This is a genomic window from Bradyrhizobium sp. AUGA SZCCT0182 (genome assembly GCF_018130185.1).
Lineage (GTDB): Bacteria > Pseudomonadota > Alphaproteobacteria > Rhizobiales > Xanthobacteraceae > Bradyrhizobium.
The window spans coordinates 112504-155061 of record NZ_JAFCLY010000018.1 but is presented as its reverse complement, the minus strand read 5'-3'; the positions used below and the strand labels follow the sequence as shown (position 1 = coordinate 155061).

Below are 42558 nucleotides of genomic sequence, written 5' to 3'. Positions count from 1 at the left end.
CGCAACGTCAACGTCCACCGCATCCCCGCCCCTCGTCATGACGACGGCCGACGCCCCTCTGAGTGGGACGGGATGGGCGAGAATGTGCCGGTGATTTGGGTCGAAGGAAAGGGAAATATTTTTGATTTTCGGAAATTCTGGGCTTGACATGATTTCTGACAATCGTAAGTGATTTGCCCGTCGTGCCGTTTTGTCGCAGTCCGATGTCGTCCCGGCGAAGGCCGGGACCCATACTCCGTGTCGCTTATTGTTGCAGAAGGTCTCCAACGTCAGTGCTCTTGCCGACAGGCCGCGGCGTATGGGTCCCGGCCTTCGCCGGGACGACAACGATAGCCGGGACGACGACACAAGACAGGACGACGACTAAAGCAGATGCGACAGATCGCTCCAGTCGGGATTCTCTTCTTCGATCAACCGTACCTTCCAGTCGCGATGCCAGTTCTTCAATTGCTTCTCGCGCGCGATGGCTTCCTGCGGCGAGGCATATGTCTCCAATGTAAACCAGCCGCGTAACGCCATACTTCTTGACGAACTCCGAGCCGCGTCCGGCGCGATGCAGCGTAAGGCGATTGCTGAGATCGTTGCAGACGCCGATGTAGAGCGTTCCGTGGCGGGCAGAGGCGAGGATGTAGACGTAGTAGGTGCGGGGGGTGGTCATGGTGTCATTTGGCCTGCGGCAGCGCTGATAAGTTTCGTCGTCCCGGCGAAGGCCGGGACCCATAACCACAGGATTGAGTAGTTAAGCAAAGTCATCGAACGGCGTCTCCCAACATAAGCGTCACGGCGTATGGGTCCCGGCCTTCGCCGGGACGACGCAAGATGTTAGGCCTCACACCTCCGCCGGCATCTCCACCTGCTCCGCCTTCACCGGCATCGGCCACGTCTCATACCTCTCCGGCAGATTCACCGGCCGATACTCCTTCACGTCAGCCATCCGCTTCACCACCGACTCATGAATGACAGCGCCTTCCGGAATCACCCGCGGCTCCGCATCCGGAATGTAGAATCCAAAATACACCTGCCGCTTCGGCCACTCCCTGTACTTCGCGCTCTTCGGCAGAAATTCGAGCAGCCACCACGCGCCAAGAAGCGAATTATGCACCTCGCCGCGCACATCAGGCGCGACGTAGGAGAACGGGCTTCCCTTCCGCGGAATCCCCCAGGCGAGCTGGTTGACATTGGCGTGGTTGAACTTGAGGCCGGCTTTCTCGGCCTCGTCGATCATCCAGAGCAGCGGATATTTGGAGAGGCCGGATTCTTTTTCGGGATAGCCGCCGCCGATATCGGCATGCACGCCTGAAAACCACACCTGCAGGATATCCTGTGGCGCGTCCTTCACGTCGTTGAAGCGGACCGGCTTGTAGGTCTGCGGCGCGTCCCACTTCTTACATCGGAACATGCAGCGCCGCTCGTCGATCGAGATCGCCTGGCGGAAAATCTGCACGCTCGGGTTCTGCAGCGTCCAGGCCAGTTCCTCGAGACTCGGGAGATAGAACCGGTCGGGCCGCGGCACGATCACGCTCGCCACCGTATCCCAGACGCCGACGAAGCGGATGGTGGGCCAGCGCGCCGAGGTGATGCGCGCGAACTGCGCGGCGTTGTCGAACGGCGAGGGCGGCTCGGCATCCTCGGCGGCGGCGGCGTCGACGCGCCCCCTGAATTTTTCGCGCAGCTTCGGCGCCTCGTCGCTGGAGAACGCCTTGTAGGCAATCAGGCCCGAGCCTGCGAGATTGCCCTGCTCTTCCGTGATCAGTCCGATCTTGTGGATCAGCCCCGCCAGCACCCGCACGGTGTAGGCGCCGCGGGAAAAGCCGAACAGATAGATCTGGTCGCCCTCGCGCCAGTTCTGCACCAGGAAGGCATAGGCCGCCAGCACGTTGTCATCGAGCCCATAGCCGGTGGCGAGCCCCAGGATGGCGTTGAAATTCTGCCTGAGCCGGTGCCACGTGTTTGGCCGCGCCAGCGTGCCGACGCCGGGATCGTAAAACACCAGTTGCCGCGGCTCGGTCTTCTCGGTCTTGCGCAGGCAGCGATAGAGCTTCAGCACATTGGAGATGTTTTCGCTGATCTCGTTGCCGGTGCCGTCGCAGCAGATGACGATGTTTCTTGATTCCATGAGGGTGCCCCGGGGATGATGCAGCCGGAAGTTTAGATAGAGATTCGCGGAGTGGCGAGAGGGATTCCGCCGAGCTTGAAGGTCTCGTCCGCAACCAACCTCAAATCATAGCGCTCCCTGTGACCGCGTCGCGCAGTCGACGTGGAAGTCCAATTGGGTCTCCCCATAGGGTAGAAATATAGGTTATCTGCACGCCAACATGGTACACCGTTAGTCAGTAGCCGATTCTACGGCGAATGAGGATTCAGGGTGCAGATCAAATTCATCGAAATCGCAAACTTTCGAAAGCTTCTTTCAATTCGTATTGATCTTGCGGAATCAACCACATTGTTCGTTGGGGCGAATAATAGCGGGAAGACATCCGCAATTCTTGCGATGCGCAAGTTTTTATCACCGCGCGGCCGTCCGTTTGAAGCGCACGACATAACCCTTTCTCGTTGGGCAGCGATCGACGCTATTGGAAAGTCGTGGATCGACGGCAAGGCCAACGACAAGGAAGTTGAGCTTAATCTTGCGTCTTGGGAGAATCTGTTACCGTCCCTCGATCTCTCACGCTTGACTGGGTAGGAGGGTTTCTGGGCGTGCGGGTCCGGTTGGAGCCGAAGAGCCTCCCGGACCTCTTCAAGGACTATCTCGCCGCGATAACTGACGCCGACAGTTTGAAGGCAGCAGCCAAGGCCGCGACCAAAACCGGTGATCAGCCGGATGCAGCATCACCCAAGCTTACCGTATGGCCGACGTCCCTCATGAATTTCCTGGGCAGGAAACTTTCAACGTACTTTGTGCTCAACGCGTATACAGATTACATCGGAGTTTTTGCTAACAAGACTTGCTCTTCAAAAGTTGCTCGTCTCTCGCTATCCAATTTTGCTTATCGACGAGAGTCAGGACACGAATCGTCACTTAATCCAGTTGATTGGCCGAAGACTCACAAAACAAAAACGGCCGGGTCCTTCGACCCAGCCGTTCAAAACTCTAACCGCCAATGAAGCGGAGCTAAACCCTAGCTCGCCTTCTTCACGTATTCCGGCTTGCCGACCTTCTTCTGGATCGCGCGCTTGAGATCGAGGGCGCGGGGCGACAGCACGTCGGCCTTGGCCTTGAGAAGGTAGCCGTCGAGGCCGCCATTGTGGTCGACGCTCTTGAGCGCATTGGTCGAGACGCGCAGGCGTACGTTGCGGCCAAGCGCGTCCGAGATGAAGGTGACGTTGACCAGGTTCGGCAGGAAGCGCCGCTTGGTCTTGATGTTCGAGTGGCTCACCTTGTTACCCACCAGCGGGCCCTTGGCCGTCAGTTCGCAGCGCCGTGACATCGCACAAAATCCTCTTCCATCCCCGCAATCAGCAAGCGCATCATGGCGCCGCGCGGGGGTCCAAAATCATGTCCATTTCCAGGAACCGCGGACGTATAGGGCGAGCGGCCCGAGGCGTCAAGGTTTTGCGGGGTTTCGCTTAAGATTTTGCGTATCCCTGGGAAGACAGCATTGCCGGTTTGGAAGCCATTACAAGGGTTTAAGGATATCAAGACGTTAGGACCATATAAAGGGCGCAATCCCCGCCGACATGAGTGTTCCCCGCGGATTGAGCCGCCGCGAGGGACCAGCCACGCGTTGATTGCCGGATATTTCTGATTACATAAACAAGAGCTCGCGCCAGCAGGACCGTCAGTTACGTGACCACACGTGCCATTTCGCATCGTTTCGGCCTGGTGGGCAGTCTTGCGGCCGGCGCCCTGCTGTGGCTGGCGCCGCTGGAAGCCTCCGCGCAAGGCCGGCTCGATGCCCATTACGAGGCGTCGCTGGCGGGCATTCCCGTCGGCAAGGGCACCTGGACCATCGAAATCGGCGATGATGCGTTTTCCGCCTCCGCGCAGGGCGGTTCCACCGGCCTGCTGCAGGCGTTTTCGGGCGGCAAGGGTTCCGGCGCCTCCCAGGGCCGCGTCGTGGGTGGCGCGCTGGTCGCCAACGCCTATACCGCGACCACCACGAGTTCGAAGAAATCCGAGACCATCCGCCTCGTGATCGCGAACGGGGGAGTGAAGGATTTTACCATCGATCCGGAACCGCCTGTTGATCCGGACCGCATCGTCGTTACCGAAGCGCATCGCAAAAACGTGCTCGATCCGATGACGGGCGCGATGATCCGCGTGCCCGGAACGGCCGATCCGCTGTCGCCGGAGGCCTGCCGCACCGGCACCGGCATCTTCGATGGCCGGCTGCGCTACGACCTCAAGCTCGACTACAAGCGCATGGAAAATGTGAAGGCCGAGCGCGGCTATCATGGGCCCGCCGTGGTCTGCGCGGTCTATTTCACGCCGATCGCGGGCTATATCCCCGATCGTCCGGTGATCAAGCACCTCGCCGCCCAGCGCAACATCGAGATCGCCTTCGTGCCGATCGCGGGCACGCGCATCCTGGTTCCATTCCGCATGACGATCCCGACCCCGTTCGGCCCCGCGATGCTGGAAGCCACGAGTTTTGTCACAACGGCGGCGCCGCCAAGGGTGGCGAAGACGCAGTAACGCCGGTGTCGTCCCGGCGAAGGCCGGGACCCATAACCACAGGCATTCATTGTTGCAGCAGGTGCAACTTTGACCGGCTCAAACGGCACGGCCGCGGCGTATGGGTCCCGGCCTTCGCCGGGACGACGAGACCCAACGAATCCCATTGACTCTTCACCACTTCTGATTCGACTCCGAGCCCTCTCAACTTTTAAGGAATTCACTCAAATTCACCGCCTTGTGGAGCCCAGGCAAACTTGATCTAGTGCCGCATCATGAGCGCTAACGCTGGATGTTGCGGTGAACGAAGCCAGTTTAAGTAAGAGTCAGCGATTCGGGCGCGATTCGTTCTAGACTCGTTCCATAGCTTAAGCCGCGACCGCATCACCGTCGCAAACTGACACACATAGCAAGCCGCGCGGCGCCGCTGAGAATCAAAGAAACACCTGCAAATTATGGCTTTCTCCTACTCGTCCACGTTTGGACATGAACGCGCTCCCGGCGCCGGCGTTACCGCGGTGCTGGGGCCGACCAACACCGGCAAGACGCATCTGGCGATCGAGCGGATGCTCGGGCATTCGTCGGGGATCATCGGCCTGCCGCTGCGGCTGCTCGCGCGCGAGGTCTACAACAAGATCGCCGCGCGCGCGGGAAGCGAAGCCGTCGCGCTGATCACCGGCGAGGAGAAGATCAAGCCGAAGAACCCGCGCTACTGGGTGTCGACGGTGGAAGCGATGCCGCGCGACATCGACGTGTCGTTCCTCGCGGTCGATGAAATCCAGATCGCCGCCGATCTCGAACGCGGGCATGTGTTCACCGATCGCATCCTGCACCGCCGCGGCCGCGACGAGACGCTGCTGCTTGGCGCTGCGACGATGCGCCCCATTATCGAGCGGCTGCTGCCGGGCGCGTCGATCGTCACGCGTCCCAGATTGTCGCAGCTTGAATTCGCCGGCGACCGCAAGATCACGCGCCAGCCGAGAAGAACCGCGATCGTCGCGTTCTCGGCCGATGAAGTCTACGCGATCGCCGAATTGATCCGCCGCCAGCATGGCGGCGCGGCCGTGGTGCTGGGCTCGCTCTCACCACGCACACGCAATGCGCAGGTCGAGATGTTCCAGAACGGCGACGTCGATTATCTCGTCGCGACAGACGCTGTGGGAATGGGCCTCAACCTCGACGTCGATCACGTCGCGTTTGCGTCCGACCGCAAATATGACGGCTACCAGTTCCGCCGCCTCAACCCTTCCGAGTTTGCACAGATTGCCGGCCGCGCCGGCCGCGCCACGCGCAACGGCACCTTCGGCACCACGGGCCGCTGCGCGCCGTTCGAGCCGGAACTGGTGAACGCGCTGCAGAACCACACGTTTGACAGCGTCAAAATGCTGCAGTGGCGCAATTCCAAGCTGGATTTCGCCTCGCTCGGCAGCCTGCAGGTCTCGCTGGCGCTCTCGCCGCAGCACGAAGTGCTGACCCGCGCGCCGATTGCCGAGGATTTGCGCGTGCTCGATCATGCGGCACGCGACGCCGAGGTGCGGGAAATGGCCCACGGGCCGGCGGCCGTGGAACGGCTGTGGGACGCCTGCCAGATCCCGGATTATCGGCGCCTGGCGCCCGCCGCCCATGCCGAACTCGTGACCACGCTGTACGGATTCCTGATGAAAAAGGGCCGGATTCCCGACGAATGGTTCGCGGCCCAGGTCGACCAGGCCGACCGCGTCACCGGCGATATCGACACGCTGTCGGGCCGGATCGCGCAAATCCGCACCTGGACCTTCGTCGCCAACCGGCCGGACTGGCTGGGTGACCCCGATCATTGGCAGGGGATCACGCGCGAGGTCGAAAATAAATTGTCCGATGCGCTGCATGAACGGCTAACGGAGCGTTTCGTTGACCGCCGTACCAGTGTATTGATGCGCCGCCTGCGGGAGAACAGTGTTTTGAATACGGAAATCGGCAAGACCGGCGAAGTGATCGTTGAAGGCCATGTGATCGGCCGCCTCGACGGATTCACCTTTGCACCAGATGCGGCGGAGGCCGGAAGCGACGCCAAGGCGTTGCAGGCGGCAGCACAGCAGGTGCTGGCCGGCGAGATCGACACGCGCGCCGAAAAGCTTAGCGCTGCGCCCGACGACGCCTTCGTGCTGACGTCAGATGGCACCATCCGCTGGACCGGCGATGCGGTGGCAAAGCTCGTCGCCGCCGACGACGCGCTGCATCCGCGCCTGCGCATCATTTCCGACGATCGCCTCAATGGCGCGGCGCGCGAAGCCGTGCAGACGCGGCTCGACCTGTGGCTCAAAACGCATATCGAAAAGCTGCTCGGTCCGCTGTTCGGGCTTGCCAAGGCCGAGGACATCACCGGCATCGCGCGCGGCATCGCGTTCCAATTGATCGAGGCGCTCGGCGTGCTCGAGCGTTCAAAAATCACCGCCGAGATGAAGGATCTCGACCAGCCCTCGCGCGCGACGCTGCGCAAATACGGCGTGCGCTTCGGCGCCTATCACATCTATTTCCCGGGACTGCTGAAGCCCGCGGCGCGCTCGCTGGCCTCGCTGCTGTGGGCCGAGAAGCAGGACAATGTCGACATGTCCGCGCTGTCAGGTGCGCAGCATCTGGCGAGTAGCGGCCGCACCTCGTTCGCGGTCGACAAGGCGCTGGCACGTGACGCCTATCGCGTGCTCGGCTATCGCCAGTGCGGCGAGCGCGCGGTGCGCGTCGATATTCTGGAGCGTCTTGCCGATCTGATCCGCCCCGCGCTGGCCTGGCGCGAAAGTTCGCCGGGCGAAAAACCCGCCGGCGCGTTCGATGGCCGCAGCTTTGTGGTGACGCAGGCGATGACCTCGCTGACGGGTTCGGCCGGCGAAGATTTCGCCTCGATCCTGCGCGCGCTCGGCTATCGCTCCGAGCGCCGCGCGCCGCTGCCGCCGAAGCCGGTCGCGGCGACTGAGCCGATCGTTGCAGCGGAAGCCGCGCCGGTTGAGGGCACTGATGCTGTGGCCGATGCGGCCGCGCCGGCCGAAGCCACGGCAGACGCGCCGATGGAAGCCGCGACTGAAGCGTCGGCTGAAGCGCCCGCGCAAACCGCTGACGAGACCGTGGCCCAGCCGGTCTCCGGCGACCCCGCGCCATCGGCCGCCTTGCTGCCCGAGGTCACGCTCGCGCCGGCGCCGGCCGAAGAGCCCGCGGTGGAAGCTGAACCCGTTGTCGAGGCCGCCGCAGAGCCCGCGCCGGCCGAAACGCCAGCCGAGGTGCTGAGCGCACCCGAGGTGCCCACCGCGGCCGACGTGACGGCCGCTGTCGAGGCGGCCACGGCGCCCGACGCAATTGCTCCTGAAGCCATAACAGAAGCTGTCGCCGGCGATGCCGCAGCGACGGAAGCCGCCGCCGAAGCCAAGCCCGATGCGCCTGTCGTGCCCGAAATGGTCGAAGTCTGGCGGCCCGGTGGCCGTTCGGAAGAACGCCGTCCGCACCACGACCGCAACCGCCAGCGTCATCGCGGCCATCAGCAGAACAGGAGCGCCGACGGTGTTGCGCCCGCGGCGGCTGCCGCCGGTGAAGGCGGCGAGGCTGCAGCGCCCGGACGCGAGCAGCGGCATCGCCGCGGCCGCCGTCACAACGAGTTCCGCAAGCCGCGCGAGGGCGCACCCGCTGATGCCAACGCCACGCCGCCGGCAGAGGGCGCACCGCAAGAAGCGCGTGCCGACAGCCGTCCGCCGCGCGAGCGCTTTGAAGGCAAGGGCCGCGACAATGACACCCGCCGCGACAACAAGGGCGGTGGTCGTCCGGAGAAATTCGGCGGCGATCGCAACAAGGGTGACCGCAACAAGGGCGGCGGGCGCGATAAAGGTGGCCGCGATTTCGGTGGGCGTGACAAGGGCGGCCGCGACAAGCGCGACTCTGGCCCGTCGCATCGGCAATACGCCACCAGCGCCGCGCCACGCGAGCGCGACCGGCCGATCGATCCCAATTCGCCATTCGCAAAACTGGCGGCGCTGAAGGAACAGCTCGCCGGCAACAAGGATCGCTGATCTTATTTTTTGACGCGTTTTCTTTACGCGAACCGGTACCCATCCCGCATCAAGTGCGGGACAGGCTTCGCTTGAAAGCGCTACGTTCGAGCAGGTTGATTGGATCGACAGCGTCTCGATAAATGGCTGTGGCATGCGCGGGTGGTGAAGGCCCGCACAAGTGCTGCCGCATTGGTCGAAGCCGGCCACGTCCGCATCAACGGCGTGCGCGAGAAAGCTCCGGGACATGCCGTGAAGCTCGGCGACGTCGTCACCATCGGGCTCGACAATTCGGTGCGGGTGCTGAAAGTAGCCGGCTTCTCCGAGCGGCGGGGCGATGCCGCGGCCGCGCGCGTGCTGTACGAGGATTTGCAGAACCGCAGGGAATGACTATCTGCAAACGAGCCCGTCGGGCGCTTGAAAACCCAAGCTCTCCGGCGCTGCGCCCTGCTTGTTGTTGCCTTGCTCTTCCCTTGCGGCTGCGCAGTTCATGCGCTACGCAAACCCCGGAAAAAGTTGACCGTTTCGGAGCCCTGGATGACTTACGTCGTCACTGATGCCTGCATCAAATGCAAATATACCGACTGCGTAGAGGTCTGCCCCGTGGACTGCTTCTACGAGGGCGAGAACATGCTGGTCATCCATCCCGACGAGTGCATCGACTGCGGCGTCTGCGAACCCGAATGTCCCGCCGACGCCATCAAGCCGGACACCGAGCCGGGCCTGGAGAAGTGGCTCGAGGTCAACACCGAATACGCCAAGGCCTGGCCCAACATCACCCAGAAGAAGGACCAGCCGCCCGACGCGAAAGAATTCGAGGGTGTGGAAGGCAAGTTCGAGAAATATTTTTCCAAGGAACCCGGTAGCGGGGACTGATTCGGATCACCCCTTCCAGACCAGTTGAGACCGCTCCGGACCTAATTTGAACCTAATTCGGAGCCGCCAGACCCATACACAGCCTGCCGATTTAACCTTGTTGACGGACTTATGACCGAAAGGTCCCTGAGAAGGTCCGAAACAGGGCGTAAATCATTGATTTTTGCGGAAAATGTGCTATATTGGGCACATTACAAGCCGGATCCGGCCTTGCGTAACTTTGGCCTCCCCGGTGGTCCCGTAAAAAACATCGAACAGGGGCGTGGCAGTTCCGCGCGCAGGCTGTGTCACAGAAAACGCGTAAAAAGAGTGTTTCAAAGACTTCGAAAAAAGCCGCCGCGGCCAGCCGCAGCGCAACCAAAGGCCGTGCCAAGGCGTCTGTAAAGGAAGCCAAGAAGGCTGCAGCCACAAAGTCCTCGAAAAACAAAAGAAGCTCAATGCCAGATAAGACTGCAAAAACCGCCGCGAAAGCGACGGCTTCGAAGGCCACTGCCTCGAAGGTCGCCGCCAAGACTGCCCCCAAAGCTGCCGCTGCTGCTCCCAAGGCTGCCGTTGCTGCGCCCAAGGCCGCTGTTGTGGCTCCGAAGGCCGCCGTGGTGGCCCCGAAGGCTGCCGCCCCGCGCGTGGAGGAGCCGAAGAAGGTCGTGACCCAGCGTCAGGGCTTCAAGGCCAATGAATTCGTGGTCTATCCCGCTCACGGTGTCGGCCAGATCCTGGCGATCGAGGAGCAGGAGATCGCAGGCGCCAAGCTTGAGCTGTTCGTGATCAATTTCATGAAGGACAAGATGACGCTGCGGGTGCCGACCGCCAAGGTCGCCAATGTCGGCATGCGCAAGCTGTCCGATCCGGCGCTGGTCAAGAAGGCCCTTGAGACGCTCAAAGGCCGCGCGCGCGTAAAACGCACGATGTGGTCGCGCCGGGCGCAGGAATACGAAGCAAAGATCAATTCGGGCGACATCGTTGCGATCGCCGAAGTGGTGCGCGACCTCTATCGCTCGGAATCGCAGCCCGAACAGTCCTACAGCGAACGCCAGCTCTATGAAGCGGCGCTCGATCGCCTGTCGCGCGAAATCGCCGTCGTCCAGCATTCGACGGAGACCGAAGCGGTCAAGGAAATCGAGAGCCAGCTCGCCAAGAGCCCGCGCCGCGGCGCCAAGACCGAAGCCGGTAGCGAAGCTGACGGTGAAGGTGATGAGGCCGACGCCGACGGTGACGATGCTGCCGTTGCGGACGAGGCGGCGTAAGCTACGCTACACAGATTGAATTGCGAAAAGCCCGGTCGAGAGACCGGGCTTTTTGTTTTGGGGCGATATCTAACCCCACGTCGTCCCCGCGAAGGCGGGGACCCATAACCACGAATGCGTGTTGTTAGAATTCGCCGTGGCTCCAGCTTCGCGGGATAATAACCATCGGTGGCTATGGGTCCGCCGATGCGCAATTGCGCATCTGAGATCGCACTCGTTACGCTCGCTTGTCCGGGACGACGAAGATCTTACGCAGTCTGCGGTGCAGGCCTATTGCGTGCGCATTTGACGCGATGTCGATGCCGACGCCGGCATTTCTTTGCGGAAACCCTATGTTCGCTCTGGCGTTGTCAATCAACGCAACTGATTGGAGCAAGAATGGCCACGGAACTCACACCGCAAGTTCCCCACAACGCGCTTATCCTGGTCGGCGACGGTCAAAAGGCGCTCTTCCTGCGCAACAAAGGCACCGCGCATCAAGTCCACCTTGTCGTCGAACGCATTATCGAGCGCGACAATCCGCCGACCCGCGAGCAGGGTACCGATCGTCCGGGGCGCTCCAACGCAAGTGTTGGTGTGGCGCGCAGCGCCATGGAAGAAACAGACTGGCACCACATTGCCGAGGAGCGATTTGCCGGCGAGCTTGCCGACGCGCTCTATCGCCATGCCCACGCCAATCTTTTCGAGAAGCTTGTCATTATCGCCCCGCCGAAAGTGCTGGGCAATCTTCGCAAGGCCCTCCACGCGGAGGTCATCGCGCGCGTGATTGCGGAAATTCCAAAGGAACTGACATCGCATCCGGTTGCCGAAATCGAGCGGCTTGTCGCTGCTTGAGCCGCTTGCACCGTATTTCGGCAGGCTCGCGATCAGGAGCGAACGTGTCCTGAAATTTACCGTGAGAAGCCGGAACGTTTTCAGCGCGGATTCATTCGAGGCATGTGGCCGGCAACATTCAGAGCTTTGGCTGCACCCCGATCCACGATCGCACGCCCGGGAACGAATTGGATTTGCCTTGCCCTTGCCTTGGGCTTGTCCGATGCACGCGGGAACAGACAGGAGGGGAACACACCCAGACAGGGCAGAATCGCGCACCAACAAAATCGCGCACTAGATGGAGCAGATCATGAAGTTGAGCTCGACACAGGTTAAACAAACCCTGAGCCAGTTCCAGGCCGAGGTTCTTCCCGACGATCATCCGGCGGTCCCGCAGCTGAACAATCTGTTCGGGAACCACACGTTCTTTCTGGATACCCGCGGCCTCAAGGTTCTCGAACCTACCGGGGCGCCGGAGACGGAGGCTCAGAGCGGCGAAGTCGTCAGTCTCGCCGACTGGAGCGATGCGACGCTCACCAGTCTGAGGCCGCATGAACCGGAAATGACGGGTGTGGTCGTGGTGCTTGAGCCGAGCAGGCACTGAGGCGCAATTGTCCTCGGGTGAGCGCGTAGACCGCAGCGCTTGCCATACATTGATGCGTCGTCCCGGCGAAGGCCGGGACCCATAGCCACCAATGCGCATGGTCGGATCGTGGCTACAGCGTCGTGCAACAACGCACATTTGTGGCTATGGGTCCCCTGATGCGCAATTGCGCATCTGAGATCGCGCTTCGCTTGTCCGGGACGACGCTTGAGAGGAGGCCAGACTCGTCGCACGAGATCCCGGATTCGCGCTAAAGCGCGCTCCCAGATGCGCAATTGCGCATCAGGGATGACGCGCTTTTCGCGCGTCAATCCACCACGATCTTGACGCGGTCGCGGGTTTTGACCTGGGCGTTGGCGTCGAGGCCGTTGAGGATGCGGAAGCGCTGGGCCGGGCGGTCGACGCCGGCCATGCGGTGCGAGAGCGATTCCACGGTGTCGCCAGGTTGCACGGTGATGACTTTTATGCGCAACGGACGTGCCGCCTGAATCTCCTCGAGCGTCAGGCGGCGGAACGAGTTGACGGTCTCGCGCGCGTTGCGCTCGCTTTCGGTGGTCTTCTGCTTGGCGGCAAAAATGAAGCGGTAGACGTCGCTGCCGAAGCGCAGCGCGTAGACCTTGAACTGCCACTGGTCGCCACTCGCCGAGGCCGACGCCGCCGGGAAGCCGTTGATGGTGAGGTCCTCGGTCGAGGCCTTCTCGACGCCTTCCATCCAGCCGGAATTGAGGTAATCGCCGAGCGTCTGCTCGGCCGGCACCCGCACCACGTCGAAGCGCATCGCCTGCGAGCCGCCCTCGCGGACGCCGATCACGGCCTGCGCGGTGTTGTCGAGCGTGAAGGTATCGGGGGCGGCAAACGTGAAGCCGAGCTTGGGATGCAGGAAGCGCCGCCCGCGCACAAAACCTTCGCTGGGGTCTTCGCCATAGACGATGTTGTCGATCGCGGCGAGATAAGTCTCGCGGTCGCGCTCGCCGCCTTCCGGCGACGAGAATTGCCGGGCCGAGTTCTGCGCATTCTGCACGCGCTCCGGGGTTGCCGGGTGCGACGATAAAAAGTCCTGCGCGCGGGGATCGAGCGAGGTCTTGCCGGCCTTCAGCGCGGCGTTGCGCTCCATCGCGCTCAGGAAGCGTGAGGCGCCATAGGGATCGAAATGCGCGCGCGCCGAAATGCCGACGCCGATGCCGTCGGCCTCGAACTCCTGGGCGCGGGAGAAGCTCGCCATCGTCAGTTTTGTTTTCGCAAGCGCCAGCGCGGTCAGATCCGGATCGTTGCTCATGTCGGTGACGACGCGGGTGACGACAGCGGCCTGCCTGGCCTTGTCGTCGCGGATCGAGGCGTGCTTGGCCAGCACATGCGCCATTTCGTGGCTCAGCACCGAGGACAATTCCGAGGTGTCGCTGGCGAGCGCGATCAGGCCGCGCGTCACATAGAGCTGGCCGGTCGGCAGTGCGAACGCGTTGACCGCGCCGGAGTTCAGGATCGTCACCCGATAGGCCTGGTCGGGACGGTCGGAGGCCGCGACCAGCCGATCGACGGTTTTGCTGATCAGCGCTTCCAGCTTCGGATCGTCATAGGCGCCGCCATAGGAGGAGAGGATGCGCTCATGCTCGCGCTCGCTCGCCGGTGTCTGCGCCACGGTGCGGTTCGGTTTGGCAGGCGACGTGGCCGTCGGCGCTGCTGTCTCGAACCGGCCGCCGACGCTGCCGCAGCCCGACAGCGTCAAAGCAGCGCACAGCACGGCCGACGCAGCCAAAAGGCGGCGGCCTATACTTCCCTCGCGCCGTCCTGAACGCTTCGTCACGTCAGTCCACTGTTCTCTTCTGAAACGAGGGCACGGTCCGATTGGATGCAATCAGCTCGTGCAGCCCGTGCCCAATTCCTTCTTTGACGCGTTTTCTTCACGCGAACCGGTACCCACTTCGCTCGAAAACGCTTCAGTTCCCACCCAGCACTTCAATTTGCCCCACCCGCAGCAAGTCGATCCGCGGCCCACCCCGCGCCTCGACATAGCCGCGGACACGAATCCGTCGATTTTCGAAGGACTTAGGCGACAGCCCGGCCGCCTCGAACGCCGGCATCATGCGCCTTGAAATAGTCACAGCAAAGTCCCGTGTCCAGTTCCGGCCAAAATTCAGATAGGTCGTTGCCCCTGCCTGCCGCACGGACAAAACCTTGCCCTCGACCACCGAAAAGCGCCCAATCCCGGCCAAAATATCGCCGGGACTTTCCGCGTTTTTTATGGCCGCCGGGTCGGCCCAGGTTCCCCTTTTGGCCCGCCGCGCGTCGGCCTCGGCGGCCGCCAGTTCCGCGGCGCAGTCCTTGTCGGCCATTTCGGTCGAAACCAGCGCCTCGCCACGGCGCAGCAGCTCGCTTTGTACCGGCGTCTCGGAACCCGGCAGGAATACGAAGGCGGACTGGCGGCCATAACGGTCCGGCGCGTCGTCGTCGCCGCGCAGCGTCACGTCGCGCCCGGTGACGATCGATGCCAGGGCTGCCGCGCCGTTCGCCTTGTCCGTGACTGACGGCACGATGCCGGCGAGGCGGATTTCGCGGCCGTCATCGAGGCGAAAGCTGCGCGCGTCGATCACGGCGGCGACGCGGCCTTCGCCTTGCGGTTCGAAGATGCAGCCGGCGGCGTTGGCGGGAGAGGAGGTCATGACGACAAAGCCACATGTCAGCATGGCTGCGATGTGCGAACTGTGATGGTTTTGGTCCACGCGTCTCATACCGTTGGTGTCGGCTCCTTGTGATAGCATCATACCGCATCATCAATCCTCATGGTGAGGAGGCGCCCATGCGCCGTCTCGAACCATGGAGGCCCCAGTGGTCGCTCCTGGCCTTTATCCTTCGAGACTTGCTTTGTAGGCCCCTCAGAGTCTCTCTCAAAAAGAGATCCATGAAATCGCGCGTTGGTACCGAGCGTCGTCATGCCCGGCCTTGTGCCGGGCATCCACGTCTTTGCTTTAGTTGAACGCGAAAGAAGACGTGGATGGCCGGGACAAGCCCGGCCATGACGAGCTCTCCCATCATCTCCATTCCGCTTAACGGAAAAACGCATGCGAGACACGCTTCGCACGCGCCTTGCCGCTATGGGTGCCATGCGGCATGATCGCGCCGAGTAAATTTCAAAGCCGCAGGTAATGCGGCAGCCAAGAAAAGGGAGGCCTTCATGAAGCGGGTTGTCACGGGCATTTTCGCCGCTGTTCTGGCGATGTCGAGCACGGCTGCGCTGGCGCAAGCCAAGCCGCCGCTCAAGCTTGGCGGCATCCTCGACATGTCGAGCCTGTACGCCGACATCACCGGGCCCGGCAGCGAATATGCGGCGAAGCTGGCGGTGGAGGATTTCGGCGGCGAGGTGCTCGGCCGCAAGATCGAGATCATCGCGGCCGACCACCAGAACAAGGCCGACCTTTCCGCCAACATCGCCCGTGACATGTTCGACAATCAGGGTGTCGAAATGCTGTTCGACGTCGCGGCGTCCGCAACCGCGCTGGCCGCCGGCGAGATCGCCAAGACGCGCAACAAGATCGTGATCTTCAACGGCCCCGGCTCGATCCGGCTCACCAACGAAGCCTGCGGTCCCCTGACCGTCCACTACGTGTTCGATACGTTCGGCCAAGCCAACGTGACCGGTTTGGCCTCCGTCAAGCAGGGCCTCGACAGCTGGTATTTCCTGACGGCTGACTACGCCTTCGGACATGATCTGGAAAAGGACACCGCCAATGTCGTGACGAAGTCCGGCGGCAAGGTCGTTGGCAGCGTGCGCCATCCGCTCAACACGTCCGACTTCTCCTCGTTCCTGCTGCAGGCGCAGTCTTCCAAGGCCAAGGTGATTGGCCTCGCCAATGCCGGCGGCGACACCATCAACGCCATCAAGCAGGCATCCGAGTTCGGATTGATGAAGAGCGGCCAGAAGGTCGCGCCGCTGCTCGCCTTTGTCACCGATATCGACAGCATCGGGCTCGAGACCGCACAGGGCCTGCTGCTTGCCGAAGCCTTTTACTGGGATCTCAACGACGATACCCGCGCGTTCTCAAAACGTTTCATGGACCGCATCAAGCGCGTGCCGACGTCGGCGCAGGCCGGCGTCTACTCCTCCGTCACGCATTACCTCAAGGCGGTGAAGGCCGCAGGTACCACCGATTCGGCGGCCGTCATGAAAGTCATGAAGGAGACGCCGATCAACGACATGTTCGCCAAGAACGGCAAGATCCGTGAAGACGGCCGCATGGTGCACGACATGTATCTGTTCGAGGTCAAGAAGCCGTCGGAATCGAAAGGCCGCTGGGACGACTACAAGCTGCTGGCGACCATTCCCGGCAATGAGGCGTTCCAGTCGCTGGAATTGTCGCGCTGCCCGCTTGTCAAAAAGTAGCCCCCTCATTGCCTGCAACAAACGCGAAGCGTTTGTGCAAGGGAGCGTAAGCGACGAAGCAATCCATCTATCCGTTATGCCGAGACATGGATTGCTTCGCTACGCTCGCAATGACGTCGAGAGAGCCAACCAATAACCACGAAAGAACCCGCACATGAGCCAGAACGAAATGGTCCTCCAGCAGCTCGACCAGGGCTTGCTCACCATCATCATGAACCGTCCCGACCGGCGCAATGCGCTCAATCCCGACATGACGCGTGGTCTCGTCGAGGCGGCGCGGCGCGCGGCCGAGGATCACGAGGTGCGCGCGGTGCTGCTGAAGGGCGCCGGCGGCACGTTCTGCGTCGGCGGCGACGTCAAATCGATGGCGGAGGGCCGGGCGCCGCTGTCGTTCGAAGCCAAGATGGTCAATCTCCGCCGCGGCATGGAAGTCTCACGCATCCTGCACCAGATGCAAAAGCCCGTGGTGGCGCAGGTCGATGGCGCCGCCGCCGGCGCCGGGCTCTCGATCGCGCTTGCCTGCGATCTCCGTGTTGCCAGCGCGTCTTGCAAGATCACGACGGCGTTTGCAAAAGTCGGACTGTCCGGTGACTACGGCGGCACGTATTTTCTCACCCAAATGCTTGGGAGCGCCAAGGCGCGCGAATTGTACCTGACCTCGCCGGTGCTCAGCGCGCAGGAGGCCTACAATCTCGGCATGGTGACCAAGGTGGTGCCCGACGCGGAAGTCGAGGCGGTCGCGCATGATCTGGCGCTGTCGCTGGCGCAGGGCCCGTCGATCACGCTCGGCTACATCAAGCGCAACATCAACAACGCCGAGACGATGTCGCTGGAAGAATGTTTTGACGCCGAGGCGATCCACCATTCGCGTTCGGGCGAGACCCTCGATCACAAGGAAGCGGCAAAGGCGTTCGTCGAGAAGCGCAAGCCCGTATTCCAGAATCACTGAGAGGGTCGCGATATGGCCGGCTATATGAGGCTGCGGCAGATCTGCCTGGTGGCGCCGCATCTGGAGCCCGTGATTTCGGACATTGCCGCCATCATGGGCCTGAACGAGTGCTTCCGCGACGGCAATGTCGCCAAATACGGCCTCGAGAACGCGCTGCTGCCGGTCGATACGATCCTGCTGGAAGTGGTGGCGCCGTTCCAGCCGGGCACCGCGGCGGGGCGTTTCATCGACAAGAATGGCGGCCGCGGCGGCTATATGGCGATCTTCTGCTGCGATGATCCCGATGCCTATGGCAAGCGCGCGAACGAGATGGGCGTGCGCACCGCAAACGTGATCACGCACGCGCCGTACCACGGCGTGCAACTGCACCCGCGCGATTGCCGCGCCGCCTTCATCGAGTTCAACCACACCGAAGGCAGCGACGACATTCTGGGAACCTATCCGCCGGCCGGTCCCGACTGGCAAAAGTCGATCGCTAAGGATGTGACGCTGGCCTTGCTCGGGGTCGAGATGGAAAGCCCGGAACCGGAGGTGCTGGCCGCGCATTGGGGCAAGATCATCGGCGTCGCCGTCAGCAGGAGCGCGAAGGGCGAGCCGGAGCTGAAACTGCCCAATGCCAGCTTCCACTTCGTCAAGGGGCCAGCCGATCTGATGAGCGGCTTGACGTTCAGGGTCGCCGATATCGCCAAGGTGCGGGATGCGGCCAAGGCGAAGGGCTGCAAGGTGACCGGGGACGGGTTTGATCTGTGCGGGGTGAGGTTTAGCCTTACCGCGTGATTGACGCGCTTTCTCCCAGTCGTCATGCCCGGGCTTGTCCCGGGCATCCACGTCTTTAAGGTCCAGCGCATCAGGAAGACGTGGATGGCCGGGTCAAGCCCGGCCATGACGGAGTTGAATCATGCCGCATCCGCTCGACAGCTTCTTCGCGCCCGGCAGCATCGCGCTGATCGGCGCCTCGCGCGATCATGAGAAGATTCCGGGGCGGCTGCTATCGATGCTGCGCAAGAACGAATATCCGGGCAGGATCTATCCGATCAACCCGAACTACCCCGATATCGACGGGCTGAAATGCTACAAGACCATCGCCGAGGTCGGCGCGCCGGTCGATCTCGCCATCATCATCATTCCCGCCCGCGCCGTGGTGGGCGCGCTGGAGGAATGTGCCGCGGTCGGGGTGAAGAATGCCGTCATCATCTCCTCGGGCTTTGCGGAGGAAGGCGGCGACAGCGCTGTCATGCAGGAGAAGATTGTCGCGATTGCGAAGCGCACCGGCATGCGGATTTCAGGCCCCAATGCCGAGGGTTTCCTGAGCGAAGTGCAGAAGGTCGCGGCCACCTTCAGCCCGACGGTCGACGTCAAGCCGGGTCATGTGCCGCTGGTCGCGACCACAAGGCGGGTCGCCATTGTCGCGCAATCCGGCGGCATCGGCTTTGCCATCAAGCATCGCGTCAAGGCGCTTGGCGTTGCGATCAGCTATTGCGTCAGCGCCGGCAATGAAAGCGATCTCGGCGCCGGCGAATTTTTGGATTACATGGTGCAGGACCCTTCCACCGACGTGATCCTGCTGTTCATCGAGGGCATCCGCGACGTCGACAAATTTCTCGCCGCCGCGCGCCGCGCTGCAGAAATGCGAAAGCCTGTGATCGTCACAAAAGTCGGCCGTTCCGGCGCGGGCGAGCGCGCCGCGGCCTCGCACACCGCCAGCATGGCCGGATGGTCGGCCGCCTATGACGCGGTGTTCGCCAAATATGGCTTTATCGTCTCCAACGATCTCGATGAGGCGGTGACGATCGCATCCGTGCTGGCGACGAATCCGCTGCCGAAGGGCGACCGCGTCGCGGTGCTGACCGTGTCCGGTGGCGGCGGGATCTGGGGCGCCGATACCGTCTCGATGCAGGGGCTGAAGGTTCCGGAGCTGTCGCCTTCGATCCAAAGCGAAATCAGGAAGTGGATGCCGTCCTATGGCGCCGCGGGCAATCCGATCGACGTCACCGCGCAAGGCGCCAGCAGCGGCGGATTGCAAAAGAGCATCGATCTGCTCGCCGCCTCCGACGAGGTCGACGCCATCCTGGTGGTGCTGTCGCTGTCGAGCGAGGTGCGGATGGCGTTCAAGGAGGCCGAGCTGAAGCCGGTGATAGCGGCGCAGAACAAGCCGATCGTGTTTTATTCCTACACGCTGCCGTCGACGTTCGCGCGGACGGAGCTTGCGAAATCCGGCGTCGTGGTGTTTTCGGGCCTCACGCATGTCGGCGTCGCGATGCGGCGGCTGGTTGAAGTTGCGAATTTCAGACTGGCACCAGCGGCGGATGTGGCGGCCTTGCCCGCGCGCGATCTCTCCGCATATCTGAAATCGCTGGCGCTGTCGGAGTTCGACAGCAAGTCGTTGCTGCGTGGCGCTGGCATCGCGCTGCCGGACGAGATGCTGGTGACTGATCGAGGCGAGCTGGATGCCGCGATCGCACGCGCGGGCTTTCCGCTGGTCATGAAAATCCAGTCGCGCGACATCCCGCACAAGAGCGAGGTCGGCGGCGTCCGCGTCAACATCGCGACCAAGGGCGAAGCGTTTACGGCCTATGGCATGCTGCTCGACAACGCGCGAAAACACCGGCCGGACGCCGCGATCCAGGGCGTGCTGGTCGGCCCGATGGCCAAAAAGGGCGTCGAGATCATCGTCGGCACGCTGACGGACAAGGTGTTCGGGCCGGTCATCATGGTCGGCCTCGGCGGCATCACCACGGAATTGTTTCGCGACGTGATCTACCGGCCGGCGCCGGTGAGTGCGGAAGAGGCGACGGTGATGCTGGGAGCTCTGAAAGCCGCGCCGCTGCTGAACGGGTTTCGTGGCGCGGCGAAGGCCGATGTCGCCGCGCTGTCGCGATTGATTTCAGAGCTGTCGGTGCTGGCCGCGCAATATGCCGAGAAAATTTCGGAGATCGAGATCAATCCGGTGCTGGTGCACCCGGAGGGGCAGGGCGTGACGATCGTGGATGCGCTGGTGGTGCGCAGGAACTAACAACGGGTCGTCCCGGCGAACGCCGAAACCCATACTCCGCGGCCTTGATTGTCTTGGAAGGATATCTAACGCCGGTGCCCACACCGAGAGGACACGGCGTATAGGTCCCCCGATGCGCAATTGCGCATCTGAGCTCAAGGCCGGGACGACGTGTTGAGAGAGCAGCGCGCGCCTACAAGACCTCACCGCCCCTTGAAGTTCGCGACCCTTCGTTCAGCCGTCGCCTTGACGCCTTCCTTGAAGTCTTCGGTGGCGCGCAGGCGGGACTGTTCGGCGAGTTCGTGGTTGGTCGCGGCCAGCACGCGGTCGGCGAGGCCAGCGCGCATGGTGGCGCGGGTCGAGAGCAGGCCGAGCGGTGAGCATTCGGCGATTTCAGCTGCGAGCTTCATGGCCTCGGCGCGCACCTGATCCTGCGGCACGCAAATATTGGCGAGGCCCATTTTGGTGGCCTCCTCGCCGGTAACGCGGCGGCTGGTGTAGAAGATCAGTTCGGCGTTGTTCTTGCCGACCAGTTCGGGAAGCGTCGTCGTCAGCCCGAAGCCCGGATGAAAACCGAGTTTGGTGAAGTTGGCGGCAAAGCGCGCCTCCGGGCAGGTGACGCGGAAATCAGCCGATACCGCAAGACCGAGGCCGCCGCCGATGGCCGCGCCCTGCACGGCTGCCACGATCGGCTTCTTGGCGCGGAAGATGCGCACCGCGTGCAGATAAAGACTGTTGATCGAACCGAGGCTGTCGGCGGGATCGCCCTTCTTGGCTGCTGCCGCCTCGGCGGCTTCCTGCTCCTGCCGCTTTGGATCGCTGAAATTGGCGCCGGCGCAGAACGCCTTGCCCTGGGCCGCGAGAACCGACGCGCGGATTTCGATATCCTGGTCGAATTCCTCGAGCGCATCCGCGATCTGGTTGATCAGCGAAATGTCGAAGAAGTTCAGCGGCGGCCGCTGGATTTCGATCAGGCCGACATGGCCGTGCTTCTCGACGCCGATATCCGTGTATTTTGTCATTTTGTTTCCTCGTTGAATGAGCGCAAGCCGGGCCGCGCGCTAGCGCAAACCGAGCCCACGGGCGATGATGCCGCGCAGCACTTCGGTGGTGCCACCCTGGATCGTCAGTTTTGGCGCGGTCTTGATCGCAAATGAAAGCTGGTTTTCCAGCGTCTCGCGGTTGGTTGCGGTTTCCTCGACGAACGCCGCAAGGTCGCGCACCCGGTGCGGCAGCGCCTGCTCCCACACCGTGCCGATATCCTTGACGATGGAAGCTTCCACCACCGGCTCCTTGCCGGCCTGCAGCATGCCCGCCACCGACACCGACATGCGCCGCATCGTGTGCAACTGCGCGACCAGGCGGCCGATGCCCTCGGCGCTGCGGGTGTCCGGGTTCTTGCCGACGGCGCGGACCAGTTCGGTCAGCACGTAATAGGTCTCGAGAAAACGTTCGGGGCCCGAGCGTTCATAGGCGAGCTCCGAGGTCGCCTGCTTCCAGGCGCCGTCGACTTCGCCGAGCACGTGATCTTCGGGCACGAAGAAGTCGGTGAAGACGACTTCGTTGAATTCGTACTGGCCGGTGATCTGCTGGATCGGGTTCACCTCGATGCCCGGCTGCTTCATCTTGACCAGGAACTGGGTCAGGCCGTGGCGGCGGTTCTCTTTCGTGGGCGGTGACGTCCGGAAGATCGCGATCATGTAGTCGGCGATATGGGCCGACGAGGTCCAGATCTTGGTGCCGTTGATCAGGTAGCCGCCGTCGGTCTTGGTGGCGCGGGTCTTGGCCGCGAACAAATCGGAGCCGGAGTTCGGCTCGCTCATGCCGATCGCAAAGCAGACCTCGCCGCGGCAGATGCGCGGCAGGATATCCATCTTGATGTTCTCGGGCGCGTATTTCAGCAGCACCGGGCCGCTCTGGCGATCGGCGACGAAGAAGCGCCGCGTCGGCGCGTTGGCGACGCGCATCTCTTCGGTGACCACATAACGCTCGAGGAACGAGCGCTCATGGCCGCCATATTTCTTCGGCCAGGTCATGCCGAGCCAGCCCTTGGCGCCGACCCGGCGGGAGAATTCCGGCGCGTCGGTGTCTTCGCGGTTGGGCTGGTGCGGATCGAAGGTGCCGGCGGCGATTTCCTCGGCGAGGAAGGCGCGCACTTCCTTGCGAAGCTGTTCGCATTCGGGCGGCAGGCGGATCGGATCGAAACGGAGGGCTGCGGTCATGGTGCGTCTCTATGCAGGCAAGCGGTTATGAAAATCAGCGCGAGGCCACCAGCGGCCACAATTCATCGGCGCCTCTGACGGCAACGAGCTTGCCGAGTTCGACCGCCCAGTAGCTTTCGGAGCCGAAATCGTCGCGCCATCCCAGTGCGCGCAGCGAGTAACGATGCAGGATGTGCTCGATGGTGAAGCCGATCGCGCCATGCACCTGATGGGCGATGCCGCCGCCCTTCTCAGCCGCTTCCGAGCAACGGATTTTCGCCGATACCGCTTCGAGGAACACTTCGTCGTTGAATGAAGCGGCGTTGGCGATGGCATCCGCGGCCGAGGTCGCTGCGGCAAGCGCCGCTGCCGACTCGCCCGCGAGCCGCGCCAAATTGTGCTGCACCGCCTGGAATTTCGAAATCTTCTTCTCGAAGGCGACGCGCTCGTTGGAATAGCGCACGGAAATTTCCAGCATCGATTCCAGCGCGCCCGCGATCTGCAGGGAGCGGGCGACGCCGCCCATCAGCATCAGATGGGTTTGCTCAAAACCTTTCGGCGCCGGCCGGGTCGTGATCGGCTGCGCCTTGTCGAAGGTCACGGTGTCGCTGTGGTCACCGCCGAGGCCGAGGCCGGCATCGATCCGGCACTTGGCGGCTTCAACGAGCGCGATCGAGAGACCCTTGGCATCGCCGGCGACGACCGCGATGTGCTTGGCGGCCTTCGCAAACGGCACGCCGCGGGCCTTGCCCGACAGGCTGCCATCGGCGTTGAGCGTGATGCGGTCTTTCGGGCTTGCGGGCGCGACCGTCATTTCGCCGTCGGGCGAGGAGATTTTCGCCTGCGCCAGCAGCCATCCCGCCAGCATGGTTTCGGCCAGCGGTACCGCGACCGCAAAACGTCCGGCGGCGCTGAGAACGGAAAAGCCTTCGGCAAGACTCGCGCCCGAACCGCCGCAATCCTCCGGCACCCAGGACAGCGGCAGGCCGGACTCGCTCAGCGCCTGCCAAAGCGGGGCCTTCCACGCGCCGTCCTTGTCGCGATTGATGGTTTGGGCGTCGGCGAGATCGGCGAAGATCTTCTCCGCGGTCTCGGCAACGATGTTCTCACTCTCCGCCACAGCGTTCCTCATCTTGATTGGCACAGCTTATTGGCACTGGGCCCGGCTGTTCCGCCAAGCTTGGGTGCGGTCTTTTCTTGCGCTTTATGATGCGGAAAAGCCATAGCCCTGACAAGCGCTGCCCGCAGGGCTGCCTGCGGCGGCGGCATGCGGAGCGACAGGCGAAGAATAAATTCCGCGCAACGGATTTCCCCGATTTGCAGGGACTTTGCCGCGCGATATGGTAGACGCGGAAATAGGTTCGAACAAAGCTTCAAAACAAAAAGAGGAAATGCGGATGTCGAAGGATGGTTTGTGCGCGATCATAACGGGTTCGGCATCCGGCCTTGGGGCTGCGACCGCGGCCATTCTGGCCAAGGGCGGTGCGCGTATCGTCGTCAATTATTCCAACAGCAAGGCCGAGGCCGAAGCGACCGCTGACCTCTGCCGCACGGCGGGCGCCGAAGTCATCGTGGTGCAGGGCGACGTCTCGCGCGACGAGGATTGCAAGAAGATCGCCGCGGCTGCCGCATCCTGGGGACGGCTTGACGTCCTCGTCAATAATGCCGGCACCACCAAGCATGTGCCGCACGACAAGATGGATGATCTGACGGCGGAAGATTTCCAGCGTATCTATGCCGTCAACACCATCGGCCCGTTCCAGATGATCCGCGCCGCGCGTGCGCAGCTCGAAGCGGGCGCCAAGGCCTCCGGGCGGGCGTCCGCCGTGGTCAACGTGTCGTCGGTGGCCGGCATTTCCGGCGGCGGCTCGTCGGTCGCCTATGCCGCGAGCAAGGGCGCGCTCAACACCATGACGCAATCGCTGGGGCGCGCATTGGCGCCGTTGATCCGCGTCAATACGGTATGCCCGGGCTACATCGATACGCCCTGGTTCACCAAGGGCCGTGGCGAGGCTGGCGCCAAGGCGGTGCGGGATTCGGTGATTGCGAAGGTGCCGCTGAAGACGGCCTCAACGGCTGACGATATCGCGCAGCTCGTCTGCTTCCTCGCCTCGCCGGCGTCGGGACAGATGACCGGCGAGTTCGTGCGCATGGATGCGGGGATGCATTTGGTTTTGTGAGGCTCGTGCAATTATTCGTCGTCCCGGCGTTCGCCGGGACGACGGGATAGTTACCGATTACCCGGATCCGAAATCACGCGGCTGGCCACCAGCCGGTTCCAGATGAACAGCACGATCAGCGCGCCGATGGTGGCGGTGACGAAGCCGGCGCCCTGACTGGCACTGTAATAGCCCATCGCCTGGCCGATGAAGGTTGCGAGAAACGCGCCGGCGATGCCGAGCACCGTGGTCAGGATGAAGCCGCTCGGATTGTTGGGGCCGGGCGAAAGCAGGCGCGCGATAATTCCGGCGACAAAGCCGACGACGATGACCCAGATAATGCCACCCATGGCGATGGTCCTTTGCAATGTTCTATGAGGGAGAATGCGGCGCGCGAGCGCGCCGCGGTATCAAAGCCGGCCTGAGATTTCGTTCTCGTCCGGCAGCCTTCCGTCCGGCGTCAGGTGATTGATCACGTCGGGCAGATACTGGCTGAGACCCTGCAGCAGATCATCGCGCGACATACCGGTCTGCGAGGACAGCGATTCGATCTGGTCGGCGCCGAGCGCACTGGCGAGATCGCCCGGTGCGATCTCCTTGTTGGGGCCGTTGCTGACCCATGAACTCGCCGCGTCGCCCTGGCCCTTCTCCTGAAACTGCTTGAGCAGGTCGCCGAGACCGCCACTGAGGATGCTGCCGGCGGCGCCGCCAGCGAGCAAGCCGCCGAGGCCGCCCTTCATCAGATCGCTGAGGCCGCCTCCGCCCAAAGCACCACCTAAACCGCCGGGCAGGCCCGCAGTCACGTTACCGGGCAGTTTCGGCGGGGCAGAAGGCGCCGAGGGCGCTGCACCGGGCTGACTGCCGCCGAAATGTTTCATGGCTTTCCAGGCCAGCAGAGCCAGGATCGCCATGGTCATCGGCGACATGCCCTCCTTGCTGTCCGATTGCGCGTTCGGGTTGCCGGGGCCGCGCGGGCCGTTCTGCATGCCGTTGAGTATGTCGAGTAAACCCATGGTAGTCTCCTGCAGCGTGTCAGCCCCCGGGCGAAACATAACGGTGGCCCATGACGGTTACAAGGCGCGCCCGGATAAGCGTTTGCGCCTTCGATAGGCACCGGGCGCCGGTTCTGCTATCGAACGGCCGGCAATAGAGGCAATTGAAGATGAACGCAGGCCGAACGATTGGCGTGGCGGGCGCGGGCAGCATCGGCTGCTTCGTCGGCGGCATGCTGGCGGCCGGCGGCCGCCGTGTCGCCTTGCTGGCACGCCCGCGCGTGATCGCCGAGATCGAGGCCAAAGGCCTGCGGCCGACGAGCTTTGAAGGCTTCGATCAAACGCTTGATGCCAGGAAGCTCACGCTGTCGGATAATCCCGCAATCCTTGGGGATGCCGGCGTGGTGCTGGTGTCAGTCAAAAGCGCCGATACCGCTGACATGGCGGATATCATCGCACGGCACGCTCCATCAGATGTCATTGTCGTCAGCCTGCAGAACGGCGTCGGCAATGTTGCGGTGCTGCGCAATCGCTTGCCCGGCCGGCGCGTGCTCGGCGGCATGGTGCCGTTCAATGTGATCACGGCAGGCGAGGGGCGGTTTCATCGCGCGACGTCGGGCGACATCGTGATCGAACAGGACGCCGCCGGTACCGCCGAAAAGCTTTCAGTGCCCGGATTGAACATGCGTCCGACCGGCAACATCGACGGCGTGCAATGGGGCAAGCTGCTGCTCAATCTGAACAACGCACTCAATGCGCTGGCCGATCTGCCGCTGCGCCGCCAACTCGCGCAACGGCCTTGGCGGCGATTGTTTGCCGACCAGGTGACGGAAGGATTGGCGGCGATGCGCGCAGAGGGCATCAGGCCGGTTTCCCCGACGCCGCTGCCGGCGGGCTGGATGCCGCATTTATTGCGTTTGCCGGATATGATCTTCGAAGCCGTGCTGGGGCGGACGATGAAGATCGATCCCGAAGCGCGCTCCTCGATGTGGGAGGATCTGCAACGCGGCCGCCGCACCGAGATCGACTATTTTCAGGGCGTCATCACCGAGATCGCCGAGCGGCGCGGGCTGGATGTGCCGCTGTCGCGCCGGGTCGTCGAACTGATCCGCAAAGCCGAGGCCGCCGGCCAGGGCTCGCCGGGGCTGACACCGGACCAGATCCGCAGCTGAAGCGGGCGGTTGCCTTGAAATGGCGCCGATGCTGCGCGAGTTTTGCTTGGGAGCGTTCACTGGGAGAAGCGGCATGAAACCGACACGCGCAGCACCTCTGGCGATCGCCGCCTTTCTCGGCTGGGTATCCGTGCTTCCCGCTTATGCCGTGCCGCCCGTTGCGACGCCGTCGCCGGGTTATGAGGCGCGGCTGCAGGAGCAGCGGGCCGCCTCGACGCGGCTCCATAGACCGGTCGCGCCAGTGACAAAGCCTCCGCGCCGGACCAAGCGCGTGCCTGCGAACTGATCCTGTTGATGCTGACGGTATCTACGGCGCGATGGTGAAGACGGATTGACGTTGTCGTCCCGGCGAAGGCCGGGACCCATACGCCGCGGCCACGATTGTGGGAAGGGGAAGACAACAACCAGCGTGCAAAACGATGACCGCTGGTGGTTATGGGTCCCGGCCTTCGCCGGGACGACGGAAGAAATCAGCTTCGCTTCGGCTTGGTCGGCGGCGGGTTGAACAGCTTCTTCAAATCGTCGATGCTTTGCGACAGCCGCGGCCATTCGCAGGAGAAGGAATTTTTTGCGCAGTTGGAAGCCTTGATGCGCGCGGCCTGCTTGACCGGGCTTGCCACCGGCACCGGGATTTTTTCGACCTCGGTTCGCAGCGCCACCTGCTGCACGTCGCGTTGCGGTTCCGGTTGCTGCTGCTGTTGTTTGGCCGTGAAGGCCGCCGCGATGCTGCTGCGGCGCTGGCTTTCCAGATAGGCGGTATATTGCTGGTCGATCTTCTTCTGCTCTTCCGGCGTCGGGTTGGGCCCCGCGATGTCGAAGGTTCGGTCCTGCATGAAGTCGTAATAGGTGTAGCCGCCGCCAGGCTTGCGGCGGCCGGCGAACTTCGCGTTGCATTCGGCAAGCGCTGACGTCTTGTCTTCCTTGGTCTTCGCCTTCTCGGCGGCGTCAGCGCAAGATTCGAAGTCGACCGGCGTGCCGCGCCACCACTGCGCATGCGCATGCACCGGGCGCAGCACGACGAGGCCGGCGACGGCTGCGATAGCGAGCAGCGATGATGGTAACGCAATCACGGACGAAGTTTCCTCAACGTGAGTTCCAAAGTTGATTTGCGGTCATGGATTAAACCGATTGTCGCCATTTTGAGAGGCCTTGTCACCCCCGGAACCCGGCGATTCTCCAGCGCTGATTTCTTGCCTGTGAATGATGGAACCCACCGGCGGTTCATTGGAATTTATTCTGGAAATTCAACGCGAAAGGGGTTTGGACCCAATTGGGCGGAAGCCGGTCGGAGGCGGCTGCGCCGCAGTCAGCCTGTTGACGCATTGTGGCAGGACTTTGCCATTTATTCCCTGTGCGGGTCCGGTGCGGTTTCGCCGAACACCGTGCACAACGAAGGGGCGCGAGCTCACATCTGATGAAAATCCGTTCGACCGGCTGCCGATTTCCCGGCGAGCTCACGCGATCCCGATTCCAATACAGCCCAATGGAATAGAATTTTGGCATATCAATCTGTGCAAAAAGGTATTTGATTGCCCGGGTTTGGCGCTATCAAAGATGTCCGCGAACAAGAAGAAGCATCAGGGGAAACCAACTGCATGAGCGTCACCATTGCCATGGATAGCGTGCCAAAGCCGGCGTCTGAGTTGATCGAGGCATTCAGGAGCGCGTCGACATCGATCATCAGCGACAACCTTGCCCGGCTGTCGGGCGCCGTGGGGCTGCGGCCGTTCCATCGCAGCGGCAGGCTGGTGGGCGTTGCCTTTACCGTCCGCACCCGGCCGGGCGACAATCTGGCCATTCACAAGGCGCTTGAGCTGGTTGGACCCGGCGACGTGATCGTGGTCGATGGCGGCGGCGACGAGAGCAGGGCGCTGGTCGGCGAGATCATGAAGAACATTGCCGAGTATCGTGGCGCTGCCGGCTATGTGATCGACGGCGCGATCCGCGACGTCGCCGCGTTTGCCGCGTCCGACTTTCCATGCTTTGCCCGCTCGGTCATTCACCGCGGCCCCTACAAGAGCGGCCCCGGCGAAATCAACGTGCCGGTCTCGATCGGCGGCTCGGTGATATCGCCGGGCGATATCGTGGTGGGGGACGAGGACGGCGTGGTGTCCTTTCCGGCCGCGATCGCACCCTCGTTGCTCGAGGCGGTGCGCGCCCAGACCAGGCGAGAAGAGGAAACGTTGGTGGCGATCCGCGAAGGCCGCTATCAGGGCTCCTACGGCAAATCATGATCGAGACGCAACGGACATTGGGACAACTGACGTTGAGGAAGCGACGATGAGTCAGAGGGACGAGTTTCACAATCTGGACAACCCGGATGACGGCCTGTTTCGCGATCTCGCGCCGGGTCTCACCACGCGCATTTTCGCCGGCGAGCAGGCCATGCTGTCGGTGGTGACGCTGGCGCCGCATTCGCAAGGCACCCTGCATCATCACCCCGAGGAGCAATGGGGCGTGCTGCTCGAAGGTTCGGCCGTGCGGGTGCAGGGCGATGAGGAAATCACGGTGAAGAAGGGCGATTTCTGGCGCACGCCGGGAAACGTGCCGCACACCATGCGCGCCGGACCGGAGGGCGCCCGCGTGCTCGATATCTTCAGTCCGCCGCGGCCGGAATACAAAAAGCCGGGATCGGGCTTCGGTAATCAATAGACCTGCGAAACAAAAAACAAACGCAGCAACAATCAGGGGGATAGAAATGAAGAAGATCACGCGACGGTCGATGCTGGCGGCGTCGGCCGCATTCACTTTCGCGCCGTCGCTGGCCTTGGGGCAAGCGGCGAAGAACATGACGCTGGTGGTGCCATTCCCGCCGGGAGGCTCCACTGACGCGCTGGCGCGGCTGCTGCAGTCTCATTTGCAAACCAAGCTCGGCCGTATCGTACTGGTGGAGAACAAGTCGGGCGCCGCCGGTTCGCTCGGCGCGGCGCAGGTCGCGAAAAGCCCGCCGGATGGTTCGTCGTTTCTGGTGACCTTCGATTCTCACGCGGTGATCCCTGCCATCCTCGAAAAGCCGCAGGTCGACGTCGAGCAGGACCTGATGCCGGTGTTTCTCGTCGGCACCGCGCCCTATGTGATCGCGGCGAACGCCGGCCGGCCGTTCAAGACGTTTGCCGATATCGTTGCAGCGTCGAAAAAGGAGCCCGGCTCGATCAAATACGCATCCGTCGGCATCGGCACGCTCGGCCATCTCGCGATGACGATGCTGGCGAAGCAGGCCGGCGTGGAAATCACGCATGTGCCGTATCGCGGCGGCGGACCGGCCATGAACGACGTGCTCGGCGGACACGTCGACCTGATCGCGGGATCGGCGGCGCTGATCATGGCGCAGCTGGGGACCAATACGCTTCGCCCCATCCTGCAGCTGGGGCGCGAGCGGATGGCCTCGCTGCCAGACACGCAGACGGGAATCGAAGCCGGCTACCCCGATTCCGAGACGCTGGCCTGGTGGGGCATTTTTGCGCCCAAGGGTACGCCGCCTGATGTCATCGATGGCCTCGCAAAGCCGGTCCGCGAAATTCTGAGCGAGCCCGCGGTCGCGGCGCAGCTGCGCGAAACGCAGCAGATGTCGCTGCTGCTGGCCGACGCCAAGGATTTCGGCACGTTCTTCGCCAAGCAGGTCAGCGCTTGGGGCAAAGTCGTGCGCGAGAACAACATCAAGGCGTAGGGACCGGTTCTCATCCTCCTGATTTTTCGGGACGCAGTCCGGCGGCCGCCCGGCAGGTCGGCTGCGGCGCCTGCCGCAACGTGCCCGTATGATCCCGGACCTATCCCAAAGACGCATAGGAAAAACGGCCGACTCGTGGCGAACTTCCGGGAACCGGACCAACCTTTATGGCTTCCGCGCGTTATCAGAACGCGAAAAGTCACCGTTTCGGAGATCGTTGTGAACAGCACACTCACGTTGAAGCCCCGTCCCAGCAATACGGCCCTGATCGCCTGGCAGTTCACCGGGCAGCCGCTTTACGAATGGCCGAGCTGGGTACAATCGAGCTGCTCGCTTCACCGCAGCGACGACGGACAGCTCGAGCTTCGGCATGAGCGGCGGAGCGGCGCGCAGATCGTCTATCTGGGAGAGTGGCTGGTCCACGATCTCGACGGCGGCATCTGCTTCTACACCGACGCCGAAATCCGCAAGGAGTTCGATCTCGCCTGAGCGCTATTGACGCAGCCAAGTCAGCGCGAAGTGTGAACCACGCAACAATCTGACGCAATCTATAGGTTTATAGCTGTTGTCACTCACCCGGAGGGGCAATCCGAAAATTTCGAATTGCATTTTAAGGAACTAAGACGACTCAACTGGCGCCCCTCTCCTCATAGTATTTCCTGATTGGAGAAAGCGATGGCAACAGAAGTGAATGTCCAGCCCGGCCATGGCAAAGCTGGCCGTCATCCGACCCGACAATTTCTCGATACGCTTTCCGGGCACGACGATCCCGGCATGTTCGGTCGGATGTTTCCGAACCTCGATCCGCTGGCGGTCGATGACACGCCGCTGCAGGAACTCGCCGACGCGATGAAAGACCCGAACCCCGGCGATCCCGCCGGGAACAACACCAAGGTGCCGGCCGGCTTCACCTATCTCGGGCAGTTCGTCGACCACGACATCACGCTGGATCTGACGTCGTTCGGTGAAAAGGAAGCCGATCCCAACGCGGTCGAGAATTTCCGTACGCCCGCGCTCGATCTGGACAACGTCTATGGCCTCGGTCCGGATGGCAGCCGGCATCTTTACGCGCGCAATCCTGGCGATCCCGATGGCAAGGGTCCTGGTCCGAAACTGTTGATAGGCAAGACCATCAGCGTGCCGGCCGGCAATGTAACCATTACCCCTCGCAATGATCTGCCGCGCAGTCCCGAAGGCTTCGCGCTGATCGGCGATCATCGCAACGACGAAAACCTCGTGGTCGCGCAGACGCATCTGGCGATGCTGAAATTCCACAACAAGGTGTGCGATCAGCTGGCTGCGGCGGGCACGCCCGCCGACGAGATATTCGTGCAGGCCCGCCAGATCGTGACCTGGCACTATCAGTGGATGGTGCTGCACGATTTCGTCGAGCGCATCACCGAAAAGGGGATCGTTGCGAAAATCCTCGAACAGGGCCGCCGCTTCTATCGCTTCAAGAAGACGCCCTACATGCCCGTCGAGTTTTCCGGGGCCGCGTACCGGCTCGGCCACAGCATGGTGCGCGAGGTCTATAGCCACAATCGCATCTTCACGCCCGGTCCCGGCGGACTAATCCCGGCCTCGCTCGACCTGCTGTTCAAGTTCACCGGTTTGTCCGGCGGCATTGTCGGCGATCTCGCGCCGAATCCTGTCGTGCCTCCGCTGCCGATTCCATTGCTTTCCAGCAACTGGATCATCGACTGGCGGCGTTACTTTGAAGTGCTGGCCACCAATCCGGCTGACGTCAGGCTCAATCCCTCGCGCAAGCTCGATCCGTTCGTGGTGCCGCAATTGCATACGCTCCCGGGCGGCGGCCCCGCCGCCACCCGCAGCCTGCCGTTCCGCAATTTGAAGCGCGGCGTGCTGCTCGGATTGCCGTCGGGACAGGATGTCGCCAAGGCGATGCGGATCAAAAACCCGCTGACTTCGGCCGAGATCGCCAAGGGCACCGACGGCGCGGTGGCGAAGAAGCATGGCCTGCACGAGCACACCCCGCTCTGGTACTACATCCTCAAAGAGGCCGAGCAACGCGGCGGCGGCGAAAAACTCGGCCCGGTGGGCGCCACGATTATTTCGGAAGTCTTCGTCGGCCTCGTGCATGGCGACCACCAGTCGTATCTCTGGCTCAAGGGCAAGAACTGGAAACCGACGCTGCCCTCCAAGACACCGGGCGATTTCACCATGGCCGACTTGCTGCGGTTCGTCGGCGATGTCAGCCCGATCGACGGGATTTCGACGGTGTAGAGCGTTTTCCAGCGAAGTGGCGTCCGGTTCGCGTCAAGAAAACGCGTCAAAACAAGAATCTGGAGCCCCGTTTCGACTCCCTCGGAACGGGGCTCCAGGTGGCAGAATCACCAGAAATCCTGCGGTTGCGCGTTCCAGATCACGGCGCAATCGCAGGCTGGCGATCAGGCTTCCGCTCTGGTATGGAATCGCGAAGCCTGCCTATTCGGTGGGTTCGCGGTCCCGTAGCTCAGCCGGATAGAGCGACGGTTTCCTAAACCGTAGGTCGCATGTTCGAGTCATGCCGGGATCGCCAGTTCAGAATCCAACAATCCAGATAAAGACGGGCATATCTCACCGTACGCGCTCCGGTGCATGCCGCGTTTTCGGTGTGAACGGGCCTTCCGGCGGTGACGTCATCAATGCGACCAGCATGAGCCCCAGAAGCGCAGCCCAGAACGTCAGCCAGAACCCGTCGATGTAGGCGAGAACATTGGCTTCGCGCCGGACCAAAGCAGCCAGGGTGCTGAGCCCCCGAGCTGTTGCGATATCCGATCCATGGCTGAGGAACGGCGCGGTGACCCGAGAGAGGGTCTGCGTTACACCGGCGTCACCGGCGACGACGTGTTGACCGAGCAGGTTTGAGTACGTCTGTTCGCGGACACGCAGCCAGGTCGTGATCAGCGCAACGCCGATTTCCGCGCCGCCGAGGCGCAAGACCTGGATATAGGCCGAGAACGCCGTCGCGCGAGCCGGATCGGCATTGGCGAAGGCGTACACCATGATCGCAAGGAACGTCAGGCCGTAACCGGCAGACTGAAAAAGTGCGACGGGCACGAAGGCGGCGGGATCCCAGTCGCTGGTCAGCTTTGTGCCGAGCAAGCCTGCGGCTGCAAATGCCGAGAGACCGAGGACCAGCACGAACCGGGCGTCGATCCGTCGCAGCAGGACGACGGCGATCGGAACCAGCAGCACGAGCGGCAGTGCGACGTAATTCAGCAACAGCGGGCCGATTTGTTCGGGCCTCAACTGCCGAACGGTCGTGAGGAAGTTGGGTATCAGCGCGACGTTGGACAGGCTGGTCACGATGAAGCAAAGAGCAGCGAGCAGCATCAGTCCGATGTTGCGTGAGAAGATCACGCTCGCTTGGGCCCAAGGCTCCGGCACGACGGCCTCGTTCACCAGGAATGCCGCGATCAGCGCCGCGCCGCCGCACAGAAGGGCGAGGACCGTGCCGGAGGAGAGCCAGCCGAGCCGATTTCCCTGATCGAGTCCTGCGAACAGCAAAGTAAGTCCTGCGCCGAACAGCAGCATGCCGCCCCAGTCCGCCCGGCGCAGCAGATCGTAATTGATCGGCTCGGAACGGGCGCCCAGACAGGCGCACAGGGCCATCAGGGGAGCGAGCAGCGCATCGCCCCAATAGACCCATTGCCAGCCGAGGGCCTGAACATACACGTCAACCAGCGAGATCCCGGCATTTGCCGTGAATGCCAGGCGAAACGCATAGAGCGCCATGGCTGGCAGCCACCATCGGGGTGGCAGGCTGCGCAGTATCACCATCATGGTGGCCGGCACGAAGACGCCGAGACACAGCCCGTGAACGATGTGCAGCGCAAGCAGCAGATCGTACGAGCGCACGAAGGGGATGGCGAGCGAGACGATGGTGTAGAGCAGCGTCGGGGCAACGAACAGCCGTCGGATGCCGACCGTGGATGCGAGCCAGGCGACGGCCGGCGCGATCATGATCTGTGACGCGGTTCCGGCCGTGCTGAGCCAGGCGCCCTCGTCGAAGCTCAGGCTCAGCGCGCCTTTGATGTCGGCGAGCCCGATCGCGAAGAAGCGGCTGTGAAAGCTGACGATGAACGGGCCCAACAGGACGGCGGCCACCGCGAAGAGTGGGCGGTACCGCGAAGCAGGCTTGTGGGCGGGGCCGGTATCGGCTGTCTCCGCGGAATCGCTCACGGCTGTGCCCGCTGATTTCGGGGCGCTTCGGTATGGATACGCGTCGTGACCGACATGCCCGAGCGCAGGCGTTCAAGCAGCTTCTGCTCCGGTGCAAAGCCGATCCGCACGGGAATCCGCTGGACCACTTTGGTGAAATTGCCCGTCGCATTGTCGGGAGGCAGCAGCGCGAACTGCGAGCCGCTCGCGGGAGAGAGGCGCTCGACATACCCGCGCAGCAACTCGCCGGGGAACGTATCGACGGCGATGTCGACGGCCTGTCCCTCGGTCACCCGCGTCAATTGGGTTTCCTTGTAATTGGCGATCACATGGAGTTTGGGGAGCGCCGTAACCGCGATCAGCAGGCTGCCGACGTTCACATAGTCGCCCTGCTGCACCTGGCGTTCGCCGACGACGCCATCGAATGGCGCGGTGATCCTTGTATAGCCGAGGCGCAGCTGCGCTGCCGCGAGAGCGGCCTCGGCGGCCTGCAGGTCAGACGCGCGTTGCGCCTTTGTGCCGGTCAGCACGTCGAGCTGTCGTCGCTGCGCGTCCACGGCAGCTTCGCTCGCCCGCAGGTCATTCTGGGCCTTGACGTGCTCGGCTATGACCGTTTCGATTTTTTGCTGCGTGCTGAAGCCTGACTGTGCGAGCTTCTCTTGACGCTCGCGTTCCTGACGTGCCTGAATTTCGTGCGCCACCGCAGATGCCTGTTGCGATTCGGCCTGGGAAATCGTGGCGCGCTGCAGCGCGATCTGGTTATTGAGGTTGTCATGCGCCGTTCTGGCTGCGGCAACGGCGGCCTCGGCCTGTGCGACCTGGACGGCATAATCAGCGGGATCGATTTCCGCCAGCAGGTCGCCGGCCTTGACACGCTGGAAGTCTCTGACCGCGACCGTGCGCACCACGCCTGCGACCCTGCTCGCGAGGCGCGTCATCTCCGTTCGAACGTATGCGTTGTCGGTTTCCTGAACCGCGGCCTGGCCGGTCCACCGGTCCCATCGCGTGATCGCGATGGTGACAAAGCCCAGAACCATCGCAAGCGCGAACAGCGGGATGCCAAATCGTCCGAGCGCGCCCCACGAGGTGGGCGCCTTTGTCTGTTCCGCTTTCGGATGCGACGTGTGCTCGGAGGGCGGCGGCTGCACCTCGGCGGACTGTGCGCGAAGCTGGGGCAGGGGCGTAGACATTTTTTGCGCCGATCATCCGCCGCTGATGGTGCCGGCTCGCGTGGCGGGCGCATGGCGATCCACGAGAAAGGCAACCAGGGTGGAGGGACGAATGGCCTTGATGGCCGGAAGCGGGGTCTCGTCGTCGGCGAGTGCATCTCCCTTCAAAAGATGTGCGGTGCCGGCATTGATCTCTCCGTCGAAGACATACAGCAGCTGATCCATGCCATCGGCCCGGGGGATCTCGATCTCGCGGCCGGCCGGCAGGTGCGCGTCATAGACCGTGACCTGCTGGCGGACCTTGAGCGGCGCGTCGCTTGCCTCCGGCGCGGCGATGAGATGCCAGCTGCCGTCGGCAAGAGTGTCGTCGCGGTCGTGGAACTGAACTTCGCCGGGCAGATCCGCCTCGCGGGGGCGGATGAAGATCTGAAGCATTTCGATGGGGTCTGAAGGCGCGGATTCCTCATGCCAGAAGCTCCGGCCCGCGTTCATCATCATCAGCCTGTCCGGCGATAGCGCCACGCGGTTGCCCGACGAGTCCTCATGCACCATGGTGCCGCGCCTCATGTAGCTCAGGATCTCGTCGTTGACGTGCTCGTGGAAGCGCACCACGGTGCCGACGCCAAGATTGGCGTGATCGAGGACCGCGAGCGGCCCGAAGGCCGGATCGGCGTTCGATCCGAGGACAAGGCCAGGCCGCACGCGCCGGATCTTGAACGATCCGTGCTCGAAGCCGCGGCTGCGCTCTGCGCGTAGAATTTTCAACATTCGGCAACTCCATGCTGAGACTCGTGGACAGGAGTCCCGGCGTTGTTTGAGCCGGGATCATGTCGAATGAGCCGTCCTGATTTCGTGCGACCTCAACGGTGGTTACGACTGGATGGCCGGGCGCCGGTGGTGGTCAGTCGAGGGGCGGGCCGACGAATTCGACGCTGTATTTCGCAGCGATCTCGTTCACCCGGTCCATTCCGTCCTTCGATGACAGCCCTTCTTTCTCGACCTCGCGGAAGAAGCCTTCGCCTTTTCCCGGGGACAGCATGACGAGCACGCGGGAAGTGCCGGGACCGATGCCCTTGAAGGCGTGGCACGCGCCGGGCGGGATCAACGCGGTCGTTCCCGCCTCAGCCACGGCTTCCGTCCCGTCGCAGTGAAACTTCACCGACCCGGACAGCACCGTGAACATCTCGTGCTCGACATGGTGGATGTGCAAAGGAGGGCCTGCCCCTTCTTCGATTTCCTCCTCGAACACGCAGAACGCGCCGCCGGTATCTTCGGGTGTGATGCGAAAATAGCGCTTGAATCCGAAAGCGCTGTTGGCCTCACCTGCGGCGGGCGCATGGACGATCGGCGTCTGTTTTTGGGTCATGTTCCGTTCAGCCTTCTTGATCTGTGGTGGGATCGAGACGCGCGTTCTTTGACAAACACGTCTCGTCACCGGTTACGACTGGATCGGCGGAAGCACCTCGGTGAACAGCAACTGGATCAGCTGTTGACCGTGGGGCGTGCCCCAGTTCTGGGCCAGTTCCGCGAGCATGGTGTTGGTGGCGGTCAGGACGACGCCGGCGTCTTGCATGCGGCGGCGCGACATGTCCTCGGACAATTCGAACGGCGATCCCGAAGCGTCCATCATGGCCTGCACGTTGTAGCCTTCGGTCACCGCATCGATGGCGGGGAAGACGAGGCAGACGTCGGTGGTCACGCCGGCCATGATCAGGTTCTTCCGCCCCGTTGCTTCCACAGCCGCCTTGAAGTTGGCGTCGGTCCAGGCGTTGACGACGCCTTCGCGCTTGACGCGCTTCTCGAAGGCGTCCGGCAGAATGTCCTTCAGTTCCGGCAGCAGCGGCCCCTGTAAACGATCCTCCTGGCTGGAGGTCAGCACGGTCGGGATGCCAAGGATTTTGGCGGCCTTGGCCAGCACGAGCGACATGCGCTTGGCCCGCGCGACGTCGATATTCTTGATGAGCTGCATGGTGCCGACCTGGTGGTCGATCAGCAGAAGCGCCGAGTTCTTCGGGGTGAATGTCGTGGTCATAACCAGTCTCCGGTGCCCGTTGCGAGCCTAATTGCTCGCATGGAGGCTACATTTGGAACGAATTGCTGAGGAGGCTTGATGTTTGCTACCTTATGTTCCAAAAATGAAACATGAAAACCTTCGGTGATTTTGACGGCCTCGCGCTGTTCATCCGCATCGTGCAAGCTGGCGGCTTCGCCTCAGCTGAACGCGCGACGGGCATCCCGAAGGCCACGCTCTCGCGCCGGCTGTCGGCGCTGGAAGAGACCCTGAATGTCAGGCTTGCGCGCCGGACCAAGAAGGGCGTGATACTCACCGAACAGGGGCAGCAGCTGTTCGAGCGCGGCCGGTCTGCCTTCATGCTGGCTGAGCAGGCTGTCGCCGAGGTTCAGGACGAGCGCGTCGCGCTGTCGGGCACCGTTCGCTTGTCGCTTCCCCCTGATATGGCGACCGCGGTTCTTGGCCCCGCACTGATCGGCTTCAAGACCAGATATCCCGACGTTACCATCGAGATGACGCTCACGGATCGCAGGGTCTCGCTGATCGAGGAAGGCTACGATCTCGTGGTTCGCATGGGGCCGGTGGCAGACTCCGAATTGATGTTCCGTAGAATCGCCGATTTGCCGCGCGCCTTGGTCGCAAGCCCCGCCTTCCTCGCTGCACATCCCGATCTCTGCACGCCACAAGATCTGGAAATGCTGCCGGCGCTCGCGATCCGCCGCGATCTCATCGAATGGGATCTGAAAGATGCTCAGGGGATGCGCGCCATCATACGTCCCGCGATCGGCTTTGCCGCAAACCGCCAGACCATTCTCGTCGACGCTGCCCGCGCCGGTCTCGGCATCGCCAATCTGCCGAAATTCCTGATCGAGGATGCCATGGCAACCGGCGCACTCGTTCCCGTCCTGCCGGATTGGGAGCCGTCACCCGTAGAGATGACTGCGCTGTGGCAGAAGGACAGGATCAGCGGACGTCTGATCAAGGCCATCGTCAGCGCATTCGAGGAAGCGCTACGCGCCAAACCGATCGAGGTCTAGAGTGTGGCGCTGTGCGTAGGCGGACCTTCACGGGACCGCAATCCACGGCGCTTCTTCCCGGCCGCCGTCAACGCTCGTAGCTTGCCGGGTCCGCGCTGTCAGACGGATTTGCGAATGCGTTGCGCAAAACCACCGGCATCGGATTGCGAAAATTGAGGCCGCTCGGCGGCACCGGTGATTCGAACCACTTCTTGTAGATCACCTCGATCTCGGGGCTGCGGTACAGGTTCGCGGTCGCGCGATCCGCCACGGTCTTGAACGGTGCATCATCCTTGCGCAGCATGATCCCGTAGGGTTCGGCCTTCGAAAATGCCTCCTCGCTGATGATGTAGGCCGACGGGTCCTTTGATCGCGCGATCGCGACGGCGAGCTGCACGTCATCGAGGACGTAGGCGGCGGCGCGGCCGGTCTCCAGCATCAGAAACGCCTCCGCCTGGTCCTTGGCGGCCAGCACCGCAACACCGAGATTTCGTGTGGTACTGGCCTGGGTGAGCTGCACCATATTGGTCGAGCCTGAGATCGCGACGACAGGCTTGCCTTTCAGCGCGTCGATCGTGGTGATGTTGTCGGCCTTCCTCGCCGCAAAGCGTGTCGCCGACAGGAAATGCGAGTTTGTGAACGCCACCTGGCGCTGGCGCTCCGCATTGTTGGTGGTGGACGAGCAGACCAGATCAACCGTTCCATTCATCATCAGCGGAATGCGATTGGACGACGTCACCGGGCTTGTCTCGACTTTCAGGCTGGAAAGCTTGAGCTCCTGCTTCACCGCGTCCACGATTTTCATGCAGATATCGACGGCGTATCCAATCACCTTCTGGTCGCCGTCCAGATAGCTGAACGGCACCGAGGCTTCCTGGATGCCGAGCACGACCCGGTTGGTCTCCTTGATCTTCTGCAGCGTCCCGGTCAGCTCGCTCGCATTTGCAGAGACGGTCATCAGAATAGCTGCAACCATGATCGCTGGCAGTCGCATCGGGTTTACTCCGTGGATATCGACAAGTCGGGAAGGACGTGATGCGGGGTGAAAACCGAGTGCATCAACCCATCGTGTACTTCTAGCCGACACCGCCCGATCGGGATACCGAAGCCTGCACATAGCAGCTATAGAGCTATTCTATCGTGGAGTTGCGGCCAGGAACGATACGGTGGTGGGCAAGGTCGCTGCTGTCGGGACCGTGCGCCGATCCGCTGCCAGTTTTTGCGGTCCGGCCAGGCCAGGCCTCGCCACGCTGCCCAATTTGCCGGCGATGGTCGTTTCGACCCCGCGGGATCAGTATCTGATGACGGCTATGATTGCGGCGACAATGAATGCCGCGACAAGCGAAAGCGCGCGATCGAGTGTTTTCGATCGGGGCGTTGCGGGCGAGTCGGGCGGTTTCATGACGTTACGCCGGCGGTTGCAGTTCGCCAACGAGCCAGCCAACATCGCCGGACTTCATGGGATCTGACGCGATAACGATTTTTTCGACGTTGCCGCATCTGGAACAGTAGAACGTGCGAAGCTCAAACCCGGTGGGTCCAGGCGATATCTGCGCAAGGTTCATGCGCGTTTGACATGTTTGGCAGCGGAGGCGCTGTATGGCGAGCAGCGGAATTGCGGCTGGGTAAGCGGTCATTGCAATCCACCCTTTGAGTCAGGCGGGAGCGCAAAGCTCTCAGTCACCGGAAGATGCCGAGGCGGGCGGTGATGGAACCAGCATGCTCGCCTTGTATTGGGAGCGCTGGTCAATATCGCTCAGGTTCCGAAATAAATTAAACGCAAACCATGTTCCGTTTCGAAGCCGAGGCCATGGCCCCGACTTCGTCATCGCAAACGCCGGCCAGGAAATTTGCCCGCATGATCAAAATTGAACAGACAGTTTAGATCCCTCCGCCGAAGATGGATTTGGCGGCGGGTAGGCGCAATGAGGAAGAGATGGACACCGCCAACGCGCCATCTGCATAGCACTGAGACGGCCCCAAAGTGCAACCGGGCAAGACAGACTGCCGCCAGTGTCTTGTCAGGCCTACGAGGGAGTCCTGCATTCACCTGCAGGACTCCCTCTGGCCGCTTAAATCCCGCTCGTTTCCGTTGGTGGTGGCCCTAGGTGCCATGCTGCCGGTAATCGAAAGCGGTCAGGTCATGGATCGCACGCGCGTATATTTTGTCGGCGTCGCGCTCGCCACTCTCGGCGGCCTGCAAAACCTTTCGGGCGATGATCTCACGATCCACTTCGAGCTGACCGATATTCTGAAGCGTTTGACATGCAAGGTCGTACGCCTGGTTCACGGCCAAGACCTCCTCTGGATCGAGCGAGCGATTCCGGGAACGTGGATTGGATATGGTCATGATGCTCCTCGTGACAGCTGCGAGCGCAGTCTCTCGCATGCTGGAAAAATGAACGAATTGAGGGGGCATCGGAAAAGGTCCCGCGATGCACAGGCGACGTTGCTCTGACATCGCGGGGCAAGACCTTTCGATTTGCAGTGATCTAACGAATTACAAGAACTATCGGTTCGTCGAATTGGTCCCAACGCCGAAGCCGCCGAATGGCTTGTAGGACTGCTTGGCAAGATCGCCGTACAGCGCGCCAATCTTCTGCGACTCGGTTACGAATGTTTCGTAAGCCGTCTTCGCGTACTCGGTTTGAATTTCAATCGCCTTCTCGAACGACTTCACGCCCGAGAGCTTCTCGACGAACGACCTGGTGTCTTCAAACGATTTCTTGGTGTAGTCGCCGTACGCCGTGGCAAGCGCCTGAAAGCCGGCGGGGAAGGTAGTAGATGACGCGGTCGCTACGTCGACCCGTTCTTTATCAGCTTCTTGCGTAGAGTTCTGATTCGAGTTGTTGCGGTTTACATTCGACATTTTTGATGTCCCTTTGTTTCCTTGACAGCGAACCAATGGCTCGCATCGGCAATGGTTGCCCCAAAGCAGCAGTTCCCGCTTGGTCATTGGGCGTTGCTTGTGTGTTCGTATGATGATTCCGGAACCCTGGTGCATGCCGGCCGCGTCGCACCAGGGCAATCGCCGCTCAATCCGGGGCAATCGCAAAACGCGGCAAAACGAACGGAAGCGACAAACGCGAATGCGCCCGCCTCGCCGTCACATCGTGGCGGCAACGCGAACTGCCGATTTTCTTTGATCGGAACGTCGCGGGCTTCGATCCGTTGTTACGACGTTCCCATGAAAGGAAACGACATGACGAACCAAAACCAACCCGGTCAGCAGAATCAAACGCCGGGTCAGAAGCCTGGTCAACAGCAGGGCGGCGGTCAGAATCCGGGCCAGCAGAGTCAGGCTCCCGGCAAGGGTGACAAAGATCCCAAGCTGGCGCCCGATCAAACCAGCGACACCGATACCTAACTGACTGAAACGGCCCGCCTCGGCGGGCCGTTTTCGTTTGGCCGAGCCAAATGTCGTTGCGCAGTATTGCGCGCCCTCACGCTCGCGGCTCGGCGCACTCCCGTAATTATACCGTTCGTCCATTAAGCCCGCCTTAGCCCCTGTTTGCGTATTTTGGCGGTC

At 62.5% G+C, this 42558-nt stretch carries 40 protein-coding genes, 1 tRNA gene and 1 pseudogene; 22 read left to right on the top strand and 20 right to left on the bottom strand.

The features are described 5' to 3' along the window. Positions 1-363 precede the first annotated feature (363 nt). Positions 364-658: pseudogene (locus JQ611_RS20375) on the bottom strand (GIY-YIG nuclease family protein). 171 nt (positions 659-829) lie between these two features. Then, positions 830-2116 (bottom strand): DUF2235 domain-containing protein, encoded by a 1287-nt coding sequence (locus JQ611_RS20370; RefSeq protein WP_212466401.1) that lies wholly within the window; start codon positions 2114-2116, stop codon positions 830-832. A gap of 249 nt (positions 2117-2365) precedes the next feature. On the opposite strand from JQ611_RS20370, the gene JQ611_RS20365 reads away from it, so the two are divergent. Then, complete coding sequence (locus tag JQ611_RS20365) at positions 2366-2683, top strand: AAA family ATPase (RefSeq protein ID WP_212466400.1); 318 nt, start codon at positions 2366-2368, stop codon at positions 2681-2683. Positions 2684-3119: 436 nt separating this feature from the next. Here the strand turns inward: JQ611_RS20365 and rpmB are convergent, their stop codons facing one another. After that, positions 3120-3428 carry a 50S ribosomal protein L28 gene (rpmB, locus tag JQ611_RS20360; RefSeq protein ID WP_192736494.1) on the bottom strand — a complete coding sequence of 103 codons (309 nt, stop codon included), beginning with the start codon at positions 3426-3428 and terminating at the stop codon, positions 3120-3122. A 395-nt stretch (positions 3429-3823) separates the two neighbouring features. On the opposite strand from rpmB, the gene JQ611_RS20355 reads away from it, so the two are divergent. The 7 genes from JQ611_RS20355 to JQ611_RS20325 all read left to right on the top strand — a co-directional run bounded on the left by JQ611_RS20355 (position 3824) and on the right by JQ611_RS20325 (position 12162). Beyond that, on the top strand, positions 3824-4636 hold the full coding sequence (locus JQ611_RS20355; RefSeq protein ID WP_409411285.1) for a DUF3108 domain-containing protein: 813 nt from the start codon (positions 3824-3826) through the stop codon (positions 4634-4636). A 434-nt stretch (positions 4637-5070) separates the two neighbouring features. Next, the gene (locus tag JQ611_RS20350) at positions 5071-8646 is read left to right on the top strand and encodes a helicase-related protein (protein WP_212466399.1); all 3576 of its coding nucleotides are present in this window, start codon (positions 5071-5073) and stop codon (positions 8644-8646) included. A gap of 99 nt (positions 8647-8745) precedes the next feature. After that, on the top strand, positions 8746-9015 hold the full coding sequence (locus tag JQ611_RS20345) for an RNA-binding S4 domain-containing protein (protein ID WP_212265684.1): 270 nt from the start codon (positions 8746-8748) through the stop codon (positions 9013-9015). Between the two features lie 147 nt (positions 9016-9162). After that, on the top strand, positions 9163-9501 hold the full coding sequence (gene fdxA / locus JQ611_RS20340) for a ferredoxin FdxA (RefSeq protein ID WP_192736497.1): 339 nt from the start codon (positions 9163-9165) through the stop codon (positions 9499-9501). A gap of 437 nt (positions 9502-9938) precedes the next feature. Next, positions 9939-10745 (top strand): CarD family transcriptional regulator, encoded by an 807-nt coding sequence (locus JQ611_RS20335; protein WP_212386520.1) that lies wholly within the window; start codon positions 9939-9941, stop codon positions 10743-10745. Positions 10746-11018: 273 nt separating this feature from the next. Beyond that, complete coding sequence (locus JQ611_RS20330) at positions 11019-11579, top strand: host attachment family protein (protein WP_312012048.1); 561 nt, start codon at positions 11019-11021, stop codon at positions 11577-11579. 289 nt (positions 11580-11868) lie between these two features. Beyond that, positions 11869-12162, top strand: a complete 294-nt coding sequence (locus JQ611_RS20325) for a hypothetical protein (protein ID WP_212265687.1) — start codon at positions 11869-11871, stop codon at positions 12160-12162. 307 nt (positions 12163-12469) lie between these two features. Here JQ611_RS20325 and JQ611_RS20320 read toward each other — a convergent pair whose 3' ends face one another. Together JQ611_RS20320 and JQ611_RS20315 are read right to left on the bottom strand one after the other, a co-directional pair. Next, a complete protein-coding gene (locus JQ611_RS20320; protein WP_212466398.1) occupies positions 12470-13963 on the bottom strand; it encodes a M48 family metalloprotease in 1494 nt (497 codons plus the stop codon). Between the two features lie 133 nt (positions 13964-14096). After that, complete coding sequence (locus tag JQ611_RS20315; RefSeq protein ID WP_249133317.1) at positions 14097-14843, bottom strand: thermonuclease family protein; 747 nt, start codon at positions 14841-14843, stop codon at positions 14097-14099. A gap of 488 nt (positions 14844-15331) precedes the next feature. Here JQ611_RS20315 and JQ611_RS20310 point away from each other — a divergent pair, with 488 nt between their 5' ends. From JQ611_RS20310 to JQ611_RS20295, 4 genes are all read left to right on the top strand, one after another. Continuing rightward, a complete protein-coding gene (locus tag JQ611_RS20310) occupies positions 15332-16537 on the top strand; it encodes an ABC transporter substrate-binding protein (RefSeq protein WP_212265690.1) in 1206 nt (401 codons plus the stop codon). Positions 16538-16691: 154 nt separating this feature from the next. Next, on the top strand, positions 16692-17486 hold the full coding sequence (locus tag JQ611_RS20305) for an enoyl-CoA hydratase (protein ID WP_212265691.1): 795 nt from the start codon (positions 16692-16694) through the stop codon (positions 17484-17486). A 12-nt stretch (positions 17487-17498) separates the two neighbouring features. Next, positions 17499-18263 (top strand): hypothetical protein, encoded by a 765-nt coding sequence (locus JQ611_RS20300; RefSeq protein ID WP_212466396.1) that lies wholly within the window; start codon positions 17499-17501, stop codon positions 18261-18263. Positions 18264-18384: 121 nt separating this feature from the next. Next, on the top strand, positions 18385-20499 hold the full coding sequence (locus tag JQ611_RS20295) for an acetate--CoA ligase family protein (protein ID WP_212466395.1): 2115 nt from the start codon (positions 18385-18387) through the stop codon (positions 20497-20499). 182 nt (positions 20500-20681) lie between these two features. On the opposite strand, the gene JQ611_RS20290 is transcribed toward JQ611_RS20295, so the two are convergent. Genes JQ611_RS20290 through JQ611_RS20280 form a run of 3 tightly spaced genes read right to left on the bottom strand, consistent with a single transcriptional unit; the run spans position 20682 to position 23799 of the window. Further along, on the bottom strand, positions 20682-21500 hold the full coding sequence (locus JQ611_RS20290) for an enoyl-CoA hydratase/isomerase family protein (protein ID WP_212466394.1): 819 nt from the start codon (positions 21498-21500) through the stop codon (positions 20682-20684). A 39-nt stretch (positions 21501-21539) separates the two neighbouring features. Then, positions 21540-22700, bottom strand: coding sequence for an acyl-CoA dehydrogenase family protein (locus tag JQ611_RS20285; protein WP_192736508.1), 1161 nt, complete (start codon positions 22698-22700; stop codon positions 21540-21542). Between the two features lie 34 nt (positions 22701-22734). After that, the gene (locus JQ611_RS20280) at positions 22735-23799 is read right to left on the bottom strand and encodes an acyl-CoA dehydrogenase family protein (protein ID WP_212466393.1); all 1065 of its coding nucleotides are present in this window, start codon (positions 23797-23799) and stop codon (positions 22735-22737) included. Positions 23800-24076: 277 nt separating this feature from the next. On the opposite strand from JQ611_RS20280, the gene JQ611_RS20275 reads away from it, so the two are divergent. Beyond that, positions 24077-24859, top strand: coding sequence for an SDR family NAD(P)-dependent oxidoreductase (locus JQ611_RS20275; protein ID WP_212265696.1), 783 nt, complete (start codon positions 24077-24079; stop codon positions 24857-24859). A gap of 50 nt (positions 24860-24909) precedes the next feature. Here the strand turns inward: JQ611_RS20275 and JQ611_RS20270 are convergent, their stop codons facing one another. Continuing rightward, a complete protein-coding gene (locus tag JQ611_RS20270) occupies positions 24910-25188 on the bottom strand; it encodes a GlsB/YeaQ/YmgE family stress response membrane protein (RefSeq protein WP_192736510.1) in 279 nt (92 codons plus the stop codon). 60 nt (positions 25189-25248) lie between these two features. Further along, positions 25249-25851, bottom strand: a complete 603-nt coding sequence (locus JQ611_RS20265) for a YidB family protein (protein ID WP_212265697.1) — start codon at positions 25849-25851, stop codon at positions 25249-25251. Between the two features lie 149 nt (positions 25852-26000). On the opposite strand from JQ611_RS20265, the gene JQ611_RS20260 reads away from it, so the two are divergent. Together JQ611_RS20260 and JQ611_RS20255 are read left to right on the top strand one after the other, a co-directional pair. Further along, complete coding sequence (locus tag JQ611_RS20260) at positions 26001-27002, top strand: 2-dehydropantoate 2-reductase (protein WP_212265698.1); 1002 nt, start codon at positions 26001-26003, stop codon at positions 27000-27002. Between the two features lie 73 nt (positions 27003-27075). Then, the gene (locus tag JQ611_RS20255; RefSeq protein WP_212265825.1) at positions 27076-27288 is read left to right on the top strand and encodes a hypothetical protein; all 213 of its coding nucleotides are present in this window, start codon (positions 27076-27078) and stop codon (positions 27286-27288) included. A 184-nt stretch (positions 27289-27472) separates the two neighbouring features. Here JQ611_RS20255 and JQ611_RS20250 read toward each other — a convergent pair whose 3' ends face one another. Further along, complete coding sequence (locus tag JQ611_RS20250; protein WP_409411284.1) at positions 27473-28069, bottom strand: hypothetical protein; 597 nt, start codon at positions 28067-28069, stop codon at positions 27473-27475. 528 nt (positions 28070-28597) lie between these two features. Here JQ611_RS20250 and JQ611_RS20245 point away from each other — a divergent pair. The 6 genes from JQ611_RS20245 (at position 28598) to JQ611_RS20220 (ending at position 33208) form a co-directional block, all read left to right on the top strand. Beyond that, positions 28598-29236 carry an RraA family protein gene (locus tag JQ611_RS20245; RefSeq protein WP_212265700.1) on the top strand — a complete coding sequence of 213 codons (639 nt, stop codon included), beginning with the start codon at positions 28598-28600 and terminating at the stop codon, positions 29234-29236. Positions 29237-29282: 46 nt separating this feature from the next. Then, a complete protein-coding gene (locus JQ611_RS20240; protein ID WP_212037010.1) occupies positions 29283-29654 on the top strand; it encodes a cupin domain-containing protein in 372 nt (123 codons plus the stop codon). 46 nt (positions 29655-29700) lie between these two features. Next, on the top strand, positions 29701-30669 hold the full coding sequence (locus tag JQ611_RS20235) for a tripartite tricarboxylate transporter substrate-binding protein (protein WP_212466391.1): 969 nt from the start codon (positions 29701-29703) through the stop codon (positions 30667-30669). 219 nt (positions 30670-30888) lie between these two features. Next, complete coding sequence (locus JQ611_RS20230) at positions 30889-31158, top strand: hypothetical protein (RefSeq protein WP_212386531.1); 270 nt, start codon at positions 30889-30891, stop codon at positions 31156-31158. Positions 31159-31344: 186 nt separating this feature from the next. Then, a complete protein-coding gene (locus JQ611_RS20225) occupies positions 31345-32913 on the top strand; it encodes a heme peroxidase family protein (protein ID WP_212466390.1) in 1569 nt (522 codons plus the stop codon). A gap of 218 nt (positions 32914-33131) precedes the next feature. Next, positions 33132-33208, top strand: a tRNA-Arg gene (locus tag JQ611_RS20220). A gap of 38 nt (positions 33209-33246) precedes the next feature. Here JQ611_RS20220 and JQ611_RS20215 read toward each other — a convergent pair. The 5 genes from JQ611_RS20215 to JQ611_RS20195 form a co-directional block, all read right to left on the bottom strand. Next, on the bottom strand, positions 33247-34854 hold the full coding sequence (locus tag JQ611_RS20215) for an MFS transporter (RefSeq protein ID WP_212466389.1): 1608 nt from the start codon (positions 34852-34854) through the stop codon (positions 33247-33249). Continuing rightward, positions 34851-36023: an HlyD family secretion protein gene (locus JQ611_RS20210; protein ID WP_212466388.1), complete on the bottom strand. Its 1173-nt coding sequence runs from the start codon at positions 36021-36023 to the stop codon at positions 34851-34853. Before JQ611_RS20210 ends, JQ611_RS20215 begins: the two co-directional genes overlap by 4 nt. A gap of 12 nt (positions 36024-36035) precedes the next feature. Continuing rightward, positions 36036-36770, bottom strand: coding sequence for a pirin family protein (locus JQ611_RS20205; protein WP_212414825.1), 735 nt, complete (start codon positions 36768-36770; stop codon positions 36036-36038). A 133-nt stretch (positions 36771-36903) separates the two neighbouring features. Next, positions 36904-37368, bottom strand: a complete 465-nt coding sequence (locus tag JQ611_RS20200; RefSeq protein WP_212386577.1) for a cupin domain-containing protein — start codon at positions 37366-37368, stop codon at positions 36904-36906. Positions 37369-37440: 72 nt separating this feature from the next. Beyond that, positions 37441-38034: an isochorismatase family protein gene (locus JQ611_RS20195; protein ID WP_212466387.1), complete on the bottom strand. Its 594-nt coding sequence runs from the start codon at positions 38032-38034 to the stop codon at positions 37441-37443. Positions 38035-38144: 110 nt separating this feature from the next. On the opposite strand from JQ611_RS20195, the gene JQ611_RS20190 reads away from it, so the two are divergent. After that, entirely contained in the window at positions 38145-39050 is a 906-nt protein-coding gene (locus tag JQ611_RS20190) for a LysR family transcriptional regulator (RefSeq protein WP_212265709.1), read from the top strand. A 67-nt stretch (positions 39051-39117) separates the two neighbouring features. Here the strand turns inward: JQ611_RS20190 and JQ611_RS20185 are convergent, their stop codons facing one another. From JQ611_RS20185 to JQ611_RS20170, 4 genes are all read right to left on the bottom strand, one after another. Then, positions 39118-40023 (bottom strand): amino acid ABC transporter substrate-binding protein, encoded by a 906-nt coding sequence (locus JQ611_RS20185; protein ID WP_212265710.1) that lies wholly within the window; start codon positions 40021-40023, stop codon positions 39118-39120. A gap of 1110 nt (positions 40024-41133) precedes the next feature. After that, positions 41134-41379 carry a hypothetical protein gene (locus JQ611_RS20180; RefSeq protein WP_212466386.1) on the bottom strand — a complete coding sequence of 82 codons (246 nt, stop codon included), beginning with the start codon at positions 41377-41379 and terminating at the stop codon, positions 41134-41136. Between the two features lie 159 nt (positions 41380-41538). After that, on the bottom strand, positions 41539-41898 hold the full coding sequence (locus JQ611_RS20175) for a phasin family protein (protein WP_212265818.1): 360 nt from the start codon (positions 41896-41898) through the stop codon (positions 41539-41541). A gap of 237 nt (positions 41899-42135) precedes the next feature. Beyond that, positions 42136-42519 (bottom strand): hypothetical protein, encoded by a 384-nt coding sequence (locus JQ611_RS20170; protein ID WP_212466385.1) that lies wholly within the window; start codon positions 42517-42519, stop codon positions 42136-42138. Positions 42520-42558 lie beyond the last annotated feature (39 nt).

What these genes read in the sequence shown, in the direction of transcription:
- JQ611_RS20175 (WP_212265818.1), bottom strand. Translation starts at nt 41,898, where the DNA reads ATGTCGAATGTAAACCGCAACAACTCGAATCAGAACTCTACGCAAGAA.
- JQ611_RS20235 (WP_212466391.1), top strand. Translation starts at nt 29,701, where the DNA reads ATGAAGAAGATCACGCGACGGTCGATGCTGGCGGCGTCGGCCGCATTC.
- JQ611_RS20200 (WP_212386577.1), bottom strand. Translation starts at nt 37,368, where the DNA reads ATGACCCAAAAACAGACGCCGATCGTCCATGCGCCCGCCGCAGGTGAG.
- JQ611_RS20265 (WP_212265697.1), bottom strand. Translation starts at nt 25,851, where the DNA reads ATGGGTTTACTCGACATACTCAACGGCATGCAGAACGGCCCGCGCGGC.
- JQ611_RS20270 (WP_192736510.1), bottom strand. Translation starts at nt 25,188, where the DNA reads ATGGGTGGCATTATCTGGGTCATCGTCGTCGGCTTTGTCGCCGGAATT.
- JQ611_RS20350 (WP_212466399.1), top strand. Translation starts at nt 5,071, where the DNA reads ATGGCTTTCTCCTACTCGTCCACGTTTGGACATGAACGCGCTCCCGGC.
- JQ611_RS20190 (WP_212265709.1), top strand. Translation starts at nt 38,145, where the DNA reads ATGAAAACCTTCGGTGATTTTGACGGCCTCGCGCTGTTCATCCGCATC.
- JQ611_RS20210 (WP_212466388.1), bottom strand. Translation starts at nt 36,023, where the DNA reads ATGTCTACGCCCCTGCCCCAGCTTCGCGCACAGTCCGCCGAGGTGCAG.
- JQ611_RS20185 (WP_212265710.1), bottom strand. Translation starts at nt 40,023, where the DNA reads ATGCGACTGCCAGCGATCATGGTTGCAGCTATTCTGATGACCGTCTCT.
- JQ611_RS20295 (WP_212466395.1), top strand. Translation starts at nt 18,385, where the DNA reads ATGCCGCATCCGCTCGACAGCTTCTTCGCGCCCGGCAGCATCGCGCTG.
- JQ611_RS20225 (WP_212466390.1), top strand. Translation starts at nt 31,345, where the DNA reads ATGGCAACAGAAGTGAATGTCCAGCCCGGCCATGGCAAAGCTGGCCGT.
- rpmB (WP_192736494.1), bottom strand. Translation starts at nt 3,428, where the DNA reads ATGTCACGGCGCTGCGAACTGACGGCCAAGGGCCCGCTGGTGGGTAAC.
- fdxA (WP_192736497.1), top strand. Translation starts at nt 9,163, where the DNA reads ATGACTTACGTCGTCACTGATGCCTGCATCAAATGCAAATATACCGAC.
- JQ611_RS20300 (WP_212466396.1), top strand. Translation starts at nt 17,499, where the DNA reads ATGGCCGGCTATATGAGGCTGCGGCAGATCTGCCTGGTGGCGCCGCAT.
- JQ611_RS20255 (WP_212265825.1), top strand. Translation starts at nt 27,076, where the DNA reads ATGAAACCGACACGCGCAGCACCTCTGGCGATCGCCGCCTTTCTCGGC.
- JQ611_RS20170 (WP_212466385.1), bottom strand. Translation starts at nt 42,519, where the DNA reads ATGGACGAACGGTATAATTACGGGAGTGCGCCGAGCCGCGAGCGTGAG.
- JQ611_RS20195 (WP_212466387.1), bottom strand. Translation starts at nt 38,034, where the DNA reads ATGACCACGACATTCACCCCGAAGAACTCGGCGCTTCTGCTGATCGAC.
- JQ611_RS20205 (WP_212414825.1), bottom strand. Translation starts at nt 36,770, where the DNA reads ATGTTGAAAATTCTACGCGCAGAGCGCAGCCGCGGCTTCGAGCACGGA.
- JQ611_RS20275 (WP_212265696.1), top strand. Translation starts at nt 24,077, where the DNA reads ATGTCGAAGGATGGTTTGTGCGCGATCATAACGGGTTCGGCATCCGGC.
- JQ611_RS20290 (WP_212466394.1), bottom strand. Translation starts at nt 21,500, where the DNA reads ATGACAAAATACACGGATATCGGCGTCGAGAAGCACGGCCATGTCGGC.
- JQ611_RS20180 (WP_212466386.1), bottom strand. Translation starts at nt 41,379, where the DNA reads ATGACCATATCCAATCCACGTTCCCGGAATCGCTCGCTCGATCCAGAG.
- JQ611_RS20335 (WP_212386520.1), top strand. Translation starts at nt 9,939, where the DNA reads ATGCCAGATAAGACTGCAAAAACCGCCGCGAAAGCGACGGCTTCGAAG.
- JQ611_RS20260 (WP_212265698.1), top strand. Translation starts at nt 26,001, where the DNA reads ATGAACGCAGGCCGAACGATTGGCGTGGCGGGCGCGGGCAGCATCGGC.
- JQ611_RS20370 (WP_212466401.1), bottom strand. Translation starts at nt 2,116, where the DNA reads ATGGAATCAAGAAACATCGTCATCTGCTGCGACGGCACCGGCAACGAG.
- JQ611_RS20285 (WP_192736508.1), bottom strand. Translation starts at nt 22,700, where the DNA reads ATGACCGCAGCCCTCCGTTTCGATCCGATCCGCCTGCCGCCCGAATGC.
- JQ611_RS20240 (WP_212037010.1), top strand. Translation starts at nt 29,283, where the DNA reads ATGAGTCAGAGGGACGAGTTTCACAATCTGGACAACCCGGATGACGGC.
- JQ611_RS20315 (WP_249133317.1), bottom strand. Translation starts at nt 14,843, where the DNA reads ATGCTGACATGTGGCTTTGTCGTCATGACCTCCTCTCCCGCCAACGCC.
- JQ611_RS20310 (WP_212265690.1), top strand. Translation starts at nt 15,332, where the DNA reads ATGAAGCGGGTTGTCACGGGCATTTTCGCCGCTGTTCTGGCGATGTCG.
- JQ611_RS20305 (WP_212265691.1), top strand. Translation starts at nt 16,692, where the DNA reads ATGAGCCAGAACGAAATGGTCCTCCAGCAGCTCGACCAGGGCTTGCTC.
- JQ611_RS20325 (WP_212265687.1), top strand. Translation starts at nt 11,869, where the DNA reads ATGAAGTTGAGCTCGACACAGGTTAAACAAACCCTGAGCCAGTTCCAG.
- JQ611_RS20245 (WP_212265700.1), top strand. Translation starts at nt 28,598, where the DNA reads ATGAGCGTCACCATTGCCATGGATAGCGTGCCAAAGCCGGCGTCTGAG.